Here is a 42,495-nt window from a genome sequence, read left to right as displayed (position 1 = left end):
GCAGCGCAAGGGTTTCGAGCTTTCGTTCATCCTGTTCGGCCCGGGCGTGCTTATGGCGGCAGCCTCGCGTGGCTACCCGGCAGTCGGCACCGAGGGCTTTGCCGGCAATCTTGGCTACAACAAGCAATTGAAGACTCTGATGGATGAGGGCACCAAGATTTACGCCTGCCGGTTCGCGATGGGTGCGCTGTATGGCATGCGGGAAGATGACCTCATCGAGGGCGTGAAGGCGATCAGTCCGCTCGACGTCCTGGACGCAAACATCCAGGCTTGGAAGGAGCGTGCGATCGTGGTTACCACCTGGACGCGGTAGTTCGCCCGATATGGCGCAAACGTAGCTCAAAGCATTGCAATAATTCTGGAGAAGAAGCATGCCAGCAGGTCCGCAGGCGACTTTTTTGAGGCTACCCGAACGATCGGTTAAACCTCGCCGTACCGGGCTCACGCACGTGCTCGATAAGGGTTGTACGCTGCAGACGACTCAGGAAGTGTTGTCGTCTGTTGCGGGGATGATCGACATCTGGAAATTCGGGTGGGGGACGGCGTATCTGGATCCGGCTGTGCGATCTAAAGTGATTGAGCTTCACGCAGCCCAGGTCAAGGCTTGCACGGGCGGCACGCTGCTCGAGGTGGCGTGGTTGCAGGGTCGAACCGAGGAATTCTTTTCGTTCGCGGTAGACGTGGGTTTCGACTGTGTTGAGGTATCCGACGGTGCGACTTCGATGCAGGTGTCCGAGAAGCGCGAATTGATAGCGCGGGCCCGAGAGCTTGGATTCGTGGTGTTGGCGGAAGTGGGCAGCAAGGATCCGACACGGGCGGTCACGCCCGCGGATTGGCATGATGAAATTGAAGGTGATATCGCGGCCGGCGCCAACTGGATTGTCGCCGAAGGTCGCGAGAGTGGGACTGTTGGTCTTTATGACAAGAACGGCGAGGTCCGTGAGTCGCTGCTTCAGGTTCTGGAGAGCAATGCCTACGCCTCCAGGATCATCTACGAGGCACCGCAGCGTGCGCAGCAGTCGTTCCTACTTCGGCATCTGGGCTCCGAAGTGAGCCTTGGCAACATTGCCCTCGACGAGGTGATGGGCCTTGAAGCTCTGCGGCTGGGATTGCGCGCCGATACCCTCGGAAGCGTGCCTGGTGAACTGGTAATTAACAGCGAAAGAGGTCTCAGTGTTTGACTTTGACCCATCAGCTCCGAATGTGCTGCCATCGCGCTATCGCCAGGTTGCGCTGAGCACTGATCTGGAGAGTCTTGAGCCGGACTGGCTTGAGCAGCATTTTGTCGGCCGCGAGGCATACATGCGTACGCGGTTTATCGTTGCTAGAAAGGGGCGCGACACTGCACTGGTGGAAGTGGATCGGCCGGCGAGTTCGGAACTGTTTTCTTGCGTCACAAGTGCTCGTGTGCTAGCCGACACCTCCCAATGTCGCTATGTGGTTGCCCCCAATGTCGACTGCGGTGTGCCGTCAGATCTGGCAACCGTAGCGATGGCTCATCGTGACGTGTCCTGCGTTGTTGTCGAAGGGCGATATTCACACGTAAGCTTCATTCTCAACGCCGCCCCATTGGTTTTGCGCGTCCTCGACATCGTTCCGCCGTTCCCTTCGAAGCTGCTCGATCAGGTCCATCGCGTTCTTGAGACAGCAGAGAGCCTACCGCCAGTCGTTGTCGAACCGATCCTTGTCAACAGTTGCGCCAAGTTGGCTGAAGCCTGCGAGCCCCTTCCGGGCAAGGTGCTGATCCCGTGCCGGGGGTCCGGTATTGAGTTGGAGGGAGTCGCCGTAGCGTATCTTGATGAACGCCCTCCAATTGCTGATTGGACCTTACTGGGGTGCGAGCGCTCCCATCAGATCCATCGTTGGTTTTATGGCACAACGCCGCCGACGGTCGATATCTGCCCGGTGCGGTTCGTCAACGAGAGCAAAGGATCTGGAGGTCCCATGCTGACGCGATGCTGCCTCATGCAGGAAGGCGTAGAGGAGCGTCGGTTGGCGACGTTTGTTCCATGGGGTTCGTCACTTGATGAGGTTCGTGAAGCAATCGAGATGATTGTGCGTCGGTCGGAGGTAGCATGGACTCCCACATGATCGACTCGGAAATCTTTGGGCATCAATGGGCCAGCACGGAGAGCCGTGCCATTTTCGCGGAGAAGGCGCGCGTTACGCGGTGGCTCGAAATCGTAATTGCGCTGGCTCGGGCGCAGGCCGAATGCGGGATCATTCCCACCGAGTCTGCCGAAAAGATCGCGCAGCTTCGAGGTGTCGAACTGCCGATCGGCGAGATCGGTGCCCGTACCAGAGAGACGTCGCACTCTACACTCGGGATGATCCAGGTGCTGCGGGGCATGCTGCCCGGCGAAGCTGCCGAGCATATCTACTATGGCACCACGGTACAAGATATCACCGATACATCGCAGGTAATCGAGTTGCTCGCCGTTGGTGCATTGCTTTGGCGCGACCTGTGGTGGATAGAGGATGCTCTATTACAACTGGCGGTCCAGCACCGACTGACTCCGATGGCGGGGCGTACGCATGGACAACCGGGTGCTCCAATCTCATTTGGGTTCAAGGTCGCATCGTGGGCTGACGAGATCGGTCGTCATCTGCAACGCTTGCGTGACGGGCACAATCGATGGCGAGTTGGGCAGCTCGGCGGGGCAGTCGGCACGCTGGCATTCTTCGGAGATCGCGCGCTTGACTTGCGTGCCGCGTTCTGTCGCCAGCTGTCTCTGGGCGAACCGGACATCTCGTGGCTTTGCGCGCGAGACCGGCTGGCCGAGTTTTCGCACGTTGTGGCGATGTCCGTGTCCAGCTTGGCGCGTATTGCCAACGAGGTGTACGCCCTGCAGCGACGAGAGATTGGCGAACTCGCAGAGAGGACCCGTGCGTCAGTTGTCGGAAGCATTACTATGCCGCACAAACGCAATCCGGAGGTGAGCGAGCAGATCGTAACGCTTGCTCGCCTCGTTCGGTCTCAAGCGAGCGTTCTTACCGACACGATGGTGAACGAACACGAGCGTGACGGAAGAAACTGGAAGGTCGAGTGGGTCGCGTTCCCTGAGATCTGTCACTTTGCCTTGGCGGCGACCACGATGGCGCGAGAGTTGGTGTCTGGGCTGGAAGTTAACTCGGTCGCGATGGGTAGGAATCTCGGTGCCAACTCGTCGTCGGAACGCCTGTTAAGTGCGATGTCAGTTCGTTTGGGGAAGCACCGCGCCCAACGATTGCTGCAAGACGCCTACAGTCAGGCGCGCGAGGAGCAACGCGATCTGTCGGCTGTGCTTCACGGAGTGGCAACCGAAGCGGAACTCGCCGAACTATCTCATGTGAATCTCGGCGCATCGGGGCTGATGGTCGACCGCGTGGTCGACACTGCCTTACGCCGCCGGGCATCGGAGTCGGAACAATGGCAATGAACGAAATTCCCCGGGCTCGGCTCGGGTCTTTCCCCACGCCCTGCGAGCAGGCTTCTGACCTTGGAGCGGTACTCGGGGTCGATGCCTTGTGGGTTAAGCGGGATGACCTGACCGGGTATTCGTGGGGTGGCAACAAGGTAAGACCGATCGAGTTCATCTTAGGCGATGCTCTCCATCAGGGGGCCGATACCGTTGTCGTGTGCGGCGGTCCGACGTCGAACTTCGCAGCGCTCATGGTCGCGGCGTGCTCCCAACGTGGCCTTGCGGTTCACCACGTTAGCTATGGTCAGCGTCCTTCCCGTATACCAGCAGCATTCGAAGTTTCGATTCAGTCGGGTGCGGTGGTGGAATTTACTGGCTCATCAGATCGCGAGACCATGGATGCTACAGCGGAGGTCGTTGCCAGTCGACTTCGTGCCCAGGGAAAACGTCCTTATGTGCTGCCCCGTGGCGGGGCATCGGCTGTTGGCGCGCTTGGGTTCGCGAATGCTGCGCTCGAATTGAGCGCACAGCTAAAGCAGCTCGGAATCGATGCCATCACCGTCGTGGTCCCTGTCGGCTCCGGCGGTACGATCGCTGGCTTGATTACAGGATGGACATACGCGCTCGACGCCGGAAGTCTGACGGATGCGTTGGACGTCGAGATTGTCGGAGTGAGTGTTTCCAGACCGCCCGATGAGATGCGAGAAACCATCGAATCAGTTGTCCGCGGTTGTGGAGCGACCGCGGCAGAGAGCGTCCTTCGTCCGCTGGCAAGTCGCTGCCGATGGCGCTTGGTGGACGGGCGCAGCGCAGGGTTCGGTGTCGCGGATGTGTCGGATATTGAGTTGGTGGAGGAAATCAGCCGCCAGACACGGTTCCTCGTTGACACGACCTACAACGGCAAGGCGATGCGGTGGATTCGCGAGTCGGCAAGTCAACTTTCGCGGCCAGTTGTGTATTGGCACACGGGTGGAACGCTCGGAGTCGTCGACCGCTTTTCGGGTCGAAGCGCAGATTGGGAAGCGCTCTCCACAGAGGAATGCAAACAATGACTTTTACTGGCAAAGGTAACCCACCTCGTCGATTTGAGGGGCCTTCTTCGGACGCACCAGCACAAGAACTAATCGATACGGGCTTTGCGTGGGAGATAGCGGACGCGCCGTACTTGCACCACGGACTTAACGTGGCAGACTTAGGACATGTCCTCGATCTGCATCACCGAGGGATCATTCCCGACGCTGCTGCGCGTGCGCTGTTGGGCGTGCTTGTCGACGCCTATCGCGTCGATGCTGCCGACTTTCCCTACGACGCCCGTTACGGTGAACCGTACAACTCCCGTGAACGACACTTCGCTGCGCGTATCGGTGATGCGGCCGGGTGGCTGCACGCCGGCAGGCCTCGGCGCGAGGCTGCGCGCGTGGCACTGCGCATCGTTCTGCGTCGGCTGACCGCCGAGCTGCTGCAATCGGCGGCCGCTTTTGCCGAGGCCACTGCAACGGTTGCTGCGCGGCACCGCGAGGTGTTTATGGCTGACCAGACCTATCTCCAACAGGCTCAGCCGTCTACTTTTGGGCACTACCTGCTGGCGTTCGTCCCCCCTGTACTGCGCGACGGCAAACGGCTGCTGGATGCACTCGGCGAGATCAACCAGAGCCCGGGCGGCGCCGGTTGCGTCAATGGGAGCCGGTTGCTTGGCGACCGCACACACTTTGCCAACCTGCTAGGCTTTGACGGGGTGATCGATCACACGCGGGACGCGATGTGGCAGACAGACGGCTTTGTCGATGTCCTGGCCACCAGCGCGAGCGTGTTGTTGAATCAGTCCAAGTTGGCCGAAGACCTGGAGATCTGGTCGAGCCAGGAGTTTGACTACGTCGACCTCGCTGGTCCCTATACGCGTGCCTCTGTATTGATGCCGCAGAAACGTAACCCGTATTCGCTGTCCATCGTTCGCGGAAGCTGCGGCGTGCTAATTGGGCGTCTGACCGGGTTTCTGGCCGTTGTGAAGAGCCCTTCAGCGCGTAGCGACAACCTGATCTTCGCGTATGGGGAAATACCGCGGGCGCTTGAACTTTCAGCGAAGATTAGTAACTTGATGCGAGGCGTGGTCTCGACGCTCACTGTGAATGACGCCCGCATGTGGCAAGTCCTCGAAGGCGGCTTTAGTCAGGCGACCGATCTAGCCGAGCACATCATGCTTGCTACCGGGATTGACTATCGGACCTCCTATCGGGTTGTTGGTGAGGCTGTCAAGAGTGCCAGTCGGAAGGGATTGCGCGGAATTGACATAGATTCGCGAGCGATTGACGAGGCGGCTCAATTAGTCGGGATTCCGGCGCTCTCGCTCAATCCCGATGACCTCGCACGCGCTTTAGACCCTCGGGCGATTGTGGCCACTCGTACCGCTTCTGGAGGGGCGGCGCCGGACGTGGTGGCTGCAATGGCTGAACGCGACGTGGCGCTGGCAAGCCAGATGGTTTCTCATGCCGAAGGCCAACTCGCTAGGTTTACGCAGGTCGAAAGTGATCTTTTGAGCCGCGTAGAGTGGTTCCTTGCGGGAGGTCGGCGATAACTCAGCCAGTGAGGTTTTGTCGCGCCGTTCGCATCGGATGCTTGCTTCGAAACACATCGTGCCGAGGTTTCGGCAACTGGGATGATCTGGTCGCCCATGAGATTATTGCAGTTGTAAATTGAAACGACAGTTGATCACGTTTACGACGTAACAGGCGGTGCGGGTAGTCGCGAAGGCGTAAGAGTGCGAACTGGATGTGTCGCACGAACGACCTGGATGGCTCTTCCGACATCCGGAATGCCTAAGCGCCCGGTGAACTATGTTAAGGGGCTGCTTGGCGTGCTAGGGCACATGAGCGGCGGAATCACTTGCCGAATTGACCGGCGAGACGATACCGGACGGCATACGACATCTGCTTGAACGGGCACGGAGGAATGCGGCAAGCGACGTAGTGAGGCAACAGGTCGTTGAAGCTTGGACATGCGTGACTCGGTGCTGATTGCCTACGGGACTGGCTCAGGCAGGAAGCGTGAGCGCTGAGCCGGTGTCCAGCGCCAATATTGCAGCGCGGCGGCGCGCACAGAGAACGGCTAGGCCGGCTATTCCTCCGCTATGCCATTTGCGGCGGCGTGGTATTTCATCGACCACGAAGGCTCGGTGCTGCAACGGTCGAAGCCGTCGCCTGCGAGCGATACGAACTCACGAGCGGTTTGGGAGCAGTCAGGGACGAATGCAAGTTTGAGCAGTATGAGGTGCGTCGAGTTGCCAATTCAATCGCTCGCGTCATCTCTCCGATGACAGCATGCCGGTCAACTTGCTCTCGGCCGTACCGCATACCGAATACGTGTTTGTGCGTCGCTGGCCCCGTGACAACTGAGACTTTACTGTGTGTCACGAACGCAGGCAGACCGCTATCTTGCTGTATCAAAGATTGGAGGCCGGATCTTTCGAAGCCGACTTGCGTGGGCAGCCTTCAAATTGCCCGACGCCACTAAGTTCAGAGGGCTCGGGGGCGATGGTGTAAAAGTCATTTCGAGAATGTGGGGTACGCATCGGAAAGACAAGTGCAAACCAACGATCCGAAGGCGTATCTTTTTTCAGTAGAGATACTGTCACTAGTGTTGACTGCAATACCTGTGTGAGGGTCCGTCGATAGTTGGTGAAAGGGAAGCGTGGGCCCAATGCGGTTGGGATGAAAAACGCAGGAACCCTGTGCTCGGATGCGGACGGACATGGCAACGCACTCGACAAAGCCAGGGAATGTGCGATGACGGTGCACCAGCACACTAGCGCACCAGCGAGAGCTTCCCGCAGGGATCGTTATGGAAACGATTCTGTAGGCACAAGTGTGCCTGGGTGTCTGCCTCAAACGGTTGCGTAAGAACCCGGAGCCCGCCGGCGCTCAATATGCGCGCGCGAGGCGACCATTAACTTTGGGTGTTTGTGCTTCTAGCGCTATATCCGACGGTTTGGTCCAGAAGGTCGTTATGTATTGTCCGTCGAATCCATGCGGGTCGTGGCCTCGCAACGTTATACTGCGAGCATCTCCGACAACGACTATCGCTGGATTTCGCACGAAAAATGCCACTGTTGAGTTGTGCCGTTGGCCGTCGCATCGTTGCGGTGCGAAAGATGGCTTTAAGGACCGCACCGAATGGATTCCTGATGAGAGAAACTAACGTGCCGCAGACCGGGCAGATGGCTGGGGAGGGTTCGAGATATTTCCGGCGGGTGAAGACTGGTTCTTTTCTTGATCTGGCGCTATTTTTGACAGTAAACTGCCCTCCAGTCGGCGATTCTGTCAACGAGCTTGTCTAGATTATTCTTCGATATCTGATGACGCCGTGGACACCTATTAAGGCAAATTAACTATTTTTCTCTGGAGGATCTGTTGGCTACAAGAAGGACCAAAACGGCGAAAGTTGCCCTGGATGAGCCTGTTAAAGGGCAAAGGGACGTAGCTGAAATAGTCAACGGGGTAGGGCAGCGGATAGCACTTCTTCGCAACGACCAGGGGTTGTCCTTGCACCAGCTGGCAGTGAAAAGTGATGTCTCGTCAGCAGCCATTCACAAGATTGAGCGAAGCAGTATGGTGCCCACCATCACCACATTGCTCAAGCTCGGCGCGGCCTTGGGAGTTTCGGTTAGCTCTCTCCTCCAGGAGGACGAAGCGATCCCCGATCCTGTTCAGTTCACGGGCGCCACGGAACGTCAAGCCGTCTATACCCCTCACAAAGGCATTAGTCTGGAAGGCATTTCCGGTTCCTATCGACAGTTTCGAATAGCTGCAGCAGTTGCCCGCATGATCCCAGGAGCAACGAGCGGGCGGAATCTTCTCCAGCACCCCGGTGAAGAACTTGTACACGTCATTTCGGGCGAAGTCTCTTTTCGGGTCGGTGATCAGGACTTCCAGTTGAAGGCAGGTGATTCACTGCACTTCAGCGGTGACTTGCCTCATCATTGGGAAAATACCACCGACAAGCCTGCGAACCTGATTTGGTTCGTCTTTCGTAACGAGTAGTACGCATGCAGAACGTGCTGGCGCCGCAGTGAAGTTCGCGCATTGCTCGTCATCGTCCTCCAATCAACTCGCACACAAACGCTCATGAATAAGGTATTGCGTCTCTCTGATCTGATCACCGAAGGCAAACTAACCGGCAAACGCGTGTTCATTCGCGCGGACCTGAACGTGCCGCAGGACGATCAAGGCAACATCACCGAAGACACCCGCATCCGCGCCTCCGTGCCGGCGATCAAGGCCGCGCTGGACGCAGGCGCCGCCGTGATGGTCACATCGCACCTGGGCCGCCCGACCGAAGGCGAATTCAAGCCGGAAGACTCGCTTGCGCCGGTCGCGAAGCGTCTATCCGAGGTGCTCGGCCGTGAAGTGCAGCTGGTCGCCAACTGGGTCGAAAACGGCGTGAACGTGACGCCAGGCCAGGTCGTGCTGCTGGAAAACTGCCGCGTCAACAAGGGCGAAAAGAAAGATTCTGACGAGCTCGCGCAGAAAATGGCGAAGCTCTGCGACATCTACGTGAACGACGCATTCGGCACCGCGCACCGCGCCGAAGCTACCACGCACGGCATCGCCAAGTACGCGCCGATCGCGTGCGCCGGCCCGCTGCTAGCCGCTGAACTCGAAGCGCTCGGCAAGGCGCTGGGTGCGCCGAGGCGTCCGCTGGTGGCGATCGTCGCCGGCTCGAAGGTGTCCACCAAGCTGACCATTCTGAAGTCGCTCGCTGACAAGGTCGACCAGCTGATCGTGGGCGGTGGCATCGCCAATACGTTCATGCTGGCGGCCGGCCTGAAGATCGGCAAGTCGCTCGCCGAAGCCGATCTGGTCAACGAAGCCAAGGCCATCATCGACGCAGCGAAAGCCCGCGGCGCCTCCGTGCCGATCCCGACCGACGTGGTCACGGCGAAGGAGTTCTCGCCGACCGCCAAGGCTGAAGTCAAGGCAGTTGCCGATGTTCAAGACGACGACCTGATCCTCGACATCGGACCGGAAACCGCTAGGGCACTGGCCGCGCAACTGGAAAAAGCCAGCACGATCGTGTGGAATGGTCCGGTCGGCGTGTTCGAATTCGACCAGTTCGGCAACGGCACGAAGACGCTGGCTGACGCCATCGTCAGGTCGTCGGCGTTCTCGATTGCAGGCGGTGGTGACACGCTCGCGGCGATTGCCAAGTACGGCATCCACGACAAGGTCAGCTACATTTCGACGGGCGGCGGTGCCTTCCTCGAGTTCCTCGAGGGCAAGAAGCTGCCTGCAGTCGAAGTCCTGGAATCGCGGGCTTAACGCACCGCCGAGATCAAACAACCATTGACGAGAGTGCGGGTTGTTCGTCGACGAGGTCGGCAACAATCTGCAAGCTCCTCCGCAGTTCTTCTCGGGAGGCGGGCGCACCCAAGCCTAGGCGTACGGCTTCGGGAGCGGGTCCCAACGCGAAAGCATCGCTTCCAACGACGCCAATGCCGAGCAGACGAAGCCGGGTGGTGAACTCCGCACGCGTCCAAGGGGCAGGGATTGGCAGCCATAGGTGAAAGCCCTCGGGGCTCGCGAGGAATGCGCCAGGCGGCAGAAGGGCGCTTGCGATTTCCTGTCGTGCGGCAGTTTCGTCGCGGATTGCTGCAACGATGGCGTCTGCGGTGCCATTCTGGATCCAGCGAGTGGCGACCGCGGCCGTTAAAGGAGACGCCATCGACGTGAGGGAGCGTATGGCGCCGGCCAGGCGTGTTGTGGAGCGGACATCCGGTGGGACGACGTAAGCCACCCGAAGGGCGGGCGACATACATTTCGCCACCCCTGCTATGTAATAGACAAGCTCAGGCGCAAGAGCGGCAAGTGGAGTAGGTGCCTCGCGAGGCAGCATGCCGTAAGCGTCATCCTCGATGATTGGCACGTGGTGTTTGCGCGCGATAGTCACGATAGCTTCGCGCCGCTTCAACGGCATGGTCGCGGTCGTCGGGTTGTGAAGCGTCGGTGTGCAATAGAGGGCCTTAGGTTTGTCCGTCCGGCACACAGAATCGAATGCTTCCGGGATTACACCATGCTCGTCCATCCCCACGGGAACGAGCCGGATTCTCAGATGTGCAGCTAGTGACCGAAAACCCGGATAGGTCAGCGATTCAGCGCAAATCGTATCGCCTGGCGCGGCCAGCAGACCGACCACAGCGAGAAGTGCACCTTGGACTCCGGGGCAAATCATCACCTGTTCAGGCGAAAGCGCCGAAAGCCGCGGAGCCAGCCACATTGCCCCGGCGCTCCTGTCAGCTACCGCTCCACCTGGCTCCTGGTAACGAAGAAGCAGGTCGAGTCCACCACTGGATTCGAGGCTGGCTATTCCGCTCCACATACGCGCTACGAGTCCGGCGTCATCAAAGCGCGGCGGCAGGTTCATGCTCATGTCGATCACGCCAGTGGCCCCGGGCTGTTCTACAGCTACAGGCTTCGCGCGCACATAGGTGCCTTGTCCTACTCGGCCCTCCACGAGACCGCGGCGGCGTGCTTCGGCGTACGCCCGGGTGACGGTCGTGAAGTCGATGCTCAATGCCTCCGCCAGGCTGCGCTGCGTGGGCAGCCGTGTGCCTTCTGGCAGAACTCCCGACAGGATATCTGACGAGAGCGCGTCAGCAATCGCCAGATAAACTGGCCCATCCGACTTCCTGACTACTGGCGTCCAGGTACCCGCTTCTTCGTTTCTGGCCATCGCACCCTCATAAATCCAGATATATGCATATTGTAAGCCATGGCGCGGCCGGGCGGCTAGGCGATCGTCTGCCTTCTCGATATAGGCGGAAACTTACGCGGCGAGCGGGCACCGTTGATGATGGCGGCAAGCGAAAAGTTCGTGCCACTGGTTGTCTTTGCCTCAATCACGACCACGAACTGGCAGTAGCTCCGAATATTCCCGTTCGAGATAGGTCGACGTGTTTTCGAGCAGGAATGTACGATAGGCCTGACTCGCCGGCGACAACCATTTGCTTGTCATGTGAACGATATGCCACGCGCGATCGATCGGTGTGCCGAGGACATCAAGGAGCACAATTTCCCGGGATCTCAATTCAAGCGACAAAGTGTGCAGCGACAGCACGCCGATCCCCATGCCCGCCATGGCAGCCTGTTTGATAGTTTCATTGCTCCCCAGAGTGGTCACTTTAGCGGGGGTGAACAGGTGATCCCTGAACATACGCTCGGCGACTGCACGCGTGCCGGAGCCTGGCTCGCGCAGCAAGAAAGTCTCGTGCCGTAATTCCTGCAAGTCGAAACGTTTCTCGTTGCGTAGCGGATGCCCGGTTGATGCCACGATGACATATGGATGCGGGGCGAGTGGTTCGGATATCGCATCGAGCTCGCGGGGCGCTTGTCCCATCAGGGCTAGATCGATTGCATTGTCTCGCAGCAGGCCAAGCAGCGTTTCGCGATTTCCTTCCGAAATCCTTACGTCCACCCCGGGGTGCTGTTTCACGAACTGCGCGAGAAGTTTTGGTAAAAAATATTTCGACGTACTGATAATGCCGATCGAAATCGAACCAAGATCAAGGCCCTTCAGGGCTTGTAACCCGTCCTCAGCATCCTTAATTTCGCCGAGAATGCGCGACGCGTGGTGAAGTAGGCGATCCCCAACTTCGGTCAGCGTCAATTGTCGGTTGATACGCTCGAACAGCGGGAACCCGACAATAGATTCGAGCTGTTTGAGTTGCATCGATACGCCGGGCTGGCTCAGGTGCAGCTCTTCGGCGGCGCGCACAAAGCTCGCGTGTCGCGCGGCGGCGACGAAGATTTGTAACTGGCGGAGTGTGAGTGAACGGAGCAGGGACATGGCTGAGAGACAGTTTCCAGAAGAACCCGAAGGATTGTTAGCTTGAGACGCGTCTCGGTTGGCCTCGATCGTCGTGACAAATGGATCGAAGGGGCGGCCAAGCCGGTCATGGATGAGGAAGTATTGGCACTGTTTTAACCACTGCCGCATCCCGAAAGGCCGGGTACTTTTTTGTTTTAGTCTCTCGTCCCAACGCCGGTGTCGGACCGCTCTGCTTGAACCAGTATCCCGTTCGTACTGCGAGCCGAAGTCTCCGTGAGTGTCGCCATCGTGCCCATCGTGGGGAGTACATGGACAGCGTTGATTCATGAAGTCTTCCTCAAGATCGGCAATTGATTGATCCGCTTAATACTTCTCGACGAACTCAGCAGTCTTGACGAAGCCACCATCGTGGGGCGCGACTTACTTTTTTCTTATGTCGCTGCTAAGAATAATTGAATTTACCTTATGCCTCAATAGCCTTAACGTTCCTATACCGACCACGCCAAGAGAGAGGACTGAATGAATACCGTTGAACAAACAAACGAAGTCGCTGCCAAACCGCGCAAGCGTTACGACGCAGGTGTCCTCAAGTATCGTGAGATGGGCTACTGGGAGCCGGACTATGAGCCGAAGGATACGGACATCATTGCCCTGTTTCGTGTTACGCCCCAAGACGGTGTCGAGCCAGAGGAAGCAGCAGCTTCTGTCGCCGGCGAATCGTCCACGGCCACCTGGACGGTCGTCTGGACAGATCGCTTGACGGCGTGCGACATGTATCGCGCCAAGGCATATCGCGTCGAGCCGGTGCCGAATAACCCAGAACAGTACTTCTGCTGGATCGCCTACGACTTGTCGCTGTTCGAAGAGGGGTCGATTGCGAGCGTGACCGCGTCAATCATCGGAAATGTATTCAGCTTTAAACCGCTGAAAGCGGCTCGACTCGAAGACATGCGCTTTCCGGTGGCTTACGTCAAAACCTTCGCTGGCCCGGCGACCGGTATCATCGTCGAGCGCGAGCGTCTTGATAAGTTCGGTCGTCCGCTGCTCGGTGCGACTACCAAACCTAAGCTTGGCCTGTCCGGGCGTAACTATGGCCGCGTCGTGTATGAGGGGCTCAAAGGCGGTCTCGACTTCATGAAGGACGACGAGAACATTAACTCGCAACCTTTCATGCATTGGCGCGACCGGTTCCTCTTCGTCATGGACGCTGTGAACAAGGCGTCGGCTGCGACAGGCGAGGTTAAGGGAAGTTACCTCAATGTCACCGCCGGCACCATGGAAGAAATTTATCGGCGTGCCGAATTTGCCAAGGAGCTGGGCTCAGTGATCATCATGATCGACCTGATCGTGGGTTGGCCATGTATCCAGTCAATCAGCAATTGGTGCCGCCAGAACGACATGATCCTGCATCTGCACCGCGCGGGTCACGGCACATATACCCGTCAGAAGAATCATGGGATTTCGTTCCGCGTGATTGCGAAATGGCTACGCCTGGCTGGCGTCGACCACATGCACGCCGGTACCGCAGTCGGCAAGCTCGAAGGCGACCCGCTCACCGTTCAGGGTTACTACAACGTCTGCCGGGATGCAGTGACCAAGCAGGACTTGTCTCGTGGCATTTTCTTCGATCAAGACTGGGCGTCACTGCGCAAGGTGATGCCGGTGGCATCGGGGGGGATTCATGCGGGTCAGATGCACCAGTTGCTCGACTTGTTCGGCGACGAGGCGGTCCTTCAGTTCGGTGGCGGTACCATCGGCCACCCCCAAGGCATCCAGGCTGGCGCCACCGCCAATCGCGTGGCACTCGAAGCGATGGTGCTGGCACGGAATGAAGGGCGCGACATCAGGAATGAAGGGCCGGACATCTTGCGCGAAGCTGCTAGGTGGTGTTCGCCGCTGAAGGCTGCGCTCGACACGTGGGGCGAAATTACCTTCAACTACACGTCGACCGATACTTCGGATTTTGTACCAACTGAATCGGTAGCCTGAAACTACGTCGAGCAATGCAATTCAGGAATATAGAACAAGAGGACATCATGCGTATTACACAAGGCACCTTTTCCTTCCTGCCCGATCTGACGGACGGACAGATATCAAAGCAGCTCGAATACTGCCTGAATAAGGGCTGGGCGGTCGGCATCGAATACACCGACGATCCACATCCTCGCAACACATTCTGGGAGATGTTCGGTCTGCCGATGTTCGATTTACGCGATGCAGCCGCGATCATGCTTGAGATCAACAATGCCCGCAAGACCTTCCCTAATCACTACATTCGGGTCACGGCCTTCGACGCGACGCATACGATTGAATCGGTGGTGATCTCCTTCATCGTCCATCGGCCGCAAGACGAACCCGGTTTCCGGCTGGTCCGGCAAGAGGAGGCAGGTCGCCGGGTCCGCTACTCGATCGAGAGCTACGCGGTACAGTCGCGCCCCGAGGGGCAACGGTACTAAGTGTCATCCCCTACCACGGAGATTGGAATGTCTGCGCTAGATGTCATCGAGCAATCAGAGTCCCCTGACACGTTGTCGAAATTGCTGGCTTCGTCCGGAGTTCTCGAGTTGCTGGGGCAACTTGACCGGGAGCTGATTGGATTGGCACCGGTCAAATCGCGCATTCGAGATGTCGCAGCACTGTTGCTGGTGGACAAGCTGCGGACGGCGCGTGGTTTGAGTGCAGGCACGCCCAGCCTGCACATGTGTTTTACCGGCAACCCCGGCACGGGGAAGACAACCGTCGCCATGCGCATGGCAACAATCCTGCATCAATTGGGCTACGTTCGAAAAGGGCATCTGGTGGCCGTGACGCGCGACGATCTGGTGGGCCAGTACATCGGCCACACCGCGCCTCGCACGAAGGAAGTCATCAAGAAGGCGATGGGCGGTGTGCTCTTTATCGACGAGGCATATTACCTCTATCGTCCGGAGAACGAGCGTGATTATGGCCAGGAGGCGATCGAGATACTTCTGCAGGTAATGGAAAACAATCGGGATGATCTGGTTGTGATCCTTGCAGGTTATTCGGACCGCATGGATCGATTCTTCGAATCTAACGCTGGAATGTCGTCCCGTATTGCGCATCACATCGACTTTCCGGACTACAACGTCGAAGAACTCCAGCAGATCGCGGACCTGATGCTTGAATCGATGCAATACCGCTTGAACGAGAAAAGTAGGCAGGTATTCGCAGATTATCTGGCGCTGCGCATGGCGCAACCGCACTTCGCCAATGCTCGCAGCGTGCGCAACGCGCTGGACCGAGCTCGCCTGCGGCATGCTTCACGCCTGCTCATGGACCCCGATGTTGTGGCCGATGATGCTGTGCTCAGTACCATCACTGCGGATGATCTGCTTGCTAGCCGGGTGTTCAACCGGCCTCAGGCCAGGGAGTAAATCGTGCAAGCATTAATCTTCGACGTCGATGGGACACTTGCCGACACGGAAACCGCGCATCTGGAAGCTTTCAATTCCGCATTTGCTGAGGTCGGGCTTGACTGGTGCTGGGATGAGTCGCTGTACACGCGTCTGCTTCGCGTGGCTGGGGGAAAGGAGCGGCTGCTGCATTACTGGACCGTTGTCGAGCCCGAAGAGGCAATCGGCAGCAGGATGAAAGACACTGTCGATGCCGTACATGCAATCAAAACTCGCCACTACGTCGAGCGCGTTAGCCGCGGCCTGCCGCTGCGTCCGGGAGTGCGCCGCCTTATCGACGAGGCTAATGACGCGGACATTCCGGTCGCGATCGCTACGACCACGACGCCGGCTAATGTCGAGGCGCTTCTGCGCCCCGCGTTTGGAGTTCGTTGGCGCGAACGCTTCGAGGTGATTTGTGACGGCGTCACCAGTCCGGTCAAGAAACCAGCGCCCGATGTCTATCGTGACGTACTGCGACAGCTTGATCTACGCGGAGAGGATTGTCTGGCCGTCGAAGATTCCGAAAATGGATTGCGCGCGGCGCTTGCTGCGGGCATTCCCACCGTCATTACGTCGAACGCATATACCGTGGAACACCGATTCGACGGTGCGCTGGTCGTACTGCCGTGCCTCGGCGATCCGGAGCAACCAATTTCCCAGCACCTGCCTGACGCGGACCATCGTTGGGTGGATCTCGCCGCCCTGAACAAGTGGCACCGTGGCACCCTTTTCGAGGCGACGTGACATGAACATTGCACCGATTCGTATTGCGCCTTCCATCCTGTCTGCCGATTTCTCGCGGCTGGGTGATGAAGTACGGGCGATCGAAGCGTCGGGAGCTGATCTCGTGCACTTTGACGTAATGGATAACCACTATGTGCCGAACCTCACAATTGGGCCGCTTGTCTGCGAGGCGATCCGGCCTCATGTATCGATTCCGATCGATGTGCATCTGATGGTTGAGCCGGTTGATGCGTTGGTGCCGATGTTTGCGAAAGCGGGCGCCAACATTATCACCTTTCATCCTGAAGCCAGTTTGCACGTGGACCGCACTCTTAGTCTGATCCGGGATCACGGGTGTCAGGCCGGGTTGGCGTTGAACCCGGCTACGCCGCTCACCTTTCTCGACCATGTTCTCGACAAACTTGACATGGTGTTGCTGATGAGTGTGAACCCGGGGTTCGGCGGCCAGAAATTCATTCACAGCACGTTAGGCAAGCTGCGGCAGGTGCGTGAGCGCATCGACTGTCATCAGAAAAACGGTGGGCACCCGATCTGGCTGGAAGTCGACGGCGGTGTCAACGCGGAAAATATCGCCGAGATTGCTCGCGCGGGTGCGGATACTTTTGTCGCAGGCAGCGCCGTCTTTGGCGCGCCAGACGTCGATGGCGGTTACCGGACGATCATACAGCGCCTGCACAAAGGAGCGAGCGGCGCCGTGCACTGACAGATCACGACTTTCTGAATACACGATTGACTATAGGAGACAGACCGTGCCATTAACCCAAAAACTCACTCTTGCGCAATTCCTGATTGAGGAACGCCAGCGTCATTCGGATGCCGCCGACGATTTCGACAACCTGATCCTCAATATCGCCGTGGCCTGCAAGCAGATCTCGCGAGCGATCGCGTTTGGTGCCTTGGCGGGCGTGCACGGCACCGACGGCGTGGTCAATGTGCAGGGCGAGCAGCAGCAGAAGCTCGATGCCATTAGTAACAACGTCTTCCTGAGCATCAACGAAAGGGCCGGTAATCTGGCGGGTATGGTATCGGAGGAAATGGAGGCGCTTTATCAGATTCCAGAACAGTACCCGCGCGGAAAGTATCTGCTTTCGTTTGACCCCATCGACGGCTCGACAAACATTGATGTGAATGTATCTGTTGGCAGCATTTTTTCCATTCTGCGTGCACCGGAAGGTGTCGTCGATGCGGTCACAGAAAACGACTTTCTGCAGCCCGGCAGCAAACAGGTCGCGGGAGGTTATGCGATCTATGGTCCGTCCACGATGCTGGTCCTGACCGTCGGCAACGGCGTCAATGGCTTCACGCTCGACCCGGATTCCGGCGACTTTATCCTGACACATCCCCAACTGCGCATCCCGGCAAAGACCCAGGAATTTGCCATTAACGCTTCCAACAGCCGTTTCTGGGAACCACCCATCAAGCGCTACATTGCCGAGTGCCTGGAGGGAGAAGCCGGTCCGCGAGGAAAGAATTTCAATATGCGATGGGTTGCATCGATGGTCGCTGAAGCACATCGCATTGTCATGCGCGGCGGAGTCTTTATGTACCCTCGCGACGGTAGGGATCCCTCCAGGGCGGGGCGGCTGCGACTCTTATATGAGGCAAACCCGATTGCGTTCATCATGGAGCAGGCCGGTGGTTACGCCAGCACCGGTACCCAGCCGATTCTGTCCGTCCAGCCGAGCGCAGTGCACCAGCGTATCGCTTTAATCTTTGGTTCGAAAGAGGAAGTCGATCGGCTCGAGTCTTATCACACGGGTCAGTCGCCAAGCAGTTTGCCCGATCCACTGTTTCGCGAGCGCAGTCTGTTCCGCGAATCTGCCTGAGGCCGAGACCATGTCAGAACGTTACCCCATTATCGCAATTACGGGCTCTTCCGGTGCCGGCACAACATCTGTCACTCGCACTTTCGAGCATATATTCCGTCGTGAGCGTGTGAAATCCGTGGTTATCGAAGGTGATAGTTTCCATCGTTACGATCGCCAGGAAATGAAGGTCATGCTCGCGGAAGCTGAGCGAAGCAACAACATGGATTTCAGTCACTTCGGCCCAGAAACGAATCTTTTCGACAGGCTCGAAGGCTTACTTCGATCTTATGGCGAATCAGGCACAGGTGTTCGACGGCGTTACCTGCACAGCGCGAGCGAGGCCGCTCCTTATAACCAGGAGCCAGGTACTTTTACTGAATGGGAATCGCTGCCGGAAGATACTGAACTGCTCTTCTATGAGGGACTGCATGGGGGTGTGGTGACCGACAAGGTCGATGTGGCGCGCCATGTGGATCTGCTGATCGGCGTCGTGCCAGTGATCAACCTGGAGTGGATCCAGAAATTGTGGCGAGACAAGTCGCAACGGGGCTATTCGACCGAAGCGGTAACCGACACGATCTTGCGCCGCATGCCGGATTACGTGAACTACATTTGCCCGCAGTTCTCGCGTACGCATGTGAATTTTCAGCGTGTGCCTTGCGTCGATACGTCGAATCCGTTCATTGCACGGGAAATCCCAGCGCCGGACGAGAGCATGGTCGTAATTCGGTTTGCAAATCCGAAAGGCATCGATTTTCAGTATCTTCTGAATATGGTGCACGACTCGTTTATGTCCCGCGCCAACACCATTGTGGTACCCGGCGGGAAGATGGAACTAGCGATGCAATTAATCTTTACCCCTTTTGTGCGACGCATGATCGAAGGCAGCAAGCGCGCGCAGCGCACAAGTTGAGGACATCTGCAATGAATGCTCCAGAAACCATAAATCAGGCGACGAGATGCGCCAGCGCGTTGCGTTTTCTCGCCGCGGATGCCGTTGAGCAGGCCAAATCCGGCCACCCCGGTGCGCCATTGGGCATGGCGGAAATGGCAGAGGTAGTGTGGCGCCGACACCTGCGGCATAACCCGGCGAATCCGAGCTGGATCAATCGTGACCGCTTTGTGCTTTCCAATGGTCATGCTTCGATGCTGTTGTATGCATTGTTACATCTGAGTGGCTACGATCTGAGCATCGAGGATCTGAAACAGTTCCGGCAACTCCATTCACGTACTCCAGGTCACCCTGAATTTGGATTGACGCCCGGCGTGGAGACCACCACCGGGCCCCTCGGGCAGGGGTTGGCCAATGCAGTGGGCATGGCACTCGCTGAAAAACTGCTCGCCGCCACCTTCAACACCGACGGCCATACGGTTATTGACCACTTCACCTATGTATTCGTCGGTGATGGTTGTCTTATGGAAGGCATCAGCCACGAAGTGAGTTCGTTGGCTGGCACACTCAAGCTCGGGAAACTGATCTGCCTATATGACGACAATGGCATTTCCATTGATGGCGACACGCGTGGATGGTTTGGCGACAATACAGCGCAGCGCTTTACCGCGTATGGCTGGCACGTCACAACGGTCGATGGTCACGATGCTGAGGCGATCGACGAGGCTGTACGCGCAGCCAAGCTCAACGACAAGCCATCGCTTATCTGCTGCCGCACGATAATTGGTAAATTCGCGCCGACCAAGGCTGGCGGGCATGATGTGCATGGCGCGCCACTAGGCACGCAAGAAATCGCGGCCATGCGCGAAGCACTGGGGTGGACGGCTGCACCTTTTGAAATCCCGTCGGATGTGGCCGAGGCATGGGATGCGCGTCCCCAGGGCGCGAGATATCAGGAAGAGTGGGACATGCACTTTTCTGATTATCGTGTCGCGCTCCCTGACCTGGCCGGAGAGCTGCTACGCCGTTGCGAGGGGATCCTTCCGCCGGGGGTGGTGGATGGCGTGATTCAGCTTTTGAGTGCGCCGTCGTCTCCCCTGCGGCAGAAGATCGCTACGCGAAAGGCGTCGCAGTTGGTTTTGGAGCAGCTAGTGGAAGCGTTGCCCGAAATGTTGGGCGGTTCGGCCGATCTCTCCGGCTCGAACCTGACCAATGTGAAGGCCTCAAAGTGGGTGAATCATCACGGAAGCGGTAATTATCTGAGTTATGGCGTTCGCGAGTTCGGCATGGCCGCAGTGATGAATGGTGTTGCCTTGCATGGCGGGCTGATTCCCTACGGCGGCACATTCATGGCGTTCTCGGATTATTCTCGTAACGCGATCCGGATGGGAGCCCTGATGAGGCAGCGTGTGATCCATGTGCTGACGCATGATTCGATTGGTCTGGGCGAGGACGGCCCAACACACCAACCGATCGAGCACACATCCAGTTTGCGCCTGATTCCGAATAACCACGTCTGGCGTCCTTGCGATGGCGTGGAAACCGCGATTGCGTGGCTTGCAGCAGTGCAGCGCGACAAAGGTCCAAGTTGTCTCGTGCTATCACGGCAGGCATTGACACCATTCGAACGTAGCGCGGAGCAAATCGAAGAGGTCAAGTACGGTGGCTATGTGCTGCGTGACGCTGCTGTGGTCGATGTCGTGCTGATCGGAACCGGCTCCGAAGTCGAGATTGCTATTCATGCGGCGCAAATCCTTGCCGGGCAAGGCATCGGTGCGCGCGTGGTGTCGATGCCGTGCGTAGAATTGTTTCTTTCGCAGGACGCCGACTATCGCGAAGCCGTGCTGCCGACGGCTGTACCCCGCGTGAGTGTGGAAGCGGGAGTGACGTGGTTTTGGCGCGGCATGGTAGGAGAGGGGGGCGAGTGCGTTGGCATCGACAGCTTCGGCGAATCCGGACAGGCCGACGCACTGTATGAACACTTTGCCTTGACCTCGTCAACGGTCGCAGATCGCGCAGAGTCGCTCGTTCGCCGTCAAAGTGGGCGATGATACAAGCTTTTCGAAACGGTTCGAATCGACTCGGTCTGTCCGCTGGTTGGCATTACAAGGCATTACGACAGGCCCCGTCGCTCTATCTGAGCTGATCGTAGCGGCTTTTCTCGCTTTTGTTCGGTGACGGCAAAAGGACCGCCGTCATTTGCGGTGCCGACGATGTGTATCTGAATACACGAAAAGCACCATGTATAGAATTGAATAAATTTAGGAGTACAGAAATGGCACTTGTTTCATTGCGTCAATTATTGGATCACGCAGCGGAGTTCGGCTACGGGATCCCTGCGTTTAACGTCAACAACCTTGAACAGATTCACGCCATCATGGAAGCCGCGTCCGAGACGGATAGTCCCGTCATTCTTCAGGCTTCTGCTGGAGCCCGGAAGTACGCCGGCGAGGCCTATCTTCGGCACATGGTGTTGGCGGCTGCAGAAACGCACCCGGAGATTCCGGTGGTGTTGCATCAGGATCATGGATCAAGTCCAGCAGTATGTCAGGCATCGATTCGATCTGGCTTCACCAGCGTAATGATGGATGGTTCGTTGCGCGAAGACATGAAGACTCCGTCAGACTATGAATACAACGTCGCAGTGACGCGACGCGTGTGCGAAATGGCGCACGCAGTTGGGGTATCGGTCGAAGGCGAGCTTGGATGTCTCGGCTCGTTGCAAACGGGTATGGCCGGTGAGGAGGATGGCTCCGGTGCTGAAGGGGTACTGTCGCATGACATGTTGCTGACGGATCCCGAACAGGCCCAGGATTTCGTCGCCCGCACTGGGGTCGATGCGCTCGCGATTGCCATTGGCACGAGCCATGGTGCCTATAAATTCTCGCGCAAACCTACTGGCGACATTCTGAAAATTGACCGAATTCAGGCGATTCACGACAGAATTCCGAATACACATTTGGTGATGCACGGCTCGAGCTCGGTACCGCAGGAATGGCTGGACATTATTCGCGATCACGGCGGTGAGATCAAGGAAACCTATGGAGTGCCAGTCGAGGAGATTCAGCGAGGTATCAAAAGTGGCGTGCGCAAGATCAATATTGACACCGACATTCGGCTGGCAATGACGGGGGCCATACGAAGGGCATTGACGAGTGACCGCAGCGAGCTGGATCCGCGTAAGGCCTTGGAGGCAGCGAAGCGGGCTGCCAAGGACATTGTGCGCCTGCGCTACGAGGCGTTCGGCTGCGCAGGTCAGGCGTCGCGAATCCGGCCGGTCCCGCTGGAGCGGCTGATTGCGAACTACCGGCAACGAGAGAACGCTGTGGCGGCGTGAGACAGCGAGCATTCTGACTTCCGTCCCATGAATGACGAGAGACCCTATGACCATCAAAATCGGCATCAACGGCTTCGGCCGAATCGGGCGCATGGTGTTTCGCGCTGCAGTTCAAAACTTCGCGGACGACGTGGAGATCGTTGGTATCAACGATCTGCTCGAGCCTGACTACCTCGCGTATATGCTCAAGTACGACAGCGTGCATGGTCGCTTCAAGGGCAAGGTTGTGGTCGACGGCAATACACTGGTAATCAACAATAAGAAGGTGCGCCTGACTGCCATCAAGAACCCGGCTGAGCTGAGGTGGGACGAGGTGGGTGCTGAGGTGGTGATCGAATCCACGGGCCTATTCCTCACCAAGGAGACCGCCGAAGCCCACCTGAAGGCGGGCGCCAAGAAGGTGATCATGTCGGCGCCGTCCAAAGACGACACACCGATGTTCGTCTATGGCGTGAACCACACGAGTTACGCTGGTCAGGCCATCATCTCCAACGCCTCGTGCACAACCAACTGCTTGGCGCCGGTGGCCAAAGTGCTCAACGACACGTGGGGCATCAAGCGCGGCCTGATGACCACGGTGCACGCGGCCACGGCAACACAGAAGACGGTGGATGGACCAAGCAACAAGGACTGGCGGGGCGGGCGCGGCATCCTGGAAAACATCATCCCGTCGACTACTGGTGCGGCGAAAGCGGTAGGCGTAGTGATTCCAGAGCTAAACAACAAGCTCACCGGCATGGCTTTCCGCGTGCCAACCTCGGATGTGTCGGTGGTAGACCTGACGGTCGAACTAAACAAGGAAGCGAGTTACGCGGAGATCTGCGCGGCAATGAAGGCTGCCTCGGAAGGCAGCATGTCTGGGGTTCTGGGGTACACGGAGGATAAGGTTGTGGCCACGGACTTCCGGGGTGAGCCATGCACCTCGGTGTTTGATGCCGAGGCTGGGATTGCGCTGGACAGGACCTTCGTGAAGATTGTGGCTTGGTACGACAACGAGTGGGGTTATTCCAACAAGTGTGTGGAAATGGCGCGCGTACTAGGCAGGAGCTAGGCTGAAGGTCACCTTTCAGCAGTCGTTCGCCGAACGAGAAAACAGGCGCGATTTGTTCGCATCAACGTTCGCTAGGATACCAGTCAACAGCGGTGCCAAGCGATCGTTGACGCGTTTCTGAAGGGCAGGTCGCAGGCACTCGCGCGCCAAATGATGAGTTCTTCACCCGATTTGAAGAGCATGCGCAAAGTACGCAGATTATTTTGGCAAGCATTTCATTTTAATCTGTCGACTCCGCGTCGGATATCCCGTCGTTACCTAACACATCAGTTGGGTAATCATGCGAACTTTGATTGAGAGCAACTTCGATGACACCAACCATCATGCCGATTAACATCGGCAATACCGCATTCATGCTCCTTTGTTCGAGCTTGGTTATGCTGATGACGCCCGGGTTGGCGTTCTTTTATGGCGGCTTGGTCGGCCGAAAGAACGTCCTGGCTATCATGATGCAGAGCTTTACATCGCTTGGCTGGACGACGGTTCTTTGGTTCGCGTTCGGTTACTCGATGTGCTTCGGTCCGTCGTGGCACGGAATAATTGGCGACCCAAGATACTACGCCTTCATGCATGGCGTAACCTTGGACAGCATGTACATGGGTAACGACGCGGGTATTCCACTCATAGTTCACGTCGCCTACCAGATGATGTTTGCCATCATTACGCCGGCGTTGATCACCGGCGCTTTTGCCAACCGCGTCACATTCAAATCCTATTTCCTGTTTCTGACAGGATGGTTGATATTCGTGTATTTCCCGTTTGTCCATATGGTATGGAGTCCAAGTGGTCTATTGGCAAAATGGGGGGTCCTCGACTATGCAGGTGGTATCGTAGTGCACAATACTGCCGGATTTGCCGCTTTAGCTTCCGTTCTATATGTCGGTCGTCGTCAAAAGGTCGACCTCAAACCCCATAACGTACCTTTGATCGCACTCGGATCCGGGTTGCTTTGGTTTGGCTGGTATGGGTTTAATGCTGGGTCTGAATTTCGCGTGGATGCGGTTACTGCGTCCGCTTTCCTGAATACGGACGTTGCAGCGTCATTCGGTGCCATCACCTGGTTGCTTACTGAATGGCTTTGTCACGAAAAGCCAAAATTCGTGGGCCTGTTGACGGGGGGAGTGGCCGGACTTGCGACAATCACTCCTGCTGCCGGCTATGTGTCGGTCGGTTCAGCTGCACTGATCGGTATCTTGGCTGGTCTAATTTGCTATTACGCTGTTGCACTCAAAAACCGATTGGGCTGGGACGATGCACTCGACGTCTGGGGTGTTCACGGAGTCGGCGGCCTTGCCGGTACTATTTTGCTTGGCGTATTCGCGTCTAAGCAGTGGAATGCAAACGGTGCGGACGGACTATTGTTCGGCAACGCCACTTTTTTCTTTAGGCAGTGCGTTGCGGTGATTTTATCCGGTGTGTGGGCGTTTCTCTTCACCTACTGCATGCTGTGGTTCATAAATATGATCACACCGGTCAAGGTCAGCCCAGCAATGGAAGAGTCTATGGATGAGGAATTGCACGGCGAGTACGCATACCTGGAGTAAGCGGGGGCACTCGGGCTATGTCTACGCTGTAGCCGCTGATTGACGGTGACCTATGCTGGCGAGTTCGATGCAAAGAAGCCGCGGAAGTCACCTAAAATGACCGGGTCAAAGCCTGCTCGGCGGAACGCGTCATTGACGGAAATCACGTAGCCGGACGAGATCTGATGAGGCTGTCATGGCGGTGTCAATCGACCTGTCTGCTGCTTGGCGAAGGGTGGTGCTTACCGGTGGATCCAGCGAGAAGCTCGGCGCCCACCCTGCCAGGGCGCGGGAGTGGATGTTCGACTGCATCTTGTTCTTGGTCAGAATGAGGAGCACAAACGGAAGTGCTCGCTGTTTTCGCACCTCTGCTTGGTTGTCACCTAGGAAGCCGGACAGAACGGATGCTGGATGCTTCGAGCGCTACGCTCCCGTGGCATCGGCTGCAATATCGTCGATGCCACGAGAGCATTCCGGCCGAGCGCGCAAGCTGCTCGTTGATCTCTGTTCCTAGGATGAGGTCAATCCCCGTTCGTTTACCGAGCGACTCGTGTTGTGTTCACACATCTGTCACTACGGCATGCCAGCGCTGGCCGGAGTTGCACCGACGATCTCAGCGTTCACAGCCTGGTGTCCCGAGTTAGAAGTTCGCAGTTAAACATGGCGATTGAAGGAAGGGATTCTGTCGGTGTGGGACAAGTTGTATCACACGAGCTTAAGCAGGACTGCGGCATCAAATACGATGAAGGAGAAGTCGTGAATAGTGCGAAAAACTCGTTGCGCGAGATGGTCGAGCACTGGCTTGCCCCAGATCCTGCGAACGGGCTTCGAGTCATTGAGTTCAGAAACAGACGATCCAAACACGAATGCTACGTATGCGTCGAGACCTTAACGGCGGCGGGTCCCGTTGCACTATTCTTTTTTCGCCATCAAGACGGCGCATGGCGCATATTCCCACCGAATCGGGAACGGCCGACAATGCGCACCAGCTAAAATTAGACGGCCTTTTAACTCACCACACTAGGTGGTCTTCGCGAATTTCAACTCTATCATTGGGCGCATCAACAACGGGTAGCGTTTCCGTGAGGTTCCTTTCGCGGTTAGCTCAAGCCTCGATTTTGCGAAGGTCGTCAGCAGTTGACGACACGGGTGATCCTCCTCCTGAACCAGTTTTATGGCGGCTGCCTACGGCTGACCACCGGCTTCGCTTTTTATCATGACCAGTTATCGACGTCTACTATGGGAAACGACACCAAAGGAAGCGGTCCGGGGAAGTGAGGGGCACTCATCCTGCATTCGCGATCTGTCGCGAACTGATGCGATCGCGAATGACCTGCCGGTGGACCATGAAATCCTCGGCACGGGCGTGCTCCGTCCAGTCTTCAATGCCCGGGGTTGCATCGAGCAACTCACCGGTCAGCGGAGCGAGTTTGACGACCGATACGACGAACATTGCCGCGCCGTGCTCTGGATCCGGTTGAACCTGCGAGATTACGGCGAGCCCAGATGCCACATGCATTTCGGTACATCGATAGGGGGCGAGCAAGCCGGAATCAAGCTTGCCGGACTCATCAAGCACCACCCAGGCGGCGCCAGATTCACGTGCAGCCTCGATGCGGCCTCGTCGCACGCTGCGTTGAATGTGCTCTCTGATCTCGCGCTCGCGCAGCGCGAATGCGGCCCCCGCAATCTGCTCCCGGGGAAGAGCCTGTGCCTGAAGGCCTCGCGCAGCCGCGACGGATGAGAACATTGCGGTTGCCCGTGGCCACATGGCTATCAGCTGCTCGACCGATTCCGCCGCGTGCATCTCGTCTGCCAGGGCGCGCACAGCCACGATGATCTGCTGGTAGCGCAACGGATCTGAGGCGGCAATGGGATACAGATGTCTCTCGCATTCTGCCCACGACAGTTGCGCCGCTTCGATGCTGGTAGTGCCTTCAGTCATGATTGCTTCCTCTTGTGCCCGTGATTCCATTTGTCTATGATACGATAAAGATCGTTTCATATACGACATGTTTTTACTATACTACTATCGTGCTGTGGCGTAGTACTTGCAAGCTAGACAGGCAGCAGGGGGGTAGGTGCTGCCAGGATTGCGTCGTTTCGCCGGCAGGGAAATACCCTCAGCCGTGAGGGGCAGTGGGCGCATCCAGGATGAGCAGTGCGAGAAGGCGATGGCGAGAGCAATGGGTCCAATGATTTGCCAAAGTGGCGCATTGTCATTGTGGATCGCAACGGCTCGCAGGTCGAGGCAGTAGGAAGAAATTGTCCAGCTGGTTCCGGCTCAACCATTGCTCGCGGATACGGCCGTAACGGAGGAGGCGCCCGGTGGCCGGATCAGCCTTGCGGTGCACAAAGTGTGTGGCGCGGGGATTCTGAGGAGGCGTATCGGTCATCACACACGTGGTTTTCGCTCACCACGCTCCGACGTTCAATAAGCTGACCAAGCTCTATCGAGCAGCTCGTTATCGAAGGGCATATGAATAAACTCACGGTAGCCCGTGACTTGACCATGAACCCTGATTCCAGTCGTGGCTACCGGCAGGTGGTCGCGTCGCTGGAGTCGAAATCCACCCTCAAGACCAATGCGATTGCAATCTCGATCGGCTTCGGGTAGATCGTGGCGACCGTAGCGCGGTACATCGCAGCAGAAGTGCGGCGTTACCCCGTTCGGGCACCTTCGGGTTATTGCGGCGATGTTCTGGAAGCGATCTCACAAAAATCGGCCAAGGGCCCTGATTAAGGAGCATTTACACTATGCAGAAACGTCTCGTTACTTTTGATCTCGACGGCACATTGCTCGACTCCGCGCCGGAAATTACGGCCGCAGTCAACCTCACGTTGGCTTCGTACGGGATACCGCCCCTAGAAATGAAATCTGTTATCGGATTTATCGGACAGGGCACGCGCGAATTGATGCGACAGGTTCTCGCGTCCGTTGATCCAGCATTGCCGGAAGATGCTCTGGAATCTTGGCTACAGGACGTCATGCCGGTGTTCATTCGAGAATACGAAAATTCGGTTGGTACACTGGCTCAGCCTTATCCGGGGGTGGAAAAGGGACTGGTCACGCTACAGCAAGCTGGCGTGCGGATGGCTGTTGTCACTAATAAGGAAGAGCAATTTGCGCAGAATCTGTTGGCAGCGACCCGATTGTTGCCGCATTTCGATATGGTGATCGCGGGGGACAGCCTTCCATACAAGAAGCCACATTCTCTGCCGATCGTTCACGTTCTCGAGCAACTTGCCGTATCGGTGGAAGACGCGGCGCATGTCGGCGATTCTCGCATCGACGTACAAACCGCGCGTAACGCAGGGATTACAGCTTGGGCAGTACCTTATGGCTACAACCATGGCGAGCCGATCGAGCTTGCCCAGCCCGACCGCATCTTCATGTCGATCGAAGATCTGGCAAATCATGTTGTTCTGGCCATATCGGCATAGTGTCGCCGGGAGAGCGGTGAGGAGTAAAGGGTGAAAGTCCCCGACTACGAAGATTTAGCCAATCACCTTTTCCCGAGTCATGCGCCGCGTGCCGTGAAGCCCCGGTGGAGCGTTTCAAGGGGAGCGAGGACCAGTCATTGGGCCACGGCAGAACGTTATCCCAAGTGCAGATTTGTGCATACGGAGGGCAACGCGGCGGAGCGCGATACATGCGGATATCGCGGCGCTCCGGCGTGGTCTGAGACCTTGGCGCGCGGAGACGCTTCCTACCTAAGATCCGGGAGATATCTCGCTTGGCTAGTCTCATCGGGAAGGCGAGAAGGCGTAGTGCTGAATTTCGCCTCTCTGTCATTGATCCGTGGCGGCGCGGTTACAAGAACGCCTCGACACGGAATGGGATGAAGTGGATCGCAGATGTCCGGGTCCCGCGACCTCGAATCTTTCATCAGTGGCCCGATCGACGCTTCCACGTCAGCCAGCCAAGGCGCTCATGCCAGAGTTGACTGTCCCCAATGAGCCGACCTATCGACACTACCTCAAGGAGGTCATGATGATTGCTTCGGTTAGTGAACTCCCCATCGACACCGGGTCACCCACAGCCGCAGCCTTGAACGTCGGGCTCAAGGTCCATCCCGTGATCTTGGCCGGTGGCTCTGGCACACGGCTATGGCCTCTATCACGGGAACAGCACCCGAAGCAGTTGATCAACCTGCTAGGTGAGGACTCGTTGCTGCAACGGACCGCCCGCCGGCTTGAATCACTCGAAGCCAGTTACGCGCTTGCCGGGCAACTAATCGTGGTCGCCAACGAGGCGCACCGCTTCACGACCGCCGAGCAAATGCGCACGAGCGGGAGGGCCGCCACGTTAATACTTGAACCCGCGCGGCGCGATACCGCCCCTGCGCTGACCGTCGCGGCGCTTTCAATCGTCGCGCAAGATCAGGATGGCATCATGGTAGTGATGCCTGCAGATCACGCCATTACGGATATCGACGGATTTCACGCTGCTGTGGTAGATGGCGTGCCATACGCTGCGGCCAATCATATCGTTGCTATGGGAATTGTGCCGACGCGCGCTGAGACAGGTTACGGCTACATCAGGCTTGGGGCGCAGCTTAAAAACGCAGGCCGACTTGGTGCGTACAGGCTCGATCGATTCGTCGAAAAACCGGATCCTGAGCTGGCTCTGCGCTACCTCGAGTCGCAGGAATACTTGTGGAACAGCGGCATTTTCATCATGCGCGCGTCGACTTGGTTGAAGGCAATCGAGCATTTCCAGCGGGCGATTTACGACGCGTGCAAAGTGGCCTACGCTGGCGGCAAGGAGGATGGTGATTTCTACCGGTTACAGAGTGACGCATTCACAGCTTCGCCGTCGAACTCGATCGATTACGCCGTAATGGAAAAGCTCGGCAGTGATCAATCGGTGTGTGGCGTGGTCGTGCCACTGAAAGCGGGATGGTCGGATGTCGGCTCCTGGGATGCAATCTGGCAGACCTTGCCGAAGGATGAGAATAACAACGTCGGTCGCGGTCATGTGATGTTCGAAGACGCAGCATCGACCTTGGCGCATTCGGAAGGATGCCTGATTGCGTGTGTGGGAACTCACGATCTCGTTGTCGTTCAAACCGCCGATGCAATCCTGGTTGCTGACAAATCGCGAGTGCAGGACATAAAGAAAATTGTCTCTCGGATTCACGCCGCGGGAGGCACTGAAGCCGCATGCCATCGGAAGGTTAACCGCCCATGGGGCCACTATGATTCGGTCGATGCTGGCGAGCGCTTCCAGGTCAAACGCATTGTTGTAAACCCCGGAGCAAGACTATCGCTGCAAATGCACTATCATCGCGCTGAACATTGGATCGTCGTGCGCGGTACCGCACTCGTCACACGCGGTGAAGAATGCTTCATTGTCTCCGAAAACGAGTCAGCTTATATTCCGTTGGGGGTTGTCCACCGTCTCGAAAATCCGGGGAAGACGCCGCTCGAAATCATCGAAGTGCAGTCCGGCTCGTACCTCGGCGAGGACGACATCGTGCGCTTCGACGATTCTTACGGGCGGCAACGACCATAGCCATCGATCACCATTTGGCTTCCCGCCGCGGTCGCCTATACCGGCTGTGCGTCGGAGGAGCGCGTCAAGGTTGGTGATGTCGTGGCCGCTCGCGCCTGTCAGGATGACCGTAGGTGGAATGCCTTGCGCATCGACGAAGAGGTGCCGTTTGCTGCCGAGGATGAACCGGTCCGTCGGGTTCGGGCCGGTTTTGTCCGAAACCATCGCGTATACGGATGACCTCTCGACGATGGCACGCGCCCGGTCGAGCTGGCCACATTGGCTCGATAAGTGACCGCAGTTCGCGGTCTATGAGCTCTTTAGCCATCGCTTCCTGTTGGACAAATCAAGAGGGCTTATAAGATGACTTCACCGAATCGTTCAACGGCCATCGTGAGTTAAATTTCCTATGCCAAGCAAGGCAAACGCTTGGGACATGATACCGGCCCGGCGCCACTGCAGCCATTTGATATAGCACGTCTGCTGAGGAGGGTAGTGTTGAGGCAGGTGATGCCACTTCTCACGATTCTCCAAGACCCATAAAATCGCCTCGAAAATCTCGCGAGGGTGTCGGCGAGGTCGACCAAAACGTGCCGAGGTGTCGTGAGGAAACAGGTGAGAAACCCGATTCCAGTCTTCATCTGACAAGGGGGGGGCAACATGCACATTCTCCGATGGCCGATCGGTATCAATAAATCATCCGAATTCAGTACCGTATTCATTGTCATCCCGTGACTATCCTTAACGGCTCACACCACGATAGTCGGCTAATTTAAAGCTGTCCTTCGTGTCCTTCCTTTCCACGAGGTACCGAACCGTTTACTCTAGGCGTCAACGGCAACAATTCTCCCCGTCGCGTCTCCCTCCAAGGGGGCGTGTCGTTCAGCGGCACGCCGCAAGGTGTTGCCTGCCTGCTACCGCTCGTTCGTCACCGACTCCCTCGCGATACGGTATTTTCGCAACAGCCTTTAAGCTTTTGGGCATAGCATTTTTCATTGAGAGATTGCAGAGCCGGGCTCGAGGAACCTCTGTGTCAGGACCGATCTTGTTGACGACGGTTGCCGGGGTATAGCTGGCTCTGACAAGTGCGTCAGTAACTGGCCTATCCAGGTGAGGGTCGTGCTGTCGCTGCGGTGACAGATGATGACCTGTCAGGCTGGGCAGAGAAGTTCATTATTGACTTCGATCGGAGTATCGAGCGTCAGGGAGTCGGGGCACCCCGGCCAGTCAAGTGGCCCTGCCTTCGAGAGATCGAACACCATCGGCTGGTGTGGGAGACCGAGATAGGGATAGACGTTGCCGTCACAGCACCAGCCCAAGCGCTCAAAGAACGTGACGTTGGCGAGTTGCACGTTTGCCTCCATCAACTTGCCGCCTTGCGCCGCCGCGGTGGCGGTAGCAAAGCGCACGAGCTGGGCGCCAACGAGCGATGCGCGGTGCTGTCTGAGCACGGCCAGTCGGTCACCGCGCCAGCGCCCGTGAGCATCAAGCGGGTAAAGTCTGACGGTTCCTGCGCAGCTATCCCCACGGGCGGCCAGCACATGCACGACTTGCGCATCGGCGTCCCAGCGGTCTACGTCAGTGAACACCAAGGCACCTTGCTCGTTGACGAACACGCGGTGCCTGATGGCGAAGTGAGCGGCCAAGTTTGCTGGGCTAGCGCGCCACACGGCGATTAGTGGATCGTTCATGACCGGATCGGAATTACAGGACGCCCGCGGCTGATTGGGCCCGACAGCGTGAGAGTCTGCTCCATTGCGCCAACCACCGAGCACGCCTGGCATCGTGCGCAACCTGCCGACACCTTGTCGGCAGTGATGCCACGTTCGACGAGATAGGGGGCAACGAGGCGGGCGATGCGTTCTGTGTATTCACGGGGCGGCGGGAGCGCGTCCGCCATGAGGCTGCCGGGGACAGGCCGCAGCGGGACGAGGAACGGATAGACGCCAATATCGATGGCCCGCTTGCATGCCGCTACGGTGAGTTCGGGATCTTCGCCCATTCCGAGAATGACGTAGGTGCTGACTTGCCCTTCGCCAAACCGTTTGACCGCATATTCCCAAGTCTCGAAGTACCGTTCAATGCCTGTGCGTGCCTTCGGAGGAGCGACTCGAGCCAGGACTGCGGGGTCAAAGGTCTCGATGTGGATGCCAAGGGAATCGATGCCTAGGTCGGCGACGCGATCGATGACCGAAAGATCCTCTGGTGGCTCGAACTGCACCTCAACGGGCAAGCCTGAGGCTTCCTTCATTGCGTTGCCACAACGGGCGACATACAAGGCGCCTCGGTCTTTCGCACGGGTGGAGCCTGTGGTGAGCGTGATGTCCACCGCGCCGTCCAGCCGGGCGGCGGCTGCGGCCACTTCGGCCAGTTGCTCCGGTCGTTTAACCTTTACTGTGTTTCCGGAGGCGAGCGAGACTCCGATGCCGCAAAAGCGGCACTGGTCGTCGTTGCCCCAGTAGGCGCATGTCTGTAACACGGTGCTGGCCAGGGAGTCTAGATGCATCAGTGCGAGCTTCCAGTACGGTGTTCCGTCGGCAGTGCTTAGGTCGTAGAACTTCGGGCGATTTGCCGGCATTGCGGCGGCGACCCGGACACCGTTGCGGTAGATCCCGTGGCCGAGGTCTTCGGCTTCGAGCGTATACGGGCTCTCCGTGACATAGGCCGCGTCGACTGGCACGGTCACGGGGGAGCCTTCTATCCACAGCATTCCAGCGTCGGATGGACCTGCGCCGCCTGGCCGGCGCTCGAACGGCGCCTTGATCTTGATGCCCTGTGCCTGCAGGTCAAGGATCAGATCCGACAATCTTGTTCCATCTTCAATGGTCGCGATTTTGCGACGAGTCTCGGCAGTTTCTAACACGGATGATCCTCCTCCTGAACGGGTCTCATGGCGGCTCTGCTTGACGGGCCGTTGATTCTCTTTTTATCACGAGCAATTCTCTCTGTCTACTAAAGGAAACGTTTCTGCCATCGAAAAGTCACTCGATCCATTACCGCCAGCGACGCCGTTGATCTCAGCGCGCTCTTGTGCGCCAGAGGGCGCGGCGGACCGGTAGTCTCGTTTCACGATGACCGAGGTGCTATGGACCTCCACCGAATCATAAGACTCGACGTAGTCCACTTGCCGGCAAAGGAAGTCGACACATATAAGCGGGTTTTATAAGCTTGTTTTGTGCAAAATTCTACGCAAACTCAAGGGATCGGTTAGAGGGTTGGAGCACGGAATCCAGCGTCGTCTAGTGGGTTCCACTACACCTACCAGTGCCCGTGTTTAACAAGCGGACCGCCTGCATACAAAGAAAAACTATGCCAAGGTGATCTCGAATTGGGGTGCTGACCAGCCATGCCATACGGCAAGATCCCGTCGCGTCCAATCCATTACGAGACCTGGTATTTACTATAGTATACGAGACACGTTGCCGATCAATAAACTTGCTATCACTTAAGAGGCGGAGGTTGGGATGGATCGAATCGATGGCACGGGTGGAATGCAAATCCGGGGAACTGTCGAGATCGCGCTTGGCGAACCCACAGTTCTGATTCCTTGGCATGGTCGAGCATTGGCACTGGGACTGGCACTGATGGATGTTTCGGGTCTCAACCTCGGTGCTGCCCTTAACGGCTTGGAGCAGCGTCATCCACTGAATTGTCTCGTCGATGGCAGTCAAGCGCAGGCCGGTGGCGACGCTGGAGCTATGTGAACGGATCCTCAACTTTCTCACCGTCTCAAGGAATGCCACCACAACCATGACCGAAAAGACGAGTCTTGCTACTCCTCAGATAACTTCCCAGCGCTCAGTTGAAGGCGTCTGGCGCGGCGGTCTGCGTTGCGACGTCGCGGCGCAGTCTTTCGTCATCGTCGTCGATGAACCTAAGAGCGTGGGCGGAACCGATAGTGGCCCGCAACCAACGGATTTGTTCCTCGCGTCTGTCGCTTCCTGCTTTTCGCTTGCCGTGGCGTATAGCGCTCGAAAGCAATCTGTCGAGCTGAACAGCCTTTCGGTGACGGTGACGGGCACGTACGACGGTCCTCGCTTTCGCGCAATCAATATCGTGAGCCGACTGGGCTGCAATCCGGCGGAGGTAGACAAGCTTGTGCGCGCTGCGGAGCGTATCTGTTACGTAACCAATACGCTGCGATCCGACGTTGATATCGCCGTGGAAGCAAGCGCTGCCTCGACGTAGGAGTATCGGTCGAAGCCCGTCCCACCGGGAGCGGCTTACTGGTCGGCTTGTAAGTCGGTTGGCCAGCCATCGTTTAGCAAAATCGGTAGGTGCATTTCGCAAGTTCGACTACCTGACATGAGGAATTTTGAGTGGAACAGCACATGGCGCGGAGACCGTCCCTAGTAATAGGAAATGCGTTGGCTCGCGACCCGTACGGGTTGTATGCCGAATGGCGGGGCCGTGGACCGATCCATTGGACCGATGAGCTATTTGGGGGCGCGTGGCTATTGACGAGCTACGACGGCGTGCAGTCTGCGCTTCGAGACACGCGGCTTTCGGCACAACGCACGGGTGGTTGGGTGATGCGAAATGCGCCCAAAGGAAGTGAACGTCGACGTGAGCTGATCGGACTTCAGCAACTGTTTGCTCGTGCCATGCTGTTCGTTGATAAGCCGAGTCACCCGCGCCTGCGTCGTGCGATGCAGATTGGATTTCGGCCTGACGCGATTGAAGCGCTCAAGCCCTACGTGTCCGTGACCATTGAGGAACTGCTCAGCGACATCGAACGAGGGGATTGCCGTGAACCCTTTGACTTCATCGCCGGGTTTGCGAGGTTGCTACCTGCGCGAGTGATCGCCAAACTGCTCGGGCTCTCGCATGTAGATCAGTCGGAATTCCTGACTTGGTCTGCGGACCTCGCAACCTTCATCGGTGCTGGGTTTCCAGATGAAGACCAAACGCAGAGGGCGTTGCGCAGTATCGTAGAGATGGGCCGGTACTTCGAATCCGTCATTCGTGACCGCCGATATTCAGAAGGCGAAGGCCTGCTGGGTGTGCTCGTGAATGCGCAGCAGTCCGGTCAAATCAAGGAAGGTCCGGAGCTGCTTGCGCAGTGCGCGATGCTGTTGTTCGCAGGTCACGAAACGACACGTCATCTACTTGGAACCGCAGTGTATTGGCTTCTGCGCCATCGACGGACCTGGGAGGCATTGAAGTCCGACCACTCCCTGCTGAAAAGCGCAGCACGTGAACTGCTTCGCTGGGACAGCCCCGTCCAATACACAGGGCGGCGTGCAAACTGCGACTTCAGTCTATACGGGATGCAAATACGGCGCGGTGATCTGGTGCTTCCTCTCATTGGCGCAGCAAATCGCGACCCGGAGCGATATGAGGACCCGGACGAACTGCGGCTTGATCGGCAGGTAGGGATGCCGTTGTCGTTCGGTTCGGGTCCTCACGTCTGTATTGGAGCAACATTGACGTTGATGGAGGTTGAAGCGACCATCGCAGCGCTCCTTCGGCGGTGGCCTGATTTGCAGATCGCTGAGGAGCAAGACGACTGGATCGCGTCGCCGCTCTATCGCGGGTTTGTCTCGTTGCCGCTGTGGCCCAAGGGGATTGTGCAGAGGCCGGTAGCCCGAGCGGCAGGATGCGTTTCGGATAGCGACCTTGATTGCGGTCTGGTCTACTGACCGCCATTGACGCCCGAGCCTAGCCGGAAAGACTTTCCCCTCTAATCAAAGCAGCCGGTGATAACCCTTTACGACCCGCGCTGCACATGCCGACGATCGCCAAGTAGAGCTTCGGATGCTGTGCCGTAGGAGTTGCGACGCGCGCTGTCGACCGTTACGTGCCCGCGATTGTGCATCCATCGGAACGGTGCGGCTTGAACATTAGAGAGCCGATGATTGACTTCCGCCAGTACGGCGCAGAGAGCGGGTAACCAGGGTTTGTTTCGAGTGTGCGCCGATTGACATGTTTGTCTCGGGGCATATACCATAGGAAATGACATGTGTCGGATAAGAAATAACGTTGTCACCGGAAATGGAAGGAGTCGGCCGTGAAAATTGTCGTGATTGGAGGAGGGCCTGCAGGGCTGGGTGCGGCAGGCGCGGCGCTGGGGGTGAACCCGTCAGCGAAGATGGATGTTTATACGGAGTTTGAGGACGTAGCCTACAGTCCGTGCGGGATTCCCTTCGTGCACGGCAAGGAAATCGAATCGTTCGAGAAGCTGTTTCTTGCGACCAAGCAGCAGTATCAGGACCAGGGCATCAACGTTCACTATACGACGTCAGTCGAATCCATTGACACCCGAGGCCACACGATCAAGGTGCGAGGTGGAGCAAAGGTCAGTTATGACCGGCTGGTCATCGGTAGTGGCTGGAACTACGCAGATACTGGTCTGGACCGGCACGGCCTGAAAGGTATCTACGAGGTCAAGAACATCCGCCGGGCGATGGAGTGGGACAAGTACCTCGATACGGTCAAGGATGCGGTGATTGTCGAGTGCGGCCCGATTGCGCTGGAAATGGTGTCGGCACTCGTTCACCGGGGTATCAAGACGACGGTGGTCGACCCCGGGCCGTGGCCGATGGCGGGTGTGGTCGATCCGGACATCATCGCTCCGGTTCGCAAGGATTGGGAGGCTGCCGGCGTCACGACGATGTGGGGAGAGCGCGTGACGGCATTCGGTGGCAACGGGACGCTGACGCATGTCGATACCACGGCCGGCAGGATTCCCGCACAGCTGGCGATAATCGGGACGCGCAAGGTGTCCAACAATGCGCTCGCGAAGGCGGCCGGCATCGAGTTGGGCAGCACGGGCGGCATTGTAATTGACTCCCACATGCGTACCTCGGCACGCGATGTTTTTGCTGCAGGAGACTGCACCGAGATTCCGCATGGCGTCACCAATGTCCCCCTGCAGGGTCTGTCGGGCAGCCATGCCTATGCCCAGGGTAAGGCGGCGGGCATGAATGCCGCCGGCGGCAACCGTGAGTACCAGCCAGTCTACGTGCCCTGGGCGATGCTGGCCGGGGAATGGATGATCGGTGGCATTTCGTTTGGTGAAACCTCGGCGGCTGCGATCGGCATCAAGTTCGTGAGCGGGGTTGCCAACGGCATCACGCGGGCGCGCTACTTCCCGGGGGTCAAGCCGATCACCGTGAAACTGCTGGCGGACCCGGCGACACATCGGCTGATCGGGGCGCAGATGGTTGGCGGCGAAGGTGTCAAGGAACGGGCGGACTTTCTGGGTGTCGCAATCCGTGCCGGGATCACGATCGATGAACTGGCCAACATGGAGAACGTGTACTCGCCCGCGATCGGAGCGCTTAACGAGCCGATCAACATGGCTGCGCTGGAAGTGATGAAGAAATTCTGACAGGAGGATTAGTCATGTCATTCCCGAGTTGGCTCCGATCAAATTCGGAGTACTACCTACTTTGTGATGCTCAGGCCCGCATGGCGCGGAAATTTGGTATCGATATGTGCGCCGCTCGGCGTAGCCTGAAGGATCGCTTCTGGATGCAGGTTTTTGTGCCTATCTATCGGGCGCTGCCGTGGGGGCTGCGACGTGCAGCTATGCAAGCGCTTCCCGGTAGTCACCGACAGGTATGGCCAAAGCAGGGATCACGCCCCCCGAAGCCGTAGAAGAGGCGTTCCGCCCGGAGTTTGTGACTCCGGGCAAACACTGACCCACAACCAATGAGGAGTCACCGTGCCGAAGACAGTTACCATCGACCCGCCGAAAAGCGGGGACATTCTGTTCAACGTTGAGGAAAAGGTTTTCCCCGACTACAAGGCGTCGCCAGGCGACAAGGCGTACGTTTTCATGCACACCGTTCCCTTCGAGGGTTCAGTCGGATTCGTGAACATGCTTACTGCAACGCGATTGCAGCGCAAGGGTTTCGAGCTTTCGTTCATCCTGTTCGGCCCGGGCGTGCTTATGGCGGCAGCCTCGCGTGGCTACCCGGCAGTCGGCACCGAGGGCTTTGCCGGCAATCTTGGCTACAACAAGCAACTTAAGACCCTGATGGATGAGGGCGCCAAAATCTACGCATGCCGGTTCGCGATGGGTGCGCTGTACGGGATGCGCGAGGATGACCTTATCCCGGGTGTCAAGGCAATCAACCCGCTCGACGTGCTGGATGCAAACATCCAGGCCTGGAAGGAGCGCGCGATCGTGGTTACCACCTGGACGCTGTAATAACACCGCCAGCCGCTTCCGGTAGTTGGGTGACCGGAGAGGCAGGAAGTTTCCTCTCCGGCCCAAACGTCGCGAAGTGGATCACACCGACGCACTTCCATCTTCAGCAGGTGGCGCTATTTCTTAAGGCGTCGGCTTGCTATGCATTGTACCGACGCTCTATTACACCTCTAGATTTGGGAAATATCGTCCCTCTAAACACATTTACCCCCTCTTAAGGCGGAGATCACCATGTCTGAGAAACGCATCGTCCGTGCCGCTGCAGTCCAGATTTCACCGGACTTCGAGCGCATCGACGGCACGCTTAATAAGGTCTGCGAGGCGATCGATCAGGCGGCACGCGAAGGCGTGCAACTGATCGTCTTTCCCGAGACCTTCGTTCCGTACTACCCGTACTTCTCGTTCGTGCGCACGCCAGTTGCGGCAGGCGCCGACCATATGAAACTTTACGAAGAGGCGGTGGTGGTGCCGGGCCCCGTTACGCAGGCGGTCGCCGAGCGAGCACGATTGCATCGCATGGTAGTCATACTCGGAGTGAACGAGCGCGATCATGGCAGCTTGTACAACGCCCAACTAATCTTCGACGTGGACGGGCAGCTGGTACTCAAGCGCCGCAAGATAACGCCGACGTATCATGAACGGATGATTTGGGGGCAAGGCGATGCAGCGGGGTTGAAAGTTGTGCAGACAGGCGTGGGGCGCGTGGGCGCGCTCGCCTGCTGGGAGCACTACAACCCGCTTGCCCGTTATGCATTGATGACGCAGCATGAAGAGATTCACTGCAGCCATTTTCCGGGGTCGCTGGTGGGCCCCATCTTCGCCGAGCAGATCGAAGTGACGATCCGGCACCACGCACTAGAATCGGGCTGCTTCGTTGTCAATGCGACGGGTTGGCTGACTGAAGCGCAGATCGCCTCGATCACCCCCGACACAAACCTGCAGAAGGCGCTACGCGGCGGCTGCAATACTGCGATCGTGTCGCCTGAAGGGCAGCATCTGGCGGCGCCATTGCGTGAGGGTGAAGGCATGGTGATTGCAGATCTCGACATGTCGTTGATTACCAAGCGTAAGCGCATGATGGATTCGGTTGGCCACTATGCGCGGCCCGAACTGCTCAGCCTTGCGATCAACGAGCGGCCTGCGGCGCCGATTACGCCGATGCCAGCGTGGGGCGCCCCTGTCGGCACTGATTTCAACTCGGCCGTGGGATCGCGCGATGAACCCCAGCGAGACCCCGCAAGCCGCGAGCCGGCATTGAATGACTGAACGGTAGTGAGTCAGCTCGAGATTGCATGACCCGGCGGCGAAGGGCCGCCGGGCCAGAAGGCCCCGACAGTGGATCGTGTGGCGGTCGAGCTACCGAGCGATTGGTGCCAGAAAGCAGCATGATTGCGCGTGTGACCACGATAACGTTGCAGCGCAATTTCGATCTGTCGCGGTGTTGAGCATGAGTTCGGTCAGTGCATAGAGGACGTCAGCAGAAAGTCTCAACGACGATGAGCCGCATGTATGGGCCGCCCGACCACCGCCGTTGGGTAAGTCCTATTGAATCGTTTGCCTTTCAGCTACACCTTGATGGAGCCACTGGTTGTTGTATTGGGCTTCCTCTTTGTGCTTTGGAGAGACGGACCTGCAGTGGTTGACTTGCCAATCGTCGCCTTCTCGATTTCCGCGGTCAGCGTAGAGTAAGTCTGGTCATCTCGGCTTCTTTTGGCCGCCCGTCTCTTGGTTCGAAGGCGCTGAATCGCTTTACGCTCGCGCTTGCGTGCAGTTATGGCCATCGCATCTCCGTTTCTATGTTAGTTGGCTTTTCAAAGGTTTTTGCCATTGCGGCGTTGCATCTCCAGATGCCCAGCCTCGGTCAAAACGACGGATCGGCCCTCCAGCGTAATCCATCCATTCTCAGACATCGATCGAATATGCGGGAGATTGCGAACAAACTGAGCAAACGCGGGATTTTCCTGTCCAGTCTCGAGTTCAACGGTACTCCGGATGTCGAACCTGTGTCCGGGAGGTGCGCCATCGAACCAATTGAACACCATGTTGATTCTATCTTCAACGGTCATATCCATATCTAGTTCCTAAAAGTTTTCACGCCGAGTCAGGGATTCCGACGATACAGTCCGAGCATTGCTACGACAAGGGTTTCCGATAGAACGTATTGAACACCTTTCGCTCATTCGAAAAGCTCGCTATAGGTCACCATCCACGGCCAGTGATGCGTTGGAGATGGCTATCTGCGGCACGCGAATGCTCGCTGACGTTATGAAATGTTGATTCAAAATAGCGAGAAGATGCTACATGGCACATTCCCATAAGATTTTTGCACGGCATCTTGAGATATGCCCAATACCAGTAGCAAAAAAAAGGCAATCGGAGCGCGAGGTTGACAAGTAAAGAATCTCAGGGATCGTCTCGTTAAAGGAGATTGATTAGGCGCAATGCTAGGAAAATTTCAGTGTCTTCGGCGGGGAAGGATAGTCTGAAATCTCAGTCGAACGCTTGCCGATGTGACCAGGAGGCAGGCGGTTCAACTGTCGAACACATGTCGATTGTTCGCCTACTTTGCCGACGATGACTTCGCACCGCGGTACTCAGGTATCCAGCCAACGCCTTCCAGTCTACATGATAACGAAGTGGTCTCTTACGCGCGCAAGCAGTCCTGGGGTGCTCTGATCATCGTTGGTCACGTCAGCGATTCGACATTCGCGCTGCCTGTTCCACTTACACGCCGAGCGACTGGCGAGATACGTAATGTTGAATCCGGCGAGTCTTATGCACGCCGCGCAGACGACAGCCTGATCGGTTTCGTGGCGTCTTGCTGGGAATAAGCTCTTCTCGAAACCGACGCGCCGTAGTTCTCCGACGAGACCGATCGCGAGTTGAGACACGGCGACGCCGCGCGAAAATTTTGAGCAGTCGTAGTCGTGGGCCAAAAAAGCTATCAGAGCATTTCGCCGAAGAATAAGGAAACCATAATAATGACGGATAGCGCACCGCAAACGTTGTAGTGGTTGACGGCACCCACTACGCATCGGTACGCTTTCGCACTGATGGTTCCCGTCACCGGGATCAAAAGGGAACGCAGTACGAGCAGTCATGCTCCAAGTCTGCGGCTGCCCCCGCAACTGTAAGCGGCGAGTCTATGCCACTCATGACCACTGGAACTCCCGGGAAGGTCGGCACCTGACGTTGACCCGCGAGCCAGGAGACCTGCCATCAAACCGAGGTCTGCGCAGCCGCACCGGGGCGGGGTGTCCCGATGTGCAAGCACCGCCTATGCGGTCGCCCGTTGCAACGACAGCTCACACCTCAGGATCTGTCATGTCCACTGCTGTTCAAATCGGTTCGCCACAGGGAGCCATGCGCCAACGCGTCATCGGCATTGATAGCGCTCTCGCCGCCTTCAATAGACGCGCAAGGATCTGTACGTTCGTCGTTTTTCGCGGTCATCCCCTGTTCGTGAAGGGCTACGACGAGCTGGAATCCTATCCGGCTGAACGTTAAGGCTTATGGCCGCCACCAGGCTGCCCATTATCTACAAGAACGAGCACATCCTAGTATGAAGTTCCGTCAATTCATCATCACGTCAGGCCTGTCCGTCTTGGCGTGTCAGGTCGCACAGGCCGCGGACGACGCGTCGTTGCCGCAGCCTGAGCAGACTCAGGCCGAAACCCGGTTGCCGAATATTCTCGTCACCGGCGACACGCAACATCTGCCGCAATCGTTCGACCAACGGTTCGCCACGACTCAGGTCCTGACGCGCACCGATCTCGAGCGTCTGTCTCCGATCGACCCGAGTATCACGCAAGCCCTCGCCACGCTGCCCGGTGTCACCGTTTCGCAAAACG

Annotated in this window: 36 protein-coding genes, 1 pseudogene and 1 riboswitch; of the genes and pseudogenes, 30 read left to right on the top strand and 7 right to left on the bottom strand. The window is 57.6% G+C overall.

Translation table 11 applies throughout. The annotated features are described in order from the left end of the window. The 8 genes from GNZ13_RS07295 to GNZ13_RS07260 form a co-directional block, all read left to right on the top strand. Positions 1-313 (top strand): MSMEG_0572/Sll0783 family nitrogen starvation response protein (locus GNZ13_RS07295; RefSeq protein ID WP_172161860.1); only part of this gene is annotated, 313 nt, incomplete at its 5' end. Between the two features lie 58 nt (positions 314-371). Then, positions 372-1,181 carry a phosphosulfolactate synthase gene (locus GNZ13_RS07290; RefSeq protein WP_172161858.1) on the top strand — a complete coding sequence of 270 codons (810 nt, stop codon included), beginning with the start codon at positions 372-374 and terminating at the stop codon, positions 1,179-1,181. Continuing rightward, positions 1,174-2,091, top strand: a complete 918-nt coding sequence (locus GNZ13_RS07285; protein WP_172161856.1) for a DUF7714 family protein — start codon at positions 1,174-1,176, stop codon at positions 2,089-2,091. Before GNZ13_RS07290 ends, GNZ13_RS07285 begins: the two co-directional genes overlap by 8 nt. Continuing rightward, positions 2,076-3,419: a class-II fumarase/aspartase family protein gene (locus tag GNZ13_RS07280; RefSeq protein WP_172161854.1), complete on the top strand. Its 1,344-nt coding sequence runs from the start codon at positions 2,076-2,078 to the stop codon at positions 3,417-3,419. The genes GNZ13_RS07285 and GNZ13_RS07280 overlap by 16 nt, the downstream gene beginning before the upstream one ends. Then, the gene (locus GNZ13_RS07275) at positions 3,416-4,453 is read left to right on the top strand and encodes a 1-aminocyclopropane-1-carboxylate deaminase/D-cysteine desulfhydrase (RefSeq protein ID WP_172161852.1); all 1,038 of its coding nucleotides are present in this window, start codon (positions 3,416-3,418) and stop codon (positions 4,451-4,453) included. The genes GNZ13_RS07280 and GNZ13_RS07275 overlap by 4 nt, the downstream gene beginning before the upstream one ends. A 131-nt stretch (positions 4,454-4,584) precedes the next feature. After that, positions 4,585-5,973 carry a lyase family protein gene (locus GNZ13_RS07270; RefSeq protein ID WP_328807192.1) on the top strand — a complete coding sequence of 463 codons (1,389 nt, stop codon included), beginning with the start codon at positions 4,585-4,587 and terminating at the stop codon, positions 5,971-5,973. Between the two features lie 1,831 nt (positions 5,974-7,804). Continuing rightward, on the top strand, positions 7,805-8,434 hold the full coding sequence (locus tag GNZ13_RS07265; protein WP_172161848.1) for a cupin domain-containing protein: 630 nt from the start codon (positions 7,805-7,807) through the stop codon (positions 8,432-8,434). An 84-nt stretch (positions 8,435-8,518) separates the two neighbouring features. Beyond that, on the top strand, positions 8,519-9,712 hold the full coding sequence (locus tag GNZ13_RS07260; RefSeq protein WP_172161846.1) for a phosphoglycerate kinase: 1,194 nt from the start codon (positions 8,519-8,521) through the stop codon (positions 9,710-9,712). 13 nt (positions 9,713-9,725) lie between these two features. On the opposite strand, the gene GNZ13_RS07255 is transcribed toward GNZ13_RS07260, so the two are convergent. After that, the gene (locus GNZ13_RS07255; protein WP_172161844.1) at positions 9,726-11,123 is read right to left on the bottom strand and encodes an aminotransferase-like domain-containing protein; all 1,398 of its coding nucleotides are present in this window, start codon (positions 11,121-11,123) and stop codon (positions 9,726-9,728) included. 162 nt (positions 11,124-11,285) lie between these two features. Continuing rightward, positions 11,286-12,236 carry a LysR family transcriptional regulator gene (locus GNZ13_RS07250; RefSeq protein ID WP_172161870.1) on the bottom strand — a complete coding sequence of 317 codons (951 nt, stop codon included), beginning with the start codon at positions 12,234-12,236 and terminating at the stop codon, positions 11,286-11,288. A 501-nt stretch (positions 12,237-12,737) separates the two neighbouring features. Between GNZ13_RS07250 and GNZ13_RS07245 the strand changes: the two genes are divergently transcribed. The 11 genes from GNZ13_RS07245 to GNZ13_RS07195 all read left to right on the top strand — a co-directional run bounded on the left by GNZ13_RS07245 (position 12,738) and on the right by GNZ13_RS07195 (position 25,010). Further along, positions 12,738-14,207: a form I ribulose bisphosphate carboxylase large subunit gene (locus GNZ13_RS07245; RefSeq protein WP_172161842.1), complete on the top strand. Its 1,470-nt coding sequence runs from the start codon at positions 12,738-12,740 to the stop codon at positions 14,205-14,207. A gap of 47 nt (positions 14,208-14,254) precedes the next feature. Continuing rightward, positions 14,255-14,674, top strand: coding sequence for a ribulose bisphosphate carboxylase small subunit (locus GNZ13_RS07240; protein WP_172161840.1), 420 nt, complete (start codon positions 14,255-14,257; stop codon positions 14,672-14,674). 27 nt (positions 14,675-14,701) lie between these two features. Beyond that, a complete protein-coding gene (cbbX, locus tag GNZ13_RS07235; protein ID WP_172161838.1) occupies positions 14,702-15,613 on the top strand; it encodes a CbbX protein in 912 nt (303 codons plus the stop codon). A 3-nt stretch (positions 15,614-15,616) separates the two neighbouring features. After that, entirely contained in the window at positions 15,617-16,378 is a 762-nt protein-coding gene (locus tag GNZ13_RS07230) for an HAD family hydrolase (protein ID WP_172161836.1), read from the top strand. 1 nt (position 16,379) lies between these two features. Continuing rightward, positions 16,380-17,081: a ribulose-phosphate 3-epimerase gene (gene rpe / locus GNZ13_RS07225; protein WP_172161834.1), complete on the top strand. Its 702-nt coding sequence runs from the start codon at positions 16,380-16,382 to the stop codon at positions 17,079-17,081. A gap of 46 nt (positions 17,082-17,127) precedes the next feature. Then, positions 17,128-18,204, top strand: a complete 1,077-nt coding sequence (locus GNZ13_RS07220; protein WP_172161832.1) for a class 1 fructose-bisphosphatase — start codon at positions 17,128-17,130, stop codon at positions 18,202-18,204. 10 nt (positions 18,205-18,214) lie between these two features. Continuing rightward, complete coding sequence (locus tag GNZ13_RS07215; protein WP_172161830.1) at positions 18,215-19,099, top strand: phosphoribulokinase; 885 nt, start codon at positions 18,215-18,217, stop codon at positions 19,097-19,099. A gap of 11 nt (positions 19,100-19,110) precedes the next feature. Continuing rightward, positions 19,111-21,129, top strand: coding sequence for a transketolase (gene tkt, locus GNZ13_RS07210; protein ID WP_172161828.1), 2,019 nt, complete (start codon positions 19,111-19,113; stop codon positions 21,127-21,129). 224 nt (positions 21,130-21,353) lie between these two features. Beyond that, complete coding sequence (gene fba / locus GNZ13_RS07205) at positions 21,354-22,415, top strand: class II fructose-bisphosphate aldolase (protein ID WP_172161826.1); 1,062 nt, start codon at positions 21,354-21,356, stop codon at positions 22,413-22,415. A gap of 46 nt (positions 22,416-22,461) precedes the next feature. Continuing rightward, a complete protein-coding gene (gap, locus tag GNZ13_RS07200) occupies positions 22,462-23,466 on the top strand; it encodes a type I glyceraldehyde-3-phosphate dehydrogenase (RefSeq protein ID WP_172161824.1) in 1,005 nt (334 codons plus the stop codon). Positions 23,467-23,774: 308 nt separating this feature from the next. Next, positions 23,775-25,010 carry an ammonium transporter gene (locus GNZ13_RS07195; RefSeq protein WP_216674741.1) on the top strand — a complete coding sequence of 412 codons (1,236 nt, stop codon included), beginning with the start codon at positions 23,775-23,777 and terminating at the stop codon, positions 25,008-25,010. Positions 25,011-26,274: 1,264 nt separating this feature from the next. Here the strand turns inward: GNZ13_RS07195 and GNZ13_RS07190 are convergent. Beyond that, a complete protein-coding gene (locus GNZ13_RS07190) occupies positions 26,275-27,003 on the bottom strand; it encodes a hypothetical protein (RefSeq protein ID WP_172161822.1) in 729 nt (242 codons plus the stop codon). Between the two features lie 465 nt (positions 27,004-27,468). Here GNZ13_RS07190 and GNZ13_RS07185 point away from each other — a divergent pair, with 465 nt between their 5' ends. The 3 genes from GNZ13_RS07185 (at position 27,469) to GNZ13_RS07175 (ending at position 30,507) form a co-directional block, all read left to right on the top strand. Beyond that, positions 27,469-27,606, top strand: a complete 138-nt coding sequence (locus GNZ13_RS07185) for a hypothetical protein (RefSeq protein ID WP_172161820.1) — start codon at positions 27,469-27,471, stop codon at positions 27,604-27,606. A 140-nt stretch (positions 27,607-27,746) separates the two neighbouring features. After that, a complete protein-coding gene (gene gph / locus GNZ13_RS07180) occupies positions 27,747-28,433 on the top strand; it encodes a phosphoglycolate phosphatase (RefSeq protein WP_172161818.1) in 687 nt (228 codons plus the stop codon). Positions 28,434-28,983: 550 nt separating this feature from the next. After that, on the top strand, positions 28,984-30,507 hold the full coding sequence (locus GNZ13_RS07175) for a mannose-1-phosphate guanylyltransferase/mannose-6-phosphate isomerase (protein ID WP_172161866.1): 1,524 nt from the start codon (positions 28,984-28,986) through the stop codon (positions 30,505-30,507). 360 nt (positions 30,508-30,867) lie between these two features. On the opposite strand, the gene GNZ13_RS07170 is transcribed toward GNZ13_RS07175, so the two are convergent. The 3 genes from GNZ13_RS07170 to GNZ13_RS07160 all read right to left on the bottom strand — a co-directional run bounded on the left by GNZ13_RS07170 (position 30,868) and on the right by GNZ13_RS07160 (position 33,349). Next, positions 30,868-31,152, bottom strand: a complete 285-nt coding sequence (locus tag GNZ13_RS07170; RefSeq protein WP_172161816.1) for a transposase — start codon at positions 31,150-31,152, stop codon at positions 30,868-30,870. Between the two features lie 485 nt (positions 31,153-31,637). Then, the gene (locus GNZ13_RS07165) at positions 31,638-32,177 is read right to left on the bottom strand and encodes an MSMEG_0567/Sll0786 family nitrogen starvation N-acetyltransferase (protein ID WP_172161814.1); all 540 of its coding nucleotides are present in this window, start codon (positions 32,175-32,177) and stop codon (positions 31,638-31,640) included. Next, positions 32,174-33,349, bottom strand: coding sequence for an MSMEG_0568 family radical SAM protein (locus GNZ13_RS07160; protein WP_328807191.1), 1,176 nt, complete (start codon positions 33,347-33,349; stop codon positions 32,174-32,176). The genes GNZ13_RS07165 and GNZ13_RS07160 overlap by 4 nt, the downstream gene beginning before the upstream one ends. 601 nt (positions 33,350-33,950) lie before the next feature. On the opposite strand from GNZ13_RS07160, the gene GNZ13_RS07155 reads away from it, so the two are divergent. From GNZ13_RS07155 to GNZ13_RS07130, 6 genes are all read left to right on the top strand, one after another. Continuing rightward, the gene (locus tag GNZ13_RS07155; RefSeq protein WP_172161812.1) at positions 33,951-34,190 is read left to right on the top strand and encodes a hypothetical protein; all 240 of its coding nucleotides are present in this window, start codon (positions 33,951-33,953) and stop codon (positions 34,188-34,190) included. Then, the gene (locus GNZ13_RS07150) at positions 34,147-34,674 is read left to right on the top strand and encodes an OsmC family protein (protein WP_172161810.1); all 528 of its coding nucleotides are present in this window, start codon (positions 34,147-34,149) and stop codon (positions 34,672-34,674) included. The genes GNZ13_RS07155 and GNZ13_RS07150 overlap by 44 nt, the downstream gene beginning before the upstream one ends. A 611-nt stretch (positions 34,675-35,285) precedes the next feature. Next, a complete protein-coding gene (locus GNZ13_RS52075) occupies positions 35,286-36,128 on the top strand; it encodes a cytochrome P450 (protein WP_328807190.1) in 843 nt (280 codons plus the stop codon). Between the two features lie 368 nt (positions 36,129-36,496). Continuing rightward, the gene (locus tag GNZ13_RS53765) at positions 36,497-37,819 is read left to right on the top strand and encodes an FAD-dependent oxidoreductase (protein ID WP_172161808.1); all 1,323 of its coding nucleotides are present in this window, start codon (positions 36,497-36,499) and stop codon (positions 37,817-37,819) included. 336 nt (positions 37,820-38,155) lie between these two features. Beyond that, positions 38,156-38,644, top strand: a complete 489-nt coding sequence (locus GNZ13_RS07135) for an MSMEG_0572/Sll0783 family nitrogen starvation response protein (RefSeq protein ID WP_172161807.1) — start codon at positions 38,156-38,158, stop codon at positions 38,642-38,644. Between the two features lie 231 nt (positions 38,645-38,875). Continuing rightward, positions 38,876-39,910 carry a Nit6803 family nitrilase gene (locus GNZ13_RS07130; protein ID WP_172161805.1) on the top strand — a complete coding sequence of 345 codons (1,035 nt, stop codon included), beginning with the start codon at positions 38,876-38,878 and terminating at the stop codon, positions 39,908-39,910. A 545-nt stretch (positions 39,911-40,455) separates the two neighbouring features. Here GNZ13_RS07130 and GNZ13_RS07125 read toward each other — a convergent pair. Next, entirely contained in the window at positions 40,456-40,716 is a 261-nt protein-coding gene (locus GNZ13_RS07125) for a hypothetical protein (protein ID WP_172161803.1), read from the bottom strand. Positions 40,717-41,681: 965 nt separating this feature from the next. Continuing rightward, a riboswitch (cobalamin riboswitch) is annotated at positions 41,682-41,879 on the top strand. An 89-nt stretch (positions 41,880-41,968) separates the two neighbouring features. On the opposite strand from GNZ13_RS07125, the gene GNZ13_RS07120 reads away from it, so the two are divergent. Continuing rightward, positions 41,969-42,151, top strand: a complete 183-nt coding sequence (locus tag GNZ13_RS07120) for a hypothetical protein (RefSeq protein ID WP_172161801.1) — start codon at positions 41,969-41,971, stop codon at positions 42,149-42,151. A gap of 55 nt (positions 42,152-42,206) precedes the next feature. After that, positions 42,207-42,495 (top strand): annotated as a pseudogene (locus GNZ13_RS07115) (TonB-dependent receptor domain-containing protein); the annotation flags it as partial.

It is taken from the genome of Paraburkholderia elongata (genome assembly GCF_013177735.1).
GTDB classification, from domain to species: domain Bacteria; phylum Pseudomonadota; class Gammaproteobacteria; order Burkholderiales; family Burkholderiaceae; genus Paraburkholderia; species Paraburkholderia elongata.
The sequence above is the reverse complement of the archived record's forward strand: the minus strand, read 5'-3'. Positions and strand labels throughout refer to the sequence as shown.

Coding starts and splice junctions, on each gene's coding strand:
- GNZ13_RS07150 (WP_172161810.1), top strand. CDS start 34,147: ATGGCAGTCAAGCGCAGGCCGGTGGCGACGCTGGAGCTATGTGAACGG.
- rpe (WP_172161834.1), top strand. CDS start 16,380: ATGAACATTGCACCGATTCGTATTGCGCCTTCCATCCTGTCTGCCGAT.
- GNZ13_RS07245 (WP_172161842.1), top strand. CDS start 12,738: ATGAATACCGTTGAACAAACAAACGAAGTCGCTGCCAAACCGCGCAAG.
- gph (WP_172161818.1), top strand. CDS start 27,747: ATGCAGAAACGTCTCGTTACTTTTGATCTCGACGGCACATTGCTCGAC.
- GNZ13_RS07195 (WP_216674741.1), top strand. CDS start 23,775: ATGACACCAACCATCATGCCGATTAACATCGGCAATACCGCATTCATG.
- tkt (WP_172161828.1), top strand. CDS start 19,111: ATGAATGCTCCAGAAACCATAAATCAGGCGACGAGATGCGCCAGCGCG.
- GNZ13_RS07255 (WP_172161844.1), bottom strand. CDS start 11,123: ATGGCCAGAAACGAAGAAGCGGGTACCTGGACGCCAGTAGTCAGGAAG.
- fba (WP_172161826.1), top strand. CDS start 21,354: ATGGCACTTGTTTCATTGCGTCAATTATTGGATCACGCAGCGGAGTTC.
- GNZ13_RS07260 (WP_172161846.1), top strand. CDS start 8,519: ATGAATAAGGTATTGCGTCTCTCTGATCTGATCACCGAAGGCAAACTA.
- GNZ13_RS07250 (WP_172161870.1), bottom strand. CDS start 12,236: ATGTCCCTGCTCCGTTCACTCACACTCCGCCAGTTACAAATCTTCGTC.
- GNZ13_RS07120 (WP_172161801.1), top strand. CDS start 41,969: ATGTCCACTGCTGTTCAAATCGGTTCGCCACAGGGAGCCATGCGCCAA.
- GNZ13_RS07215 (WP_172161830.1), top strand. CDS start 18,215: ATGTCAGAACGTTACCCCATTATCGCAATTACGGGCTCTTCCGGTGCC.
- GNZ13_RS07125 (WP_172161803.1), bottom strand. CDS start 40,716: ATGGATATGACCGTTGAAGATAGAATCAACATGGTGTTCAATTGGTTC.
- GNZ13_RS07175 (WP_172161866.1), top strand. CDS start 28,984: ATGATTGCTTCGGTTAGTGAACTCCCCATCGACACCGGGTCACCCACA.
- GNZ13_RS07165 (WP_172161814.1), bottom strand. CDS start 32,177: ATGAACGATCCACTAATCGCCGTGTGGCGCGCTAGCCCAGCAAACTTG.
- gap (WP_172161824.1), top strand. CDS start 22,462: ATGACCATCAAAATCGGCATCAACGGCTTCGGCCGAATCGGGCGCATG.
- GNZ13_RS07190 (WP_172161822.1), bottom strand. CDS start 27,003: ATGTCGTATATGAAACGATCTTTATCGTATCATAGACAAATGGAATCA.
- GNZ13_RS07130 (WP_172161805.1), top strand. CDS start 38,876: ATGTCTGAGAAACGCATCGTCCGTGCCGCTGCAGTCCAGATTTCACCG.
- GNZ13_RS07155 (WP_172161812.1), top strand. CDS start 33,951: ATGGATCGAATCGATGGCACGGGTGGAATGCAAATCCGGGGAACTGTC.
- GNZ13_RS07280 (WP_172161854.1), top strand. CDS start 2,076: ATGGACTCCCACATGATCGACTCGGAAATCTTTGGGCATCAATGGGCC.
- GNZ13_RS07185 (WP_172161820.1), top strand. CDS start 27,469: ATGAATAAACTCACGGTAGCCCGTGACTTGACCATGAACCCTGATTCC.
- GNZ13_RS07290 (WP_172161858.1), top strand. CDS start 372: ATGCCAGCAGGTCCGCAGGCGACTTTTTTGAGGCTACCCGAACGATCG.
- GNZ13_RS07275 (WP_172161852.1), top strand. CDS start 3,416: ATGAACGAAATTCCCCGGGCTCGGCTCGGGTCTTTCCCCACGCCCTGC.
- GNZ13_RS07240 (WP_172161840.1), top strand. CDS start 14,255: ATGCGTATTACACAAGGCACCTTTTCCTTCCTGCCCGATCTGACGGAC.
- cbbX (WP_172161838.1), top strand. CDS start 14,702: ATGTCTGCGCTAGATGTCATCGAGCAATCAGAGTCCCCTGACACGTTG.